Below are 57,671 nucleotides of genomic sequence, written 5' to 3'. Positions count from 1 at the left end.
GCCAGGCTCGGGACAACTGGAATGGTAAAACAACACACCATCACCGACCTTCATGCCATCGCGCATGAAATTGCGCGCCTGGTAATTGCGTACGCCAAACCAGGGAATGCTGGGCAAAGCCAGCACATCATCAATACTTATCTCATCCGGCTCAGACTTCATCAACCAATATGCCATGGTGAACACCTGCAAAGTCAAAAGGAAATTGTCGCACATTTATCTGGCGACGACACAAACACATGAGAACGATAAACCTCGTGAATTGATCGGGCATAAAAAAACGGCTGTCATAAAAAATGACAACCGTTCAGAATAAGTCCCCACCGATGCCGCTATGCCGGCATCCTGAACCTGAGCGGTTCAAGTTGGCCACGGTCAATTCAATTTCGGGTTCATCGGACTAGCGACGCTCACACCTATCGAACAATGTTCCACGGCCTATGCACTAAAATGGTTCAAGGAATATATGGCATTGGCGAACACGGCAGGGATCTAAAGTGTACCCTGAAATGCCCGCGCATCGCCAGCTATTTTGATTAAATTAAATAATAAGCTCATCAATCAAAATAGTTTTTCTTGTGGAGTCAAAGCCTGATCCATCATTTCATGCATTTCGTTGATCTTTTGTTTGACTTCTGCCAGAGACAAGCCAGACAAAGGGCCTTCGGGTGACTTGGTCGCCAGCAACTCTGTGGTCATGCTCAATGCTGCCATGACGGCGATCCTGTCAGTACCCTTGACTTTTGCAGCATCACGTATAGCGGACATCTTGCCATCAAGGTAGGCAGCAGCTTCGCGCAGGGCGCGGTCTTCACCCTCGCGACAACTGAGTTTGTAACTCTGCCCCATGATATTCACATCGACCTGTATGACTTTTACTTCGCTCATGCTGCCTCCTTGTCATTCAATACCTCGGCAGGCAGTTGCGACAGCAAGGCAGAGACACGGTCATGGGCCTGCTGCATGCGTTGTTGCAAGTCTGTGTTTTGGGTCGCCAATGACACCACGTCATTACGCAATCTGGCATTTTCGCTGCGCAGGGTGTGTGCCAGTACAGTAAGCTGCTTCACTTTTTCAGTAAGCAATTCGAATTCGGAAATCATCATGTCTCAGTTTTAGGGGTATACAACCTGGTCGTCAACGCAGAGTTCAATTATACGAGCAAATTTTCTGTCAGAGCAGGTCTATCAGGCTGCCATCACTCAAAATAAGTGCAGCATGGACGGTTTTATCAGAAAATACCTGCTTTAAGGCTAGTACATAATCCAGCAACTGCTGGCGATAGCCCACCTCCTGGCCGGGTAAAAGCTGACGCTTATAATCCAATACCCAGACCTCATGCGAAAAAACCACAACCCTGTCCAGGCGCAATAATTTTTTCTCGACCAGCACATCCATTTCATTACGAGCATATATATATGCGTCAGGCTCATAAAATTTTCGCAATGCAGAATTACTGAATATACACTCAGCCTGTTTGCGTATGGTCGCTGCCACGGTACTGGAACAAGGCAGCCAGGCTGCAATGGTTTCCGCATCTGGCACCGCAATGGGCCAGCTCTTTGCGTTATTGCTCAAACGTTCCATCAGGGTATGCAGAGCTATGCCTTCCAATTGTTCATCACTGCTCACTTCCAGCACGATCTCTTCAGCAGGCATGGCAGGGGGTTCAAATACCGCCATGCTGAATGACTGATCCTGCTGCATTTCACTCTCAATATTCGCCGCAGCCGGCGATTTTTCTTCTACATGATCGAGGTAGCCATACCAGCTAGGCGCAACTTGCTTTTTCCCGCTCTGCACACCACTAAGTATCAATATCTGCTTGGCACGCGTGATGGCGACATATAAGAGATTCCAGTTCTCTTGCGTGGCCTGGGCTTCTTCCTGCGCAAAAAAACGGTCACGTGCAGCGCCGCGCTGGTCTTTTTTACCGAAGACAGAAAAATGCCTTTCTTCACCTGCCTGTAAAGGCCATTGGCACAGCACGCCTATCCTGTCCTTCATCGACTCACTATGATTGGCATCGAGCATGACGACGATCTTTGCCTCCAGCCCCTTGGCGCTGTGGATGGTCAATATGCGAACAGCATCGGCCGCACTATCCACCGCAGATTCATCAGGTGCGTCACTGTCACCGCCACGGCGCAAGGCACTCAGGGCAGCGATGAACTTTGGCAGGCTGGGGTAACGCCCTGCATCCAGGTTCAAAGCCAGTTCAGTAAAGCTATGGATATTGCCCATGACCTGGCTGCGCTGCGCAACTGACGATGCTTGCGCATAGCGTTGCAAAACCTCGCCTTGATGCAGGATGCGATCCAGCAAATCATGCACGGGTAAATAATAAGACGCTTCCATCCATTGTTGCAGCAAGCTGGCGGCGCGTTGCAGAACTGGAAAAGAATCATCCTGCTTCGAGGCTAAGTCCAAGGCCAAGGTTTGCAGGCGCTTCCACCAGGTCGTTTCATGGCGCATGGCCAACGCAATAAGATCGTCATCACTGGCTGCCACGATGGGCGACTTTAACACATGCGCCAGCGCACGGTTGTCACCCGGGGTCATCAGGAAATTTAATAGTGCGATCAAATCCAGCACTTCCAGCGCATCCAGCAAGCCACCTCGACGACTGGACACGAAGGGGATGCCTGCTTCGCGCAAGGCTTTTTCATAGGCAGACAAGTGTGTGCGGCGCTTGACCAGCAGCATCACATCACTCCAGTGCCAGCTATCGGCACCCTGCCCGGCACGTATGCCCAGCAAGGCTTGCGCGACTTGCTTGCCTTCTTCATAGCGTTGCTGGTTTTCTGCCTCTTCCAGCGGCGTTGTCAGCGGATTGCGCAGAGGAAAACGTGAAGGCGCAGCTTCTTCTTCGCCTCCCTCTTCAATATCAATGGGCGCGGCCATGCCTATCAATGGCAAACGCCAGACCGCACCGTCTGCATCTGAAGCCGTAGTCTGCGCATGAAACAGCGGGTTGCCATGCATACTGACATTGAGTACATCAACAACCGCAGGCGCATTCCTGCGCGTCTGGTTGGTACGCAACACCCGCGCGCCCTGCGTTGCCAGCATATTTTGCGCGGCGGTAAACACTCTCGGTTCGGCACGGCGGAAACGATAGATGGATTGCTTGGGGTCGCCCACGACAAACACACTGGGCTTGGCGCCATCGTCGCCATAAGCTTCCAGCCAGGCTTGCACTATGCCCCACTGCAGGGGATTGGTATCCTGAAATTCATCTAGCAAAATATGCTTGTAGCGCGCATCAAGGCGGCTATGCAGGTAGGCTGCATATTCTTCATTACTGAGCAGTCTATATGCCTGCCATTCGAGGTCTGCAAAGTCAAATACCCGCTGGTCTGACTTCAGACTTTGGTAGCATTCAAGATACGCCGTACCAACAGCAAACAGGGCCTCATTGACTTGCATAACCAATTTCTCTGCACTGCGTTTTTGCAGTTGATGCAGCGCCTGTACTATCGCTTCGCATTCATCTTCAAAGGCATTGATTTGGTCTATACCCAGGTGTTTTTCTATGGAGGCAATCAGCGCCTTGACCTTGACATTATGTGAGCGGATATTGCCTTGCCCATTGATGAAGCCATCGCAAATCATGGCAAAGGCGTCCAGGCTAGGGCCATCCGTCAGGCCTTGCTCTATCTTGCTGGCATTGGTCTGGTTATTTTTTGAACCCTGGCCCAATACCAGGGCCATGTGAGCAATGCGCTGGTATAGCTGGGCGTCTTCCCAGATGCTAAGCCGCGCATCCTGGTACAGGTCTGCGCCGCATAAATCACGCAACCAGTCCAATGGGCCACCCAGTTCAATTTGCTGGTTGCTGGCCCACCACTCTGCCCGCTTGTCTAGGAAAGCTTCCAGCATTTCGCGTGCATTGAAGTCGCCTATTTCCTGATACAGGAATAGCAGCGCCTCCTTGATGTCAGCATGCTCTTCCTGCGCCAGCATCTGCATGAGCTGGCCGTAGGCTTCGCGCTGTATGTCACCACTGGCCTCGACAAGCGTAAAGCCATGCGGTACGCCAGATGCCAGCGGTGCCAGTTGTATCAGGCGGCCAAACCAGCTATGAAAGGTGTCCAGTGATAATGACTGCGGGCTGGACAAGACCTTTTCGTACAAGCCACGCGCCAGCGGTATTACATTCTGTAAATCTGCTTCAGCTATGCCGCGCTCAGTCAACAATTGCCGCACATGGGAGATATCTGCCAGTGCCAGTTCATGCAGCAAATCCATGAGGCGTTCGCGCATTTCCTGCGCAGCCTTACGGGTAAAGGTAATCGCCAGTAATTCTGCCGGTTCAGCACCGGCCAGCAAGAGACGCAACATGCGCGACACCAGCAACCAGGTCTTGCCACTACCTGCACAAGCTTCAACGACGACGCTATGGCGCGGGTCACAGGCGGTTGCCGTGAAATGGGCATGACTGACAGCCTGGCCATTAACTTCATAAGCCTGTGAATATTGAGGCGCCTGCATGGATTCAGTCATCACCATGCCCCCTTGCGACACAGGCCTCGCATTTCACAATACTGGCAATTTGCTTCTACACCATGGGCTGGCAAGCTTACACCTTTCTGTATGAATGACATGCTGGTTTTAATCGCCAGTGCCAGTTCTGAAACCCAGCGATCAAAATCGTCAGCAGCGACGTCACCGGCCTTGCCCTGACTGAGTTCCAGCGCGACATAACTGCCTGAGCTGACAGGCAAATCCGTCAGCAAGCCATAAAATGGCAATTGATGATCTTCACCTTCCTTCAGTCTTCTGCGCAAGTCATTCAGATTTTTTGTCTTGTAATCGAGTACTGCCACTTCACCATTCATATTTCTGTCTATGCGGTCTATGCGACCTTTGAGCATGACCTGGCCACCCTGCCATTCCAGCGTTTTTTCATTCTTGATTTCACCCATATCAAACTGCCAGCCAGCTTCTTCATGCGCCTGCATCCAGGCGACATAGGCGGGAATGACTTTATCCCAGCGCACGCTATAAGCTAGTGCCGCAGGACTCTTTTGCAAGACATCGGCAAAAAAATCAACGGAGATATTGCGCAGTAAAGCTTCTTTATCCACGCCAGGCTGATTGACTTGAACAGCTTTCAACTCTTCATGATAACGCTTGAGGATGGCATGCAACCAGTCACCATAGTCACGCTTCTCCGGCATATCCGACAACTCATCCAGCGCACTCAAACCCAGCATGCGCCCGGCAAAAAACTGATACGGGCAAACCACCAGGCTGGTATAGGCACTGGCAGATAAAGTTGTAGGCAGCAGCGCAGCCGCAGAGGGCGTGGGCATATGCTGGATGCTGGCTTGCATGGTCCTGACTGGCAAATCCAGGGGATGGCTGTCCAGCACGCCCTGCTGGGTACGCTCCAGTGTCAGACCCAGTTGTTCCAGCCACGGGCTGACGGGATTATGTTCGCCATTCAGGCTGCCCTGCCAGGATAAAACGATGTCTGTGTTACTCAGCAAGAGTTCGGCAAAGTCGCGCAATTGTTGCTGCTGGCGTGACTCGCGGGTTTCCAGTCCACATTCGCGTCTGACTGCATTTGCAAAAAACAAAATCTCGCTGGCTTGCGATGGCAGGTGTGACGCGTCCGCACCGACCAGCAGTACCGCATCAAAGGGACGCAGGCGCGCGCCATTCAGCGGCAACATGACCACGCGCTTGTCGGTATGTGCGAACACAAATGCCGTGCTCTCCAGTTGCAGGTTCATCAGGGCACGCCATTCAGCAAAGGTGAATGGGGTTTTCAAGTCCGCACAGGCAAGCTGCAATTTCTGTAGCAATTGTATGATTTGCGCGCCAGCCGGGTCTGCCTGGAAGGCATTGAACATGGAGAGGTCAAAGAAAACCTGCAAGCTCAGTGCACTCCATTCAGACAGGCTGCGCCTGCCAGTGAAATTACCAGCCTGTCTGGACATGGACCTGATCCAGCGGCTGGCGGGCCCGGTATCCTTGCCCGCATCCAGTGCAGCCAATACTGATTCCCAGCCACCCAGCACATTGGCGCGACGCAAGACCAGCTCTATGCGCATGACCATATCTGCCTTGGCGGGGATGGCATCTTGCTCAGGCTCAGTATTATCCGGGTCTTTCCACAGCAAGTAAGGGGATTTCAAGAAATCCAGCAAGGCCATGGTATCGGCCCGCGTCGTCACCACTTCCAGCCAGGCGGCGATGGCTGCCGCAGCCCGGGTGGTCGATAGCTTCCAGCCGGTTTCATCTGCCACCATGATCTGTGCGCGTTCCAGCAAGGCGCGTATGCGGCGGGACACGACGCGGTCTTGCGCCACCACTGCCACACTTTGCTTGCCTTCCTGCAGCCAGTTGATGATGGTTTGCGCCCCCTGCACCGCCTCATCTTCCAGCGACGTGGCGCGGCACAGGCGTATGTGAGATGTCTCTACATATTCAGTCAGCGCCTGCTGATGCTGGCTGCCGGTATCCTGCAAACCCGGCCAAGCATGGTAATACGGCTGCGGCAAGGTATGCGCGCGCCAGTCCAGGCTGATTTGCAATACGCTTTGCTTCTTTGCCCAGGCTTGCAAAAATGCCTGCTCCATGGGATTGGGCGGGGTGGGCGCTATCCACAGCAAAGGCTCGCTGGCCTGCATGGCAATTTGCAGTAATTGCGCATAGCGTTTTACCTGCGGGTCGTTACCGTCGAGCTGGCTCTGCCAGACTGACCATACCAATTGCGTTTCTTCTGATAATAAGGCTTGTGCAGGCGCGGGCAATTGCGCCAGTGCCGCCTGCCAGTCTTTTTCCAGCTTGCTTTTATCCTTGCCTACGGTGGGTAACAAGACAGCGGTCAATTCATCCGACAGCGTCAGCAGAGTCTGCGCCAGCGGCAATAAATCCGTATTGCGGCGCGCACCAAATAATTTCTTTAACCAGGGATGTTGCCGCAATTCCGCATACAGCCCCATAAGCCTTTCGCTGGAATCTCCGCCAATGTTATTTTGCAGTGCAGCATCCGGCGCCTGCATTTCCAGCAGGGCAAACAGGGTTTGTATGCGTGGCGGAATAAAGTTACCCTGCAATACTGTCCCCAATGCCCTTAACAGCAGGTGGGCGTGCTGATAAGTAGGCACAATCACCCTTACCCCGGAAAAATCCCGCTCTTGCTCGCGCGCCCAGCCCTGCTCCCTGGCGGCGCGCAAAAACGCCTGTGCAGTCTGTTGCCAGAAGAGGGGACCAGCAGGTATCAGTTGGGGATTATGTAGCATCAAGGATTAATGGTTTTGCCTGTAGAGCAAGTATACTATGCGACGGCTACAGCATTTTGGCTGCATGCATGACACTTTTCTAAAAAATAGGTTATTATCTACCGCATAGCTAACCATGCCTGACTCATTTTGCTTTAGTCACGGTGCGACACTATTCAACACCATTGAATTTGTGACTATCACCCCCAGATTCAAATCAGAATGCGGCGCGGTCCCAAAATACCGACATTCAGTGGCGCTGTTACCCCTTAATTTTTCCCTCTCGTTGAGGATTCCATGAGCGAAAACATCAAATATGTAAGCGATGCTTCATTCGAAGCAGACGTATTAAACTCTAACGTACCGGTATTGGTCGATTTCTGGGCTGAATGGTGCGGTCCTTGCAAAATGATCGCCCCTATACTGGAAGAAGTTGCCAAAGAATATAACGGCAAAATCATCGTAGCCAAGATGGACGTAGATGCCAACCAGGCAATTCCTGCCAAGTTCGGTATCCGTGGCATCCCTACCCTGATCCTGTTCAAGGATGGTAAATCAGCGGCACAAAAAGTAGGCGCATTGGCAAAAGGCCAATTAACATCTTTCATTGACAGTAATATTTAAGGTATTATTGCGGTCTGAAACTTTAAAGCTGCGAACAACAAGATTGTTTGCAGCTTTAAAATACAGAAACAAGAGACAGCTGCCCCGGTTGATGACCCTCAACTGCTGCATGCAAATTCAGACCTGAATTACATAATATTAAATAAAACGAAACCAAGACAGAATTCTTTCTATCCTGTTTAATCTGTAGTTCCTCTGCTCACTCCCCCACCCCATAATCCCATCCCGGGACACTCACCATGCATCTATCTGAACTAAAGGCCTTACACGTATCCGCTTTATTGGAAATGGCCATAGGACTCGATATCGATAACGCTGCGCGTATGCGCAAGCAGGAATTGATGTTCGCGATCCTCAAAAAACGTGCAAAATCAGGCGAACAAATTTTTGGCGATGGCGCCCTTGAAGTATTGCCTGACGGCTTTGGCTTCCTGCGCTCGCCAGATGCCAGTTACATGGCCTCGACTGATGACATCTATATCTCTCCTTCGCAAATCCGCCGTTTCAATCTGCATACTGGCGATTCCATCGAAGGTGAAGTACGTACACCAAAAGACGGTGAGCGTTATTTTGCATTGGTGAAGGTGGACAAGGTCAATGGCGAATCGCCAGAAGCCTCCAAGCACCGCATCCTGTTTGAAAATCTGACGCCGCTGCACCCGAACAAGGTATTGACACTCGAACGCGAAATGCGCGGCGAAGAAAATACTACCGGCCGCATCATCGACATGATCGCCCCTATCGGCCGTGGCCAGCGTGGTTTGCTGGTGGCGTCACCAAAATCCGGTAAGTCCGTCATGCTGCAACACGTGGCACACGCGATTACCACCAATCACCCTGACGTTACTTTGATCGTTTTGCTGATCGACGAACGCCCGGAAGAAGTAACCGAGATGCAGCGTTCAGTACGCGGTGAAGTGGTCGCATCGACTTTCGATGAACCAGCTACCCGTCACGTACAAGTTGCTGAAATGGTGCTGGAAAAAGCCAAGCGCCTGGTAGAAATGAAAAAAGACGTGGTCATCCTGCTGGACTCCATCACCCGTCTGGCACGTGCCTACAATACTGTCATCCCGGCTTCCGGCAAGGTATTGACTGGTGGTGTGGATGCAAACGCCCTGCAACGTCCAAAACGCTTCTTCGGCGCAGCACGTAATGTAGAAGAAGGCGGCTCACTGACCATCATCGCGACAGCCCTGATCGAAACCGGCAGCCGTATGGATGACGTGATCTATGAAGAATTCAAAGGCACAGGCAATATGGAAGTTCATCTGGAACGCCGTCTTGCTGAAAAACGCGTCTACCCAGCCATCAACCTCAACAAATCCGGCACCCGTCGTGAAGAATTGTTGATCAAGCCGGATCAATTGCAGAAGATCTGGATCTTGCGCAAGTTGCTGTATAGCATGGACGAAATCGAAGCGATGGAGTTCATCCTCGACAAGATGAAGGCCACAAAAAACAACGCAGAGTTTTTTGAAATGATGCGCAGAGGCGGTTAAGCCCCTTCTTGTTTTCAGGCTGAAGAGCCGCCACCTTTGTGGCGGCTTTTTTATTGCCTGGAGTCATGGCAAAAGTCGTGACAAAAGTCGTGGCAACAGCCCTGCTAGAACAACAAAAAAGCTGGCTTCCACACAGAGAAGCCAGCTTTTTTCACTACCTGTTTTACAAATTATCCACGCACCTGATCATCTGTTTTTTCTTTGTGGATTTTTTTGGATTGATGGTTCTCAGCGTGTTCGATGTTGCGCTGCTCGGCTGCGCCGACATGACCATTTTTTGCAGCAACCGCTTCTTTGTGATCAACTCTGGCCTGGCCTTTTTCCAGCTTTGCCACTTCATGATTGCTCAACTCACCAGACTTGACGCCATTTTCAACGCGCTGTTGCTGGTTGACGTTTCTTTGTACGTCGGCCTGCATGCGTTTGCTGGATACTGAATTGGGATTACCTACCTGGGCATCATGCTTTTCCGCATAAATATCGGCACTGGCCTTATCCTGCATTCTGGCCAATTTGCTTTTTTCTTGCTGACTCAGCTTGCCATCTTTCAAGGCCTTGTGTTCTTCATGGGCGACAGCCGCTTGCTCACGTTCCAGCTTGCCTGCTTCTTTAGTCGTCAGCTGTCCGGTTTTCAAGCCTTCTTCTATGCGTGTTTGCTGGTTCACATTGCGTTGTACATCGCTGCTGACGGTTTGTGCAAATACAGAACCTGTCAGCAAACCTGCCAATAACAAGGGAATGAATTTCGTTTTCATGATGATGTCCTTATGCAGTGTTAAATTTATTTGTGCTAGTCACATCTCTATAACGACTCATCAGAAAGTGCCGATGACAGCCAAGCTGTAAGAGAGAGTAACAAGCGTAAGTAGCAAAATGTAACGCCTTGAAGCATTGCAAACCCCAAAAGAAACGGGCCAGTCTTGTGACTGGCCCGCTTCTTTTTTACTTTATTTCTTTTACCTTACTTCTTTTACTTCATTTCTTCATGCCTTACTTGCTGGCCAAAACCTCAGGCTTGTTCCAGCCACCGCCTACGGCCTTGTAGATGCTGACCACGGCAGACAATTGCGCACGCTTGCTGTCGATCAGGCTGGACTGTGCCTGGAACAGATCACGTTGTGCATTCAAGACTTCCAGATAGCTGCTATAGCCATTCTTGTAGCGCAAGTCTGCGAGGCGCAATGAATCTTTCAAGGCAGTGACCCTGCGCTCGGAAGCCACATTCACCTGCTCATTGGCTGCCGTGTTGTTCAACGCATCATGCACATCACGGAAAGCGCCCTGCACTGCCTGCACATATTGCGCCAGTGCCTGGTTCTTGCGGGCTTCTGCCCCTTGCACTACCGCACCAATTGCACCGGCGCGGAAGATAGGTTGCGCCAGGCTGCTACCCAAACTCCACAGCAGCGATGCCGGATTGATCAAGTCCTGGAATACACGGGACTCGTAGCCAGCAGTCGTCGTCAATTTAACGCTAGGGAAATATTGCGCTTTGGCTTGGCCGATATCTGCATTGGCGGCTACCAGAGCCTGCTCTGCCGACAGAATATCCGGGCGACGATTCAGCAAATCAGACGGTAAGTCTGCTGGCATGACCAATTGCTGATGCAAGCTACCGATCTCGCTACCACGGGCAATCACAGGCTGCGCGATCGCGCTGGCAGAACGGCCCAGCAAGACCGCCAGTGTCGATTCTATGTTTGACAAGGCCTGTTTGGCTTGAGCATAACTGATGTCCGATGCGGCGGCTTCAGATTCAGCCACATGCAAATCAAGTTCGCTGGTTGCGCCAGCCGTAAAACGGCGCTGTTGCAAACGCAGGTTTTCCTGACGGGTTTTCAGAGTCGAATCCGCCAGGGCAAGTTGTGCATCGGCTGCGCGCAGGCTGAAATAAGTCTGCGCGACATTCGCATACAGGCTGCTTTGCACCAGGCCACGATTGGCTTCCTGCGCCAGCAAACGTGCACGGGCTGCTTCATCGGCACGCGCCAGCTTGCCCCAGAAATCAACTTCATACGAAGCTGTCAGGCTCAGTTGGAAGTCTTTGCTGTAAGGACTGACACCAGTACCCAGCTTGCCAGCATTTTCACTGGTACGGGTACGGGTTGCCCCAAGGTTGCCATCTACACTTGGATAGCGGTTCGAATTGGCACCGACCGCAACGGCACGTGCTTCTTCTATACGCGCTGCTGCCAACAACAGGTCCTGATTATTTTTTGTTGCTTCGTCCAGCAGGCTATCCAGTACCGGATCCTGAAAGCTTTTCCACCAGGCGGCATAATCGACTGCTGCCAGTTTGTTTTGCGTGACCACCACACCAGGGCTGGCCGGAGTTTCCAGCGCCGGACGCTGGTAATCAGGCCCTACCGAGGCACAGCCTGCCAGCACCATGCTGGCAACCAGTGTCGTTAATATGAATTTTGTTCCAGACATTATTATTCCTTCACATCTGCTTGAGGCGCATTGTGCAAAATATGGACAGGGTGCTCAAAATCCTGCTCAGTCGTTTTCAAGCGTCTGTCATTGATCAGCTTGAAGAACAGAGGCACAAAGAAGATCGCCAGGAAAGTCGCTGCCAACATACCGCCCAATACACCAGTACCCAGAGATTGACGCGCAGCAGCACCAGCGCCGTGCGAGAAAGCCAGTGGTACCACACCCAAAATAAACGCCAGCGAAGTCATCAGAATCGGGCGAAAGCGCAAGCGTGCTGCTTCCAGCGCCGCAGCCACCGGTGCATAACCTTCATGCACTTTCATGACCGCGAATTCCACAATCAAAATCGCATTCTTCGCCGACAAACCTAACAGCGTCACCAGACCAATCTGGAAATAGACGTCATTGTTGAAGTGACGCAGATAGACCGCCAGCAAGGCACCAAAAATACCGAAAGGCATCGCCAACAAGACCGAGAATGGCAAAGACCATTTTTCATACTGTGCAGCCAGGATCAGGAAAATCATCAGGACACCGGCACCCAGTGCCAGGCCTGCGGCATTGCTGCTGCGTTTTTCCTGGAAGGAAGCACCACCCCAGTCATACACGACATCGGCTGGCAAGACGTTTTTCGCAGCACGTTCCATCGCTGCAATTGCCTGACCAGAACTGTAGCCTGGCTTGGCATCGCCCAGCAATTTGATCGATGGCAAGGCATTGAAACGCTGTACAGAGTCAGGACCAGTGATGAACTTGATCGTCGTGAAAGCACGTACAGGTATCATCTGGCCAGTGGCAGAACGCACATACATGCTGCCTATGTCATCCGGCTTGGCACGATACTGGCCTTCTGCCTGCAACTGCACGGTGTAGATACGACCGTTCTTGTTGAAGTCATTGACGTAGTAACTACCCATAGTCGCAGCCAGGGTGTTATACACGTCAGACAGGGCCACACCCATGGAGCGTGCTTTTTCGTTGTCCACATCGACATACAACTGTGGTGAATTGGCTTGCCACAAAGTTTTAACACCCGCCAGTTCAGGCTGCTTGTTGGCTTCAGCGATCAGCAATGGCAACAGTTGCGCCAGACGCTTGACGCCGCCTTCACCCGCATTTTGCAGATAGAACTCAAAACCACCAGTCTGACCCAGACCCTGAATTGCAGGAGGGGCAAAGAACAAAGGCAAACCTTCCTTGATACGGCCAGTTTTCATATAGCTTTCGCCCACCATCTGCTGCGCAGACTGCGTGCGCTCTTCCCAAGGTTTCAATGGGAAGAACATAGTTGCAGCAGAAGATTTCAAACCGCCACCGCCCAGGAAATCCAGACCAACCAGGGCAAAGGTTGTATCGATGTTTTTGTTGGTTTTCATGATGGACTCAACCTGACGCACCATCGCATCAGTACGGTCCAGCGAAGCACCATCCGGCATGATAGCAGCACCAATGAAATAACCCTGATCTTCATCCGGCACCAAACCACCAGGCACGTTTTTCCACAGCAAACCAGTCAGGGCAACCATGCCCAGCACCAGTGCAATACCCAGTACCGCACGCTTCATAAAGAAGGTCACGCCATTGGTGTAACGCTTGGTCAAACGCAGGAAAGCTGCATTAAACCAGGTGAAGAAACGGTTATGATTTTCTGAACCAGGCTTGAGCAAGATCGCGCACAAAGCTGGTGTCAAAGTCAGAGCAACGATACCGGACAAGACCACAGCAATAGAAATCGTGACCGAGAACTGACGATACAATTCACCCGCCAGACCACCGAGGAAGGCGATAGGACCAAACGCAGCAACCAATACCAGCACAATCGCGATAACCGGGCCAGTCACTTCATGCATGGCTTCAATCGCTGCATCTTTTGGTGTCATGCCTTCTTCATTGATCAGACGCTCAACGTTTTCCAGCACCACGATCGCATCATCCACCACAATACCAATTGCCAGCACCATACCGAACAAGGTCAGCGTGTTGATGCTATAACCCAGCAAATGCAGACCAGCCATCGTACCAATCAACGATACCGGTACAGCCAGTGTAGGGATGATAGTCGCGCGCCAGCTTTGCAGGAACAGGTACACCACGATGAACACCAGCACCATCGCTTCGCCCAGGGTTTTCAACACTTCGGCAATCGACTCTGTCACGAAAGGTGTCGTGTCATACGGCGTGGCGTATTCCATACCTTCAGGGAACTTGGCTTTCAGATCTTTCAAAGTTTGCTCTACCGCCTTGCGGGTTTCCAGCGCATTTGCACCAGTCTGCAAGAACACACCGATATTCGCGGATGGGTGACCATTGACGCGGCCATACAGGTTGTAATCCTTGGAACCCAGTTCAACACGTGCGACATCACTGATACGGATGGCAGAGCCGCCCTTGGCAGATTTGATGATGATATTGGCAAATTCAGATGGTTCCAGCAAACGGCCCTTGGCTGTTACTGTCATCGTCAGTTCTTCGGTATTGTTTGGTGGTGCACCTACTTTACCTGCAGCGTACTGGGCATTTTGCTCAGTAATCGCGTTCGAGATATCGGCAACCGTCACACCCAGTTGTGCCATGCGGTCAGGACGCATCCAGATACGCATCGCATAATCCTTGGCACCGAAAATCTGGATATTGGTGGTACCCGGCACGCGCTTCAATGCATCCAGCACGTTCTGGGTTGCATAGTTGGACAAATACAGCGCGTCGTAGCGGTTATCTGGCGAGAACAAGGCAGCAACGACCAGGAAGTTGGACGAACTCTTGGAGACCGTCACACCTTGGCGGCGTACCTCTTGCGGCAACTTGGCATCAGCCTGACGCACGCGGTTATTAACGTTCACCGCCGCGATATCGAGATTAGTACCAACCTCAAAAGTGACGTTGATCGATACGCGACCGTCAGCAGAAGAAACAGAGTCCATATACAGCATGTGTTCCACGCCGTTGATCTGTTCTTCGATAGGGCCAGCGACAGTACGCTCAACCACCTCGGCAGATGCGCCAGGATAGACCGCAGTCACATTCACTACCGGCGGAGAAATCTCCGGGTAGCGCGAAATCGGCAGGACGCGCAAGGCGGCCAGACCGGCCAGCACGATGATCAGCGATAAAACTGTCGCGAAGATCGGCCGGTTAATGAAAAATTTTGAGAACATGAATTATTCCTTGTAGCCTTAGCTTTGTTATGCAGCGGATTTTCAGCTTGATACTTTGGCTTAATATAGGGCTTAGTGTTTTACCTCAGCGCTTGCTGCCGGTGCTGACGCTGCCGGCGCTGCTGCTGGTGCCGAAGCAGATGCACTGGAAGCAGCTGGCTTACCTTCTGCCGCAGGGGCACCTGGCGGCGCGCCAGCTGGCGCTGGTGAATTCGCTGCCTTGGCCGTAATCGCGATTGGCGTTACCGTCATGCCAGGATCATGCGCTTTGATGAAACCATCCACCAATACGCGGTCGCCACCTTGCAAACCCTTGGTGACTATCCATTCACCATGTGACCAGCCATCCAGCTCAACCGGCTTTGGTACCAGCTTGTTATCAGGCGACACCGTGAACACGATCTTGCCCATAGGGCTGTCAATCACAGCGCGTTGAGGTATCGCAATGGCAGCACTACGAGTAGCACCGCTGAGTATCACGCGTACGAACTGGCCTGGGCGCAATGTGCCGTCAGGATTAGGTACCTGGGCGCGGGCATCAAAACCACCGGTGTTAGGGTTCACTTTTTCACTGACAAAGTTCATCTTGCCTGTGACTGGAGCTGTGCTGCCGTCAGCCAGCTTTAATTGCACATCAAACGCCAGACTACCGTTATTGGTTTTCTTGCCAGGCAGGGCAATCTTGCCTGCGCCAACGTCTTTGCTCAGCTTCAGATAATCTGCTTCTGGCACGCTGAAGTTGACATACACAGGGTCAGTTTGCACGATGGTGGTCAGCAAACTGTCTGCTGCTGTCACCAGGCTACCGTTGGATTTGGCAGCAACGCCTGTTACGCCATCAATAGGCGCCACAACACGGGTATAACCCAGATTGAGTTTGGCTTCATTGACCTGTGCCTGTACTTGCTTGTAACTGGCTTCTGCTGTTTCCAGTGCAGACTTGGCATCATCAAATTCTTTCTGACTGATGGCTTTTTCTGCTGCCAGTGGTGTCAGACGGGCAAATTCGCGTTTGGACTGGTTCAGCTTGGCTTCAGCAACACCAGCGGCAGCCTCGGCAGATGCCAGTTGCGTACGATAAGCGCCCTGGTCTATCTGGAACAAGACAGTGCCAGCCTTGACGCGGGAACCCTCTTCATATAGGCGGTTTTCCAGGATACCGGCAACGCGGGCACGCACTTCTGTTTCACGTGAACCTGCGGTTTGCGCAGCATATTCAAAATCCAACCCCAGGTTGCGTGGCTGTACGGTAACGACATTTACTTCTGGTGCCGGCATTTTGCCTGGACCACCGGCGTTTGCAGCACCTTTATCGCCACAGGCAGCCAATACCAGCAAAGGCAGGCTGATGGCAGCAATGCGCAAAGCAGGCAGAGCCTGCGTCATATGGCTGGCAATCGAAGATAGCTTAAATACATTTGTTATTGGTTTTGCAGGGGAGCGCATGGGAGATTCTTTCTTCTAAAGGGAAAGGCGGTGTGCTATTATATACATTCACGAATGTTTGTAAATAAAGTTTTTATACAGCCCTACGGTATTACAGGGATTTTGGCAATACTGAATTTATTCTGTCCTATGAAAACAGCCGCAGGATGCAGCATTTTTTCTAAGGCCATGTTTCTTATTTAGCTTGACTCATCGTGAGTCGTTTTCAAATTAACAAAATTGCGTCATGCCATAAAAGCGCAAAATTCATCAATACGGCATCCGGTATTAATGACTTATAGCTCTGTCAGATTAAAGCCTCATGACAAGCTAACAGTGCGGAATGGTGCGGGCGGGCATTGACTAAATGTTTAAGCAAGAAAACAAGTATAAAGCAGGAAAAAAATTTCTGCTTTGCAGCAATTAATTTGATCTGAAGCATTGATCTAAAACAGCGTAGCGTTTGAAAATGTGCTTCAGTATCAATCAGTAACAATGCAGGTCTGGCAAATACACAAAAGGTATATATATACCTGATCATCAGAGTGAGAATGAAAGCAGATAGCTTTTGACACTTCACTCAAGTGATTACATACATGACGAAGAGACAGCAGAAAAATTGTACGTAGCGATAAAATTGGCAGCGTACGCAAAGGAAACAGAAATGGTCAGGAAAACGAAAGAAGAAGCGCAAGAAACTTATAATACTCTGCTAGACGCAGCAGAAAAAGTCTTCGCCGAAAAAGGTGTCACCAGTACCACACTCAATGATGTTGCCACTGCAGCAGGCATGACGCGTGGCGCTATTTACTGGCACTTCAAGGATAAAAACGCCCTCTTTCAAGCCATGTGTGACCGCGCCTTCCTGCCTATGGAAGCCCTGCTCAACGAGATTGTTTCCACCCCGCACAAAGACCCGCTGGCGGGTATCAAGCAATTAAATGTCCACTTTCTCAACCTCGTCACTGGCAATGCGCGTCAGCAAAACGTGTTTGACATCATTTTTCATCGCTGCGAAAAGAATAGCGAACTGATCTTCTTCAGCGCCGAAAGTGAAAAACGGGTTGAATGCCTGGCCAAAGTGCAGGCCATGATCCAGCAGGCGGTTGATCAGGGGCAACTGCATCCTGACACCGACACCTGGATCGCCATGCAAGCCATCCACGCCTATGTCATAGGCATAGTCCATGAATGGCTGGAAGATTCTTCCGCCTATTGCCTGATGCTGCATGCCGAAGACATGATAGACATGTTCCTGGCAGGCCTGGTCGCCCGCCCTCCCCTGAAAAAAGCCAGATCATCAGAAAAAGAATGCGGCCTGCAACTGGTCGTCAATAATCAGGACTAAGCAAGACCAGGGAAATTACCGCTAAACCGGCAACTTCCAGTCAAAACGTACAGCCATCATGCGCAGCACGAAGCATATGCCCACGCCAAAACCCAGGGCAACACCTTCATTGAGCTCCAGCCAGTTCAGTATCAGGTAAGCCCAGCAACCGGCAAACGCACAAGTCGCATATAAATGGCTGCGGCGGAACACCAGCGGTATCTCATTACAGATAATATCGCGCAAGACACCGCCAAAAATACCGGTGATAACCCCCATCATGACACAGACAAACATAGGCATTTGCGCCTCTTGCGCCAGTGATGCCCCGGTCACACTGAACAAACCCAGGCCCAGCGCATCAGCCAGCACGATAGCGTTTTCAGTCACAGCATTGCGCAAATGCTTGAGAAACGGAATGGCAATAATCGACATGACAAAGATCAGGATAGGGTATTCCTGATTCTCTACCCAGAACAAGGGGCGCCTGTCCAGCAACAGATCACGCAGGGTACCGCCACCAAAGGCCGTGATAAAGGCTACGGTAAACACCCCCACCACATCCATACGCTTGCGCCGCGCCTCAATAAATCCCGAACTGGCAAAAGCCAGTATCCCGGCGACTTCAATGGTATGCAACATCGAACTCATACCCAGATAGCTCGTCGTCATGTTTTTCCTTCAGGATTTGGTGCAAAAATGGGGATTTTATCAAGTTAGGGGTGATTATGGGTCTGATAGTCTATGGTTCTTTAAATTCAAGACCTCTCAACACAGAGGCACAGAGACACAAAGCTATCACAGAGAAAGACTCAGAAAAATCGAAGATATCCAGAAGCTCATGCAAAGAAACCACCCTCAAATTCGTCGCTCCTGCGCAGGCAGAAACCTACCGGGCTGGCGCACCAGTGGCGTTCGCAACAAACTAGAATAAGTCGCGGCAAAAAGGATAGAAACATATTAAATAAATAACGCAATCTCACTCAAGCCAACCTTATCCACCTCAAATTTATCTGCAATAAGCCCCCATCCCCGACAACTTCCCATCGCAAAAACCCCAATTTTCATTGTATAATCATCGGCTTGGCATTTTGGGCGTCCAAAATCCAGACAATTATTTAACCTTTGGCAAGTGATAATGCAATCGGGTCAAGAAGCAAGACGACCGACGAAGTGCTTATTGGCTACCTACACTATTTTCGAGGCAAGCATGAGAGATGGCATTCACCCAAATTATCGCGAAGTTCTGTTCCACGACGTTTCTTGCGATTTCAAATTCATCACACGTTCAACTATCAACACCAAAGACAAAGGTGAGTTTGAAGGTAAAGAATACCCACTGGTAAAGATCGAGGTTTCTGCAGAATCTCATCCTTTCTACACTGGCAAACACAAAATCGTGGATACAGCCGGTCGCGTTGAAAAATTCCGTCAAAAGTTCGGCAAAGTCGGTTCCAAGACTTCTGTCGCCAACTAATTGGCCAGGGAAACACGGCACGGTTTTATGCGTTGGCAGGGCCAGCCCTGCTAATACAAAATTGCGGAGTACGCAAGACCGTCTGTGGTTCCAAAGAATTTTTAGTAAAAAAGGCAGCTCAGGCTGCCTTTTTTACTACAGCTTTACCCTACAATAAGCATCCTTTCCCTCCAACACCCAGATATGAAGCCAGTACGACTTCCTGCTGCCGCAACAGTTGCGCTACCGCGCTGGGGAATCATCGCCCTCTGTCTCCTGTATATCCTGCCCGGCCTGATAGGCCGTGACCCGTGGAAAGGCGACGATGCTGCCGGTTTTGGCATCATGTGGACCATGGCACATGGCAACCTGGCTGACTGGCTGTGGCCACACATCGTCGGCCTGCCCATGCCAGAAGAAGGCCCGCTGGCTTTCTGGCTCGGTGCCATCTGCATTAAATTATTTGGCTGGCTGGTAGGTGAGCCTATGGCTGCGCGCATGAGCACTGGCTTCTCCTTCCTGCTCGGCTCACTCTCAGTCTGGTATGCCACTTACCTGCTAGGCCGCAGGCCAGAAGCCCAACCATTGAAACTGGCTTTTGGCGGCCAGCCAGAAGCGCGCGACTTTGGCCGCACCCTGGCAGACGGTGCCCTGCTGATTTATCTGGGCTGCCTGGGCCTGCTATTACGCAGCCACGAAACCAGTGCAGAGGCGCTGCAAATATCCCTGATCGCCTGCACCCTGTATTTGTGCATACGCCTGCTGGATGACCCAGCCAAACTCACCGCAGCAAAAATCGGTGGCATACTCGGTTTGCTGGTTCTGACCCGTGGCTGGGTATTGCCCACAGGCTTATGGATCAGCCTGCTGGCAGTCTGCGCTTATCGCCAGCAAGCCAAGCCGCTGAAGTATCTGCTCTATATTGCCCTGCCGGTTGCCGTCGTGGTAGCAGGCATCTGGATTTGTGCCATCACTCTGGTCAATCCTTATGACAGCTCGCCTTATCAGGCATGGATGCTGTGGAATTATCGCCAGTTCAATTTCCCTAATTTTGACAGTATCAGCTACCTGTTCCGCTACGGTATCTGGTTTAGCTGGCCTGCCTGGCCCTTTGCTGCATGGGCGATTTATGCCTGGCGCAAACAAGAAAAAGCCCTGCACATTTCATTGCCAGTCAGCTTTTTGATTTGCTTTGGTGTGCTAGGCATGCTCAATCACCAGTCTGAAGAAGCAATACTTTTACCCATCTTGCCACCACTGGCCATACTCGCCGCCTTTGGCTTGCCGACCATGAAGCGCAGCGCCATCAACGCGGTGGACTGGTTCTCAGTGATTGTCTTTACCACGGCTGCCGGCTCCATCTGGATGTACTGGCTGGCAGACCAGACCGGCTGGCCACAACACATGGCCAAAAAAGTCGTGCGCGTGGTGCCAGGCTATCATTCAAGCTTCAACATTTTTGTTTTTATCATTGCACTGGCGGCGACAATTGCCTGGTTCCGTCTTGTATATTGGCGTATCTCCCGACAACCGGCCGTGCTCTGGCGTGCGGTGGTCTTGTCGAGTGGTGGCGTGATACTGTGCTGGTTACTTTTCCAAAGCCTGTGGCTGCCATGGTTTGACCAAAAGATCAGCTATGCACCGCTGGCGCAAGAACTGGCGCAAAAAGTACCTGCCAATATGGGTTGCATACAAGCCCACGTCGGCCCATCACAACGCGCCTCATTTGCGTATTTTGGCAAACTGCATTTTGCTGGTTTTTCTGACAATGAATGCCGCCTCTTGCTACTGCAAAACAGCAAAAAATCGCAAAATGAAAACCCATTACCAGCAGAATATAATCTGGATCAATGGACAATCATCTGGTCTGGTCACCGCAGTTCTGACAACGACGAATTGTTTACCCTGTACCAGCGCAAGCAGCAATGAAGACCGAGCACCCCAGCACGTTGAGCGGCAACATCAAGCGCATCGCCTCACTATCATGGCCCATGATGGTGGGCCAGATGGCCGTGGTGGGCAATGGGGTGATAGACACCGCCATGACTTCGCGCTTCTCCGCGACTGACCTTGCCGCACTGTCCATCGGCATCTCTATTTACGTCAGTATCTTCGTTGGCCTCAACGGCATCTTGCAAGCCATCTCCCCTGTCGTTGGCCAATTGTTTGGCGCCCGCAAATTCAAAAAGATAGGCGAAGAAATCAAGCAAGGCGTTTGGCTGGGCGGCTTTCTCGCCTGCATAGGCTGCCTGATCCTGCTATTCCCGAATAGCTTGCTCTCCATCGCACAAGCTTCACCGACCTTGAATGACAAGGCTGCACAATACCTGCAAATCCTCGCCATCGCCCTGCCCGCCACGCTGGGCTTTAGAATCTATGGCGCGCTCAATAATGCTGTAGGCCGCCCCAAGATGGTCATGGCGATACAGCTCGCCGCACTGGCGATAAAAATCCCGCTCAATACCCTGTTCATATTTGGTGGCCTCGGCATACCCGCCATGGGCGGCCCCGGCTGCGCTGCTGCCACTGCCGTCAATGCCTGGCTCATGCTCATTACCGGCTGGCTCATGCTCAAGCACGTCAAATATTATGAATTGTTTGCACTATTTGGCAGCGGCTTCGTCAAACCCAACTGGAAAGCCCTGCGCAGCCTGCTGCATCTCGGCATACCCATGGGCCTGAGTTACCTCATCGAAGTCACTGCATTCGCCTTCATGGCCCTGTTCATCGCCCGCCTCGGTGAAGTCGCCGTATCCGGCCACCAGCTCACCGCCAACTTTGGCACCATCCTGTACATGCTGCCCCTGTCGATTGCCAGCGCCACCGGCACCCTGGTGGCGCAAGCCATAGGCGCCAAACAAATGCAGGCCGCCCGCGTCACCGGCAATGCCGGCATCATCCTCGCGGCCATGCTGGCTGTGCCCATAGGCATCACAATCTGGTTCAGCCGCGATCTGATTTTGCACGCCTACACATCGAATCCCATCATCATCGCCGCAGCCTTCCCGCTGTTCACCTTTATTTCGGTATATCAGATTTTTGATGCGATACAAGTGACCACCGCCTTCATCCTGCGCGCCTATAAAATAGCCATCGTGCCCACCATCCTGTACGCCTTCGCACTATGGGGCTGCGGCCTCGGCGGCGGCGTCATGCTGGGCCTGGACCCCTACAACATCAGCCCCGCCTTTTTGCACGGCGCAGCAGGCTTCTGGATGGCCAACAGCACCAGCCTTGCCATAGTCGCCTTCAGCCTGTGGTACTACCTGCGCATAGTCCAAAAACGCTTCCCCACCCCAGCCATGTGGCGCAGGAACGTGAATTTCGATCAGCCAGGCAGAAACCCATGATGAATAACAAAAATAAGAAACCCAGCAAACCCCGCAAAAGCAGCAGTCCGCTTGCAAAATTTTGACAGCTCTGTCATAATTTCGTTCTGCGTTGCCGAGATGGCGGAATAGGTAGACGCACGGGACTCAAAATCCCGCGCCGCAAGGCGTGCCGGTTCGATTCCGGCTCTCGGCACCAAACACTGATTAAGCTCTTGATTATTCAAGGGCTTTTTTGGTTTTTACGCCATGCATTTTCAATACACTCAAATGCGCACTCGCATTCTTGATATAAACAATAGCTTTCGCACTTCAAGCGCTATACTCATTACAAAAATTACTATAGCGAACAAAAGTCAAGTAGTCGCACGACTTTCTAAAGAGTCGTGGTATACGCCCATGGGCGATATTAAAGCCTCCACGAAACAGTGACAGGCAAAACATTAAAATAAAAATCGGCTGGTTTATTTTCGCCCAAATAAGTTGAAGGCCTAAGGGTGCTAACTTCAAGCAAAATAAACGGGCAACGCTTGCCAAATTATTGTTTCTCATGCTGCACCTCATTATGATTTTAGTCAGTAAAACGGCTCATCATTTGCTCACCGAAGCAATCTTGCCCCTTGAATAAAATTAAAAAACAACAACGTGTCTATCAAGACTAAATTGTTACAAAGGGATATAATTAATGACGATATATAAACGTTTAAAACTGAAGCTCCTTTTACATCTCTATGAGCCAAACTATGTTACTTAGTCACGGCAAGATCGAACTCCCTCCGCTTGAAGAATTTCAAGCTACGCAGCTAAGGGAACTTTATATTTCGTTCTTCAAAAGTCCAGAAAATGTTCCGCGCTCAAAGGTAGAGCTAATTGAAAAATTGAGTGAACAAATAGACTCGGTCGAGTTGCAGACTCTCATTGGTAAATTAGAAGCGACTCAAGCATTCAAGCATATTTATTTATTCGCATTCGAGCGAAAAAACTGTAAGCAAGACTTGCTGTCTGCCTTACTCAATGACACAAATTTTCCAGTAAAAGTTGAGAGTACGGATTTGGATTTATATGTGGTTGGCTCTCATATCCAGCCATATCCAACCCTAAGGTTGGCGCACTCAGTAATGAATAAAATTCCAGTATCAACGGGTCAAGACACTTTTAAGCTTCAAACGGTAACCTTTCGCCATGCAGTTGTAGTTGCCATCAAACTAGACTTAGGCATAGTTGAAGTCAGATTTAACGGATTTGAACAGTCTCGAGAAGTACCAAAGACTGAACGAATAAATTACATTTCCATTGCAGAGTCAATTCGAGATTTTATAACTCAAAAACTTGAAACTCCGGTTAAGGGTTTAGCATTAAAAGAAGCGGTCAACAGATTGCTTTCTAAGTATCCTGATGAAGTAGTACAAGGCAAGAATGTTTCCAGAGTCGGTGGCGGCCGCGTACTAATTGAAACGTTCGAGGGCGATGACGCTCCTTCGTTTGAGGAAATGTTCAAAACGGCGTTTAAGAGTAATCAGCCTTCTGAGGTGATGGAAAAATGGGCTGCTGAAAATATTACTTTACGATGGAAAAATCTTCACGTTCATACAAGAATTGACTTTACACCTACCACGCCCGAGATTTATTTTCTCTGGAAAGGATCACCAATGCGATCCGTGGAAGGCTCAGATCAGATAGTTCGCCGATTGGTTGAATTCAGCGAGATATCTTACGCCAAGGTCAGAGAGAGTATTTCTCTAGCTCTTGACGATATGGGAACAAACGTATTTACACCGTTTGAGCTGATGCAACGCGCCATAGCACCATATGAAGACACTCTCAGTTTCCTGTTAGAGCAAACCTCTGCAAATAAGGTGGCCATGCGATTTAGAATTCGAACAAATGCGAATCTACATAACATGACAAATCACTGGCGAGAGTCTCTATCAGACGTTCCTCATGAAGTTACCACAGAATTTGAAGAGACCATAGATACAACCGACGGCAAGAACGTCGAAGTCGCCTTCGTAAAACAAGCGGAGGGCAAATGACTACAATGCCCAACACCACTGCACTCAACACAGTAACGACAGTTGATAGTGTTGTCAGCTATCTTTCTACGAACGGTATCGACAATAAAGCAATTTGGGCGCACTTAGATCGCACTGATCGTATAAAAGTAAAAAAATTACTTTCAGAATTGGATGCTATTGATGCAGAAATTTTTGATAAAGATGCGCATAAACCATTGAGCAATAAGCAATTTCAAGCAGACAAGTCTGGGCGTAAAGGGAAAAAATTTGAAGAATTGACTACTGAATTACTTCAAGGCCTAACTTGTTTCAAGGCCAAACACAATGTTTTCACAGATGTTAATCAGATCGACGTTCTTGTAACATTGCAGCCAAATGCAAGTATTGTCCCAAGTATTCGAAAGTGGGGAGATCGAATCATTTGCGAATGCAAATTTCATGACAAAGGGGTAAGCGTGGATTGGGTTGAGAAACTAGCGACGATACTTGGAAATAACTCAGCTTCAGTTGGCATCTTGATTTCGAAAAAAGGAATTGCAAGAAAAGGGCCGGGAGCAAACACCACACATTTATTACATCTACTTGCGGTCCAAGGAAAATTCATCATTTCGCTGAGCCGTAATGATTTGGAGGACTGCGTAAATGGAAGTGGATTGTTGGAATTATTAGTGGACCGCTATGTAGAAGTTGGCATGGGCATTCCTCAATTCATGAGATAACTTCTCAAAAAAAATTGACTTAAAGCTCGAATTTTTACTTAAACTTAACGAAAAAATATTCCACAATTAAAATTTTAAACAAACAGATAGTATTCGTATTAAGAAGATATAGACGGGGTCGTCACTGGTTGAATTACCCCAGTCTGCCTAGCCTACTTCCCACTTCTTGGCTAAGGCCCTCTTCACATTCCGGCTCATAAAATCCGGATAGAGTTGTTTAAATAAAGTCTTAGCTTACAATTTTTACCCATTCTGTAACAAGCCAACACAAAAATTGTAACCACTCTTATTGTATGCAGCTTGTAGTTTGACGCCCTATATTGACTGAAATGGTTACTTAAAAATATAACCTTGCTTGGCTTTCAGTGATATGGCAATTCCCGTTTATCAATACCTATGCTCATCCACCAAATGCTTATTAAAACTGTACTTGCTGCCGCCTTGCAGCACATCAGTCAGGCGCTTGGGGTTGGCGGATGAGATGAAAATGTCGGCGATGCCGTCCTTAACGCGGAACTTGGTGGCGGGGCTTAGGATGTTGTTGGCTTTGATCATCAGGTGGCGGATGATTTTGGCTTTTTCGCTGCAGATGAGGAAGTGGTTTTCTTTTCTGAAGTTGGTCAGGGGGATGTTGAGCCACCAGCCTTCGTCGTTGCCGTAGCGGACGACTTGGGAGAATTGGGTGTTGCCTTCGTTGAGGACGTTGGCTTGCAGGGAATCGTTGGCGATTTGGATGGCTTCGGCTTTGTTCATTTTTTGTCTTCTTTGGCGTTTGGTTGGGGTTCAGTGGTTAAATTGCTACTGGGTCTGCGATGAAAACCCATCCCCATCCCTGCCTTCCACTGCGCTGCAAGTATGCAGCTTAGATATTTGTGGCGCAAAACATGTTTTGCGAATTCCCACAAATATCCCCTTGAAGGGGAAGGAGTTTCAAGCCGTTATTGTAAACGCTTAAGCCTGCAATTTAGCTTGTTGGTTTACTGTGGCTCTTACATTGCGTTAAACTGTATGCATATACAGTTATTTAAACGCTATCCCCTGCCTCATGCTTGCCAATCTGGATCATCCTTTTTACTACCTTGAAAACTTCCAGGCCGTGCTGGACTGGGTGGGTGGGCGCTATGCGGATTTATTGGCTGGCGATGAACAAGAATTTATTGCGCAGTTTGGCAGCCTGCCGCAGGCGTCGCGGGCTTTGTTTGTGCGGATGGTGATGCGCAAGGGTTGCGTGTTCAGGGCCAGCAAGCTGGTGTATACCGAGATTGGTGAGACTTGTGCGGCCATGCAGGCGCTGGTGGATGTGGGCTGGGTGCAGGCTGATCCAGAGCTCGATATTGCGGGCTTGTTTGATTTGCTGCAAAAGCCTGAACTGGCGCTGGTGTTGGCGATGACATCTGCCGAAAAGAAATTGCCCAAGGCTGAGCAACTGGGCTTGTTTAGCTTGCGGTATATAGCTAGCCAGGCTTTTTCTGCGTGGTGCTCGGGTGCTGTCAGTGCTGTGGGCGATGTGGCTTATCAGATTGTGAACAAGGATTTGTGTGACCGTTTGCGGCTGCTGTTTTTTGGTAACCTGTATCAGGACTGGTCTGAGTTTGTATTGTCTGACCTGGGTATTTTTCAATATGAGAAGGTGGAATTTTCTGCGGCCTCGCGTGGCTTTGGCTGTCGTGCGGACATTGATGCTTATCTGGCTTTGTATGCCTGTCGTGAGGCTTTTCATGCAGAGCAGCCGGTGCCTGAGGTGCTGGCGCAACTAGCTGGTTTGCATGACTTGGACAATGTCTGGCTGGCCAGCCGCCGTAACCGCTTGCTGTACCAGATTGGTGAACATCTGGAAAAGCAAAAGGACTGGGCGCTGGCGCAGCAGGTGTATGCTGGTTGCACTTACCCTGGAGCGCGCTTGCGGGCCATACGTGTGCTGGAAAAAAGCGAACAGACACAGGCTGCCTATGATTTGCTGAGGCTGGCACAGCAAGCGCCTGAGAGTGAGGCAGAACATCAGCAGATGTTGCGTATCGCGCCACGCCTCAGTCGTAAACTTGGGCTGGCTAAAGTTGCCAGAGCGGCCCGCACATCACCTACAGAACTGGCCTTGCGCCTGCCCTTCCCGCAAGAAGATTATGTGGTTGAGTATGTGGTGCGTGATCATTTGCATACAGATGATGCGCCGGTGTTTTATGTGGAGAATGCGCTTATCAATTCCCTGTTTGGTTTGTTGTGCTGGCCTGTGATTTTCAAGGCGATACCGGGGGCTTTTTTTCATCCTTTCCAACGTGAGCCTGTGGATTTATTGAGTGCCGATTTTCAAACGCGGCGGGCAGATGATTTTGCGGCCTGTTTTGCGCAACTGGAGTCGGGTGTTTATCACCAGACCATACGGCAAACTTATGCGGCCAAGTCTGGCCTGCAATCGCCTTTTGTGTTTTGGAGTACGTTGTCTGAAGACTTGCTGGAGATGGCGCTGGCGTGCATACCGCCACATCATCTGAAGCATAGTTTTGAGCGTATCTTGCTCGACATACGCGCCAATCGCAATGGCTTTCCTGACCTGATACAGTTTTGGCCGCAAGAGCAGCGCTACAGGATGATAGAGGTCAAAGGGCCAGGCGACAAGCTGCAGGATAACCAGAAACGCTGGTTGGACTTTTGTGCCAGGCATGATATGCCAGTGGCTGTTTGCTATCTTGAGTGGCAAGAGGTTGAGCAGTGAGTGCGACAAGCTCAGCCAACTATACCGTCGCCGTGCGTGCCCTGTGCGAGTTCACAGCCAAACAAGGTGATCTGGATTTGCGCTTTACCCCCTCGCCCACTGCCGAGCAAGGCATGGCCGGGCATGCAACGGTGGCCTTGCGCAGAAGCAGCAGCTACCAGCGCGAAGTAAAACTGGAAGGTCAACATGGCAGCTTGCATGTGCGTGGCCGCGCCGACGGTTATGACCCTGACTTGAAGCAGATAGAAGAAATCAAGACCTACCTGGGTGATTTGCATGCCATGCCAGAAAATCACAGGCATTTGCATTGGGCGCAAGCCAAGGTGTATGGGCATTTGTTATGTCAGAAGCTGGGCTTGCAAAAGATCAGCGTGGCGCTGGTGTATTTCAATATACAAAGCCAGAAAGAAACAGTGTTGCAGCAAGAGTTGTCTGCTGTTGAATTGTCTGATTTTTTTGCCTTGCTGTGTGGGCGCTTTATTGCCTGGGCAGAGCAGGAAGTGGCTCATCGCATTGCGCGTGATCTGGCTTTGGCTGACATGGTCTTTCCACATGCGACATTCAGGCCGGGGCAAAGGCAGTTGGCTGAAGCCATGTACAAGGCCAGCAAGCGCGGCTGTTGCCTGCTGGCGCAAGCGCCGACTGGCATAGGCAAGACCATAGGCAGTTTGTTCCCCTTGTTAAAAGCAACGGCAGAACACAAGCTGGACAAGATTTTTTATCTTGCAGCAAAAACATCGGGGCGACAACTGGCTTTGCATGCGCTAAGCAATATCCAGAACAGCAAGCCTAACCTGGGCTTGCGCACACTGGAACTGGCCGCCAAGACCAAGGCATGTGAATACCCTGAAGCGGCTTGTCACGGTGATGCCTGTCCGCTTGCCAAAGGTTTTTATGACCGCCTGCCTGCTGCGCGTGCGGCCGCTGTTGAACAGCAATTGCTGGACAAGGAGGGCTTGCGCAGCGTTGCTCTCGCTCACCAGGTTTGCCCTTATTACCTGGGCATAGAAATGGCACGCTGGGCCGATGTCATCATAGGCGACTATAACTATTATTTTGATCTGTATGCTTTGCTGCATGGCTTAACCATAGTAAATAACTGGCGAGTCGCCGTGCTGGTGGATGAGGCGCACAATATGATGACGCGGGCCCGCCAGATGTATAGTGCAGAGCTGCAGCGTGATAGCCTGAAACGCTTGCGCAAGTCACCACCGCCAGCGCTCAAAAAAACTTTGGATAGTTTGTATCGCGCATGGCTGCAACTGGAAAAAGAGCAGGAAACTGATTACCAGCCCCATACCGGGATACCAGAAAAACTTCTGGCAGCATTGACGCGGCTATGCACAGAAATTGGTCTTTACTTTGCTGACAACCCCAGCCAGTTAGCGCCAGATTTGCAGCAGTTTTATCTGGATGCCTTGCTGTTCAACCGCCTGGCAGAAAGCTTTGCGGATCATTCGATATTCGATGTCAGCAAAGCGCATGGCACATCCACGCTCTGCATACGCAATATCGTGCCAGCGGCTTTTTTGACGCCACGTTTTGCGGCCAGTCATACGACAGCGCTGTTCTCAGCCACGCTCAGCCCCTGGAATTATTATTGCGATACGCTAGGCATGCCAGATGGCACGGCCTGGGTGGATGTGGAATCACCCTTCTCTGCTGATCAGTTGCAAGTACACGTAGTGGATAGTGTATCTACCCGCTATGCCGACCGCGCGCGTTCTGTTGCGCCTATCGTTGCCTTGATGGCGCGGCAGTATCATGCACAGCCAGGTAATTATCTGGCCTTCTTTAGCAGCTTTGATTATCTTGAGCAGGTCAGCAGCAGCTTTACTAATGCATATCCTAATATTCCTGTGCGTTTGCAAACCCGGCGTATGAATGAAGCGGATCGTGAAGAGTTCCTGGCGCAATTTACTGAGGATAGTCAGGGGATAGCTTTTGCTGTTCTCGGTGGTTCATTTGGTGAAGGCATAGATTTGCCGGGTGCTCGCCTGATAGGTGCGTTTATCGCGACGTTGGGTCTGCCACAACTGAACCCCATCAATGAACAGATCAAGCTGCGCATGGATAAGATTTTTGGCGCGGGGTATGACTATGCTTATCTTTATCCTGGCTTACAAAAGGTGGTGCAGGCTGCAGGGCGGGTGATACGGCAGACGGACGATAAGGGTGTGGTGTATTTGATTGATGACCGGTTTGGGCGGGGCGATGTGCGGGCTTTGTTGCCGGGGTGGTGGGTGGTTGATTGAGGCAATTGTATTTTTGCCCTCCCGTAGGTTGGGCTACGGGGTATCAGCCTAGCGAAGCCCGGCCCAACACTCGGCGTTTAAATAACGTATACGTTTGCAAAGGCACAGTGTTGGGCTGATGAAGCGTAGCCCAACCTACGCCTACAAACTTGGTTGCGCCCTTTCAAATAATTCACCTGTTATCGATAAACGCCACTGGAGCGCCAGCCCGGTAGCCTCCTGCCTGCGCAGGCAGGAGGCCAGTCCCGTAGGTTGGGCTACGGTTTACCAGCCCAACACTCGGTGTTTAAATAACGTATACGTTTGCGGAGGCCCAGTGTTGGGCTGATACCCCGTAGCCCAACCTACACTCCGCTCACCTCCACCCATCCAATCAACACAAACACTCCATTAAACAAGTAAACCTTGTTATTTAAAGAAACAATGTATATATTAACGGAACTCAATCACCATTTTTATAGAAGTTCGTCTCGATTATGAAAACTTCCAAGTCTCAGCAAGAGCAAACCCGGCGCACTCTGATACGTACTGCCGTTGATCTGATTACGGAAAAAGGCTATGACGCCGCCACCATGAAGCAGATTGCCCGTGAGGCGGGTATAGGGGATGCGACGATTTACAAGTACTTCCCCAGCAAGGAAAAAATCCTGCTCGCTTACTACGAGCTGTGCATAGAAATCACGCTGGAAATAGCGCAGGAAACGCCGGGCTGGGAAGAGTTCACTTTGCAAGAAAAATTGCAAAGGCTGGTCGACTCCCTGCTTGAACTCTTGCTCGGTGACCGTGAATTTGTTGCCATCACGCGCGATATCTTTGGCAAGTCTCCTCTCTTGATGATGCGTGACAATATGCCAGGCCAGCAAACCCTGAAGCAGGCTATCGTGGGCTTTTTGGACGAGGCAGAACAACGCGGTGATATCTCGCCTTGCGATTTCAAGAACCTGATCGGTGGTTTGTTTGGTGATTATCTGTTCGCCGTGATTGCTTACTGGCTCAAGGATGAATCGGAAGAGTTCTCGAATACTACGCAGCTGGTGGATTTGACGCTGGCGATCATGGTTGTGGCTTTGAAGAGTGGCATCGTCAATAAAGTGTCAGAGCTTGCCAGCTTCATGCTGCGTAACCAGTTGTCGCGCCTCATGCAAAATGGTTCTGGTTTGCTGGACATGTTCAAGCTCATGCAGAATGGATTGGGACGTGGCCTGGGGGATGCACGATGAACAAGGCACCACCTGCCAGCAAACTGGGCAGAACTGCAATTACTGGCCTCGCTCTGGCGCAGGCTGGTGCCAGCAAGCTGGGACACAAGGCGCGGCAAATGCTACGCAGCGATGATGACAAACAGGCTGCGCAAGAAAAACATGAAGCTGAGCTGGGCCGCATACTGTTCAAGGCACTGAACCAGTTAAAAGGCAGTGCGCTGAAGGTATCGCAACTGTTGAGCATGGAAGCAGATTTTCTCCCGGAAGGCATACGCCGTGAACTGGCGAAAGGCTGCCACCAGGTCACACCGCTGAACCGTGCATTGATCCATAAAGTTTTCCAGCGTGAATTTGGCAAGGCACCAGAGCATCTGTATTCACAATTTGATGCGCACGCCTTTGCTGCAGCCAGCCTGGGGCAAGTGCATCATGCCCAAATGGCCGATGGAAAACAACTCGCGGTAAAAGTGCAATACCCTGGCATAGCCGTTGCCATAGGCAGTGATTTACGCATGTTGCGTGGGATTTTCCAGACCATGGCGATAGGCTCTACCATGCTGCCGCGCAAAGATGTCATCGATCGCTTCATGAACGAGCTGGAAGTGAAGATGGGCGAAGAGCTCGATTATGAGCACGAGGCCATGCAACTGAACTGGTTTCATGCCCGCGTGAACCTGCCCGGCATCATCATTCCGAAATGCCTGAATGATATGTCAAGCAAGCGGGTATTGACGATGGAAAAAATCGACGGCCTGCACCTTGATGCATGGCTGGCGACAACACCCGATCAGGCGCAGCGCAATCACTTTGGGCAACTGCTGTTTGACTGGTTTTGGTTCAGTGGATGTGAACTGGGGCGCTTGCATGCAGACCCGCATCCTGGCAATTTTTTATTCATGCCGGATGGGCAACTGGCAGTACTGGATTTTGGTTGTACGAATAAAGTTTCTTACCAATTTTGTGATGCGACGGCACGTAGCTGGCGTGCGCTGTTAATGACAGATGAAGCCGTGCGCAACCGTCTTTTGCGCCAGGCCTACATAGATCTGGGTTTGTTTGCAGATACAGTCACGCAAGATGAATTCGATGGCAGCATCATGCCAGCACTGGCTGATTTGCATGCGTGGAAGATGGAGCCATTTCAAACCAGCGAGTTTGACTTTAGTAATAAATCTGGCTATCCAAAAAACATGAATGCAGAACACAACAAATTGCTGTCTGGCGTACTGCAAGGCTGGCATGAGGATGTGCCCTACTTTGACCGTGCCTATCTTGGCCTGATGAATATGCTGAGGAAAATGGGGGCTGTCGTCAATACAGAAATAGCCTGGACCAGGCAAGGAGCCGTTCATGTCAACACCAACTAAAAACCGCACAATCTGGATAGGCCGTTATCTGATTATCGTTGCTGCGCTGCATACGATAGTGGCATTTTTGATTTACGGCCAAGTCTTTGTTGGCATGCTGGAGCGTGGCGTGTTCAATACAGTAAATCGTGATCCTTTACGATCAGCGGCGACATGGTTCCTGCTGTTTGGTGGCCCGCTCTTTCTATTGGGTATCTGCATCAATAGCCTTGAACAAAAAACTGACTTTACTGAAGCGGGCATGATGGGCCTGGGGATATTACTGTGCTCCATCCTGGGCGTAATACTGATGCCGGTGTCAGGTTTCTGGCTGGCCATGCCTGCAGCGATTGCATTGATGAATTTGCGCCCAGGCGCAGGGCAAAGGCAAATAGCATGAAAAACAAAATCACAGAAACTGCAGTGCCAGCCAATAGCAAGATCGCTGAAGATGTGCCGGGCGCTTACTTTTATGATTGCTATCAAACACCTTTTGATCACACAAAATTGAGTGCGATGCAAATCTATATGGATACCTTCGCAAAAACACCCGCCTGGGTCAATGCATTGATGGGTGTGCGTAACCGAGTGGTTGGTTTATTTGGCCTGAAAAATCTGGGTGGGATGAAGGCGCTGAACAAGAGCAAAACCGCAGAAGCCTACAAAGTAGGCGACAGGGCTGGAATATTTTCTCTGGTGTATAAATCTGATGACGAAGTCATACTCTGTGATTCTGACAAGCATCTTGATGTCAAGGTATCGGTCAGCAAGCAAACCCGGGATGGTCAGCCCTTCATTGCAGTCACCACCGTGGTGCATGTACACAATAACCTGGGGCGGGCATATATGTTGTTCGTGGGGCCGGCACACAAGGTGATTGCCCCGGCGGTATTGGCCAGAGCCTGAGGGTGGTATTAGCGAGGGCTCGAGATATCATCTTGCTTGATTTAACAGATAAACTGTATACGTGTTTTCCCTCATCATTTTTGTCATCCATTTGTCATAAATCTCTTCTAAGATGAAATCACTAAAACAAAAGAGAAAAGGAGATTAAAGACGATGCTAAGTAAATTAAAACAAAAATACCAGATGATGCGGGCAAAAAATATTGTTCAATATTCCGATTACAGGCGTCAACTGGTCGAGATACCGAATGCAGTGTTCCTGCACTGGCAGGCAAAAGCGAAGTATGAATTCCCCGGCATCCCTAGTGATGCCGTTTTTTTTGCCCGCGCGGCAGAGGGGCTGATGATGTTTTTCAGTTGCGTCAGCCGCAGCAAGCAGGCTTGTGCCCTGCCTTCAAAAGCCGCCGATTCAGTCTGGCATGCCTGGAACAGCTGGTCATCGATCAGCCTAGACAATTTCTGCTGCAAACATTTTGGCAGCACCATACCGCATGTAGAAGCAGAGAACATGGCTTCCGACATGGATGCGGCGCTGGCCAACTGCCTGGTGACAGCGCAAAGGGTAGATGGTATCTGGCCTGGCAAACCCGCCCTGCCTCGCCTGTTTGCACTCGACAGCAAGCTGCACATGCCGCATGGTTATGCTTACTTTGCCACCACCAGCCGCATCGGTTTCCAAAACATGAATGCGCGGGGTACGGGTGAAGGTAAATCGACTTACCCGGAGAGCTTTGGGGCAGCCCAGTTGCTGGCCGCTGGCCTGATCACTACCCTGGCCTATGAAGAAATGATCAAAAAACAGGCGCAAGCTGCGAATACAGGATCATCCTGCGGCGGCGGTAGCAGTTGCGGCAGCAGCAGCGGCGACTCGGGTGGCTGCGATGGCGGCGGATCAAGCTGTGGCAGCAGTTGCGGTGGTGGCTGTGGTGGTGGCTGTGGTAGTTGAAACCCATCCACCGAGGCACTGCTCAGCTAAAAAATCTCAACTAAGAAAATGCCTGCTGTATCGCATCAACATACTTCAACACGTCGCTGGCATAAAAACCAGAACTATTGATGTTGTTAAACTCAATCACCTTATAGCCATCTTCAGACAAGCAGACATCCATGACAAAAGCCTGAGCTGGCGTCCACTTGCTGATAATGGTTTGTGCGTAGGCCAGCACTTCATCGTCCAGGTCAGCAGACACTTGCGGCCTGCCAGCCATTTTGTAGAGCGAACCTGTGACAACCCTGCCATTCACCACAAACAAACGGTATTCGCGATAAATATCCTTGACTGGAGATACCATGACATCCAGTTCCAATAACTTGCTTTTTACCGGATCGCTGCGCCAGTCGGCCAGCATTTCGTTATCAATGACTGTGCCATCGAAAGCTTTATTGTCTTCCATGGGGCGGATAAAGAATTGCTCATACCGGGCTGTATCAATATCTGCCAACTTACCGGTGTCCACAGCATGGTTAAGCAGCTCTGTGCCCAAATGCTGTTGCCAGACATTGAAGTTGAAATTTTCATTTAATAAACTGCCAGGTAGCCAGCCACGCTCATTCGCTATTTTGGCGAGTTTGATAGCGCCGCAAACATAGACTTTTCCAGTCGGGTTGACATCCGGCTCCAAATCGTAAGTACCTGGTTTGATCGTCACGCTTGTGTAAGCAACGTTCAAGCTATCAAGCGCCTGTAATAACAAATCATAATTGCTCGGCTTAAAAATACTGCGTTGTATTACCCAATGCATGGTCATCCCTATAAAATTGCCTTGCAAGTTCAAAAAGCTGGAGCAGCAAACATGGCAATGCTACCATTATCAATAACATAGCTAATTTGTGATGTAAATCCAGACGAATAGAAAACATAAATAAAAGAAGTCAGGCAAAAATGAATTTATCAAAAATAAAGATTATTTCAACAGCCTTATTGGCAATGACTATCAGCGCCTGCGCAAGTGGCAACCGTTATTATCTGGGAGTTTTAGAAACTGATGCTCCGCAACAAATGGCAAGTATCAAATTTTCTCATGCACTTAAAGTCAATGAGATTGATAACAAGGCATTCTTGCCCAACTCAGGCGCATCCAATGCCACCTTGCATCAGGTATTTTTGCCTGCGGGCGTGCATAAATTTACCTTCAGGTATCGCAGTGGCATTTCGCACAGCCTGGAAGATGTGGTATTGGCACGTAATCTGGAAGCGGGAAAAAACTATGCCATCATGATGTCGGCTCCAATAGAAAGTAAAAATGGGAATGCTTCTGAGCGCACGATGGTATTCAAGATTGAAGAAGTGGGAAAACCCTGACCGCCTGCGAATTGTGAGCAGCGCAGCTAAAGCGGCGGGACTGTAGCAAATCGATACAAAGCCCGCCTCACCCGCATCCCGCCAACAGGGTACACTGGCATTTTTATCTAGCCTGCGCTGCTATTTATGCCGAATACCATTGATACCACAGTCTCCACTTCACCGACTTATGCCAAAAGGCTGAGCAAAGGCTCAGTAGCCAGCCTGCTGTTGCTGGCGTTTAGCCTGCCTTTGAGCCTGCCTGCACTGGCAGAGATCAAGCTGAATGATCCGCTTCCCATTAATCCCGACCTGAAAAAGGGCAAGCTGGAAAACGGCCTGACTTACTATATCCAGAAGAATGACAATCCACAAAAGAAAGTGGAACTGCGCCTGGTGGTAAAAGCCGGGTCGGTGCTGGAGGACGATGATCAACAGGGTCTGGCGCATTTTACGGAGCACATGGCCTTCAATGGCTCTAAGCACTTCAAAAAACATCAACTGATTTCTTATCTGCAGTCGATAGGCGTAAAATTTGGTGCTGACCTGAATGCGTACACCAGTTTTGATGAGACGGTATACATCCTGCCCATTCCTACCGACAAGCCTGCTTACCTGAAAACGGGCTTTCAGGTATTGGCTGACTGGGCGCAAGGTGTAGATATGAAGGACGTCGATATCGACAAGGAGCGCAGCATTATCCTTGAAGAGGCGCGCTTGGGCAAAGGTGCCAGCGACCGCATGATGCGCCAGTTTTTGCCAGAGGTATTCAATGGTTCCAAATATGCAGAACGTTTGCCCATAGGTAAAGAAGACATCATCAAGCAATTCAAGCATGATGCCCTGCGCCGCTTTTACAAGGATTGGTACAGGCCAGACCTGATGGCCGTGGTTGTTATCGGTGATGTGCAGCCGGCAGAAGCCGAGAAAATGATACGCAAGTATTTTTCAAGCTTACAAAATCCTGTGCCTGCGCGCGTCAGGCCACAAATCAGCATCCCGAAGAACACTGCCTCCAAGGCCATGGTGATTACCGATAAAGAGGCCACCAATAACATGGTGATGCTGCGTTACCCCCTGGTAAAGCAGCCTGCGCATGATGTCATTGCTGACTACCGGCAAGATATTATTGCCGGCTTTTACAAGTCCATGCTGAACCGCCGCCTGGGCGCATTGACTGAGCAAGCCAACCCGCCTTTCCTGGGTGCTTCTGCCGGCAGTGAACAAGTCGTGCCTGGCTATGATTCATTTATCTCGACAGCGATGTTGTCACAGGCAGGCATACAGCCAGCGCTTGATGCTTTGATGCAAGAGAAAAACAGCATACGTCAGTTTGGTTTTACGGCAGCGGAGTTTGACCGCGCCAAGAAAATCGAAGCGCGTGAATATGAAAGCATGTTCAATGAGCGCAGCAAATCCAATTCTGCGACCTTTGCCGCAGAATATATACGCAACTTCCTGACCAATGAACCTATCCCTGGCATCAAGAATGAGTACCTGTATTTCAAGGAATTTGCCGAAGGTATTTCACTGGAAGAGATGAACCAGTTCGCCAGGAACGCAACGCCGGATGACAGTATCAGGCTGGCGTTTTATGTGGGCTCGAACAAGGCAGGCGAGACCATACCAAGCGAAACAGATTTGCTGGCGATGACTGCCACGGCAGAGCAAAAACCATTGCAGGCGCGCACAGAAAAAGCCGCCAGCGCCAGCTTGATGACGACTCTTCCTACGCCCGGCAAGATCGTTTCTGAAAAAGAAAACAAACTGCTGGGTCTGGTGGAGATGACTTTATCGAATGGCGTTAAAGTCAGCTTGAAAAAAACCGACTTCAAGAATGACCAGGTCTTGATGAGCGCCCGTCGTGCAGGTGGCATGTCTTTGTTCTCTGACGCAGATTATTTTAATGTGTATTACAGTAACCCCGTGGTCTGGGGCATGGGCATGGGTAATTTCAGCCAGAAAGATTTACAGGAAACCCTGGCGGGAAAATCAGCCAATGTCCGCACCAGCATGGATAATTATTCTGAAAGCATAGGCGGTGCATCTGGTGCCAACGATATAGAAACTATGTTGCAGTTGCTGTACCTGCGTCTGACCAGCCCGCGCAAGGATGAAGCAATGTTCCAGTCACTGATCAGCTCACAGAAGGAATTGGCAAGAAACACCTGGGCACGCCCTGAAGCAGTCTTCTCGGAAGCAATTACCACGACCATCTACAAAGATAATCCACGTGTTCCACGCCTGGCAAGAGTCGAGGATTTTGACAAGATTTCGCTGGACCGCAGTATGGAAATTTATCAATCCCGTTTTGGCAGCGCCAAGGATTTGCACTTTGTTTTTGTTGGCAGCTTTGAACTGGACAAGATCAGGCCACTGATCGCCACCTATCTCGCCAGCTTGCCCAATACCGACATCAAGACTGAGTATCAGGATTTAAATATCAATCCTGTGCAGGGTGTCGTCAAGAAAGATGTCTATGCCGGCAATGAAGAAAAAAGTACTGTGGTACTCAGCTTCAATGGCACATCCACTTATACGCGGGAAGAGAATGCACGCTTTCATGCGATGGTGGATATCCTGAATCTGAAGGTCATTGATGTGCTGCGCGAAAAGCAGGGGCTGATTTACAGCGGTGGCCTGAGTGGCTCTTTTGAACGTATTCCATCAAACAGATACAGCATAGATGCAGAATTGCCTTGCAGCCCAGAAAATGTGGACAAGGTCATTGCTGCCCTGTTTGCCGAAATCAAGAAAATACAGCAGTCTGGCCCGCAACTGGAAGATTTGAACAAGGTCAAACAATCCTGGCTGAAAGCACATCAGGAAGAATTGCGCAGCAATGAAAGCTGGCTGAACCACCTGCAAGGCGCGGTCTATTATAAAACCGAGGCAGATGCCATCTTGTCGGTGGATAAACGCATACGCGCCATCACGCCGGCACAGATCAAGGAGGCAGCGCAGCGTTATTTCAACTTCCAGAACTATGCGCAGATTGTGCTCTATCCTGAACAAAAGAAATAATCCGGTGCAATATCTGCGGCAAGCATGAGCGCAGAACAGATAAAGGGAAGGCAATCCAGACAGATTGCCTTCCCTTTTTTTATGGGGTTTTAATAGGGCTTTAAAAGGGTTTTAATAGAGTGTTAATTAAAGGAGAAAGTGTAATTCACATCCACCGCAGACTCAGCCCCAGTGCGGCCTGTGATGCTGATGCGCCGGGTCAGTTGCCAGCTCAGCTTGATACCGCCACTGGCGTCTGACAAGCCACGCTCTACCGACAACACCAGGCCCGGCAAGATACGTTTGCCGACGCTGACGACCTGGTCGGTTGCGGCATTGGTAGTACCGGTTGAACCGGCAATCGTCTGCACTGGCAGGCGGCTGCCAGAACCATTCGATGAAGAGCCTATCGAAAACTCATCAAAACCAAGGCCTTGCACAATGTCACGCGGCACATTGCGGCTGCCATCGCCGCCAAATATCGCTGTCGCTGCCGACATCAGCAATGAAGCATCGCCACTCGCAAGCTGGTCTGAGCCGCGTCCCAATACCAGCCATGAGAGTTTTTCAGCATCCGGCACTTCTGGTTCTGACACCAGCCTGACTTGCGGTGCGCTGACTGTGCCTGCCACTTCTACCCCTGCTTCGACAGGCAAACCCTTGCGCAAGGCACGGATATTCAGGCCAGGGTTGGCCGGTGGCCCCTGGAAGTTCAGGATACCCCGCTCTATCGCCAGTTGCTGGCCATAGCCTTCATACGCGCCCTTGACGGTGCGTATTGACCCGTTCGCCTGCAAAGGACTGCCATCGCTGGAACGCAGGCGCAGGCTGCCTTCCAGGCCGGTATCGAGGCCACGGCCAACAAACACGAAGCGCGGCCCCATGTCGAAGCTGACATCAATGCGGGTCTTGAGACCTTTTCTATTACTATCTGCCTCTGCTGTTTTAGTTGCTGCCGTAGCTGCCGTAGCCGCCTTGTCGGTCTTGCGTACGACAACGACATCGCTGGAAAGGCTGGGCGGCGGCAACTTGGGCAGCCTGAAGTAAGCACCATCAGCCAACACTTTGCCTGTCAGACTCCAGATATTATTGGCTTCGACAATATTCGCCTGACCAGATACCAGCAACCATCTGTCCTTGCGCTGCAGCAGTGGAAACTGCGTCCACTGTGCCTGTATACTGCCAGTCTCCTTGCCCATGTCGATATCACCACTGGCCTTGAACTCACCTTTGCGGCCTATCCAGTTCTCATCCCTGAATTGCGCATGACGCGGCATGTTGGCGACGGTGTTGGAGAATTGCAGATTCGTCAGTTTCAGATGTTTGTCTTCTATCTGCGCATCCAGGCTGCCGTTTGGCAATAACAAACCTTCAGAAGCAAAAGCGATTTCCATCTCGCGCCCCGCCAGATTGGCACGATAACCAGGCTTGCCTATGGTGCCAGACAGGCGCGCATCGGCGTTTAGCTTGCCCTTGAGCACCAGGCCAGGATTGACAAAAGGCCCCAGCCATTGCAAGTCAGGTACGGCTGCCGTGACCTGACCACTCAGGGGTGCACTGGCCAGTATGGTCCAGGCATCGTTTTGTTTGCTTAAGCGGGAATTGAGTTTCGCTTGCCACTGGCCCAGGCGGCTGCCATCGGCAAGCAGATCAAGACTGAGATTTTCGCTATCGCTACCGGCAACCAGGCCACCCAGTTTCATCTGCAATTGCACATCACGTATGCCCAGGGCGACTGAAGTACCAGTTCCTTCAGGATCATTGAAGCGCAAATCACCGCTCTGGCGTTGCAATTTGATTTCACCCTGGGCTTGCTCGGTCAATTGCAATTTCCATTGTGCATTCAGGCGCAGATTACCTGTGACTGCACTTTGCGGGTAAAACAGCCTGGCAATTTCCAGTACTTGTACATCGCTGATTTGCCCTTTGGTTTTGAGTGCAGCAGGTGTCCATTCCAGTTCTTCCAGTTCCAGCTTGCCCAGTGCACTTTGCAGCGACAGGCTACCCAGGCGCACAGACTGTGCCGACACCTGTAATGGCGCTGAGCTTTGCAAGCGCAGATCAGGATTGCCATTCAAATTCAAGGCCTGCAATTGCCCATTCCATGACCAGGCAGTGTCATTTTTTGCGCTGGCCTGCATGCTGCCATTCGCGACCAGGCTCAGTGCCTGCTTGTTAGGGAAGATGGTTTCCAGGCTCAGCTTATGGGCATCACGCCTGCCCTGCAATTTGAGACTGACTTGCGCGAGTTTGTCAGGATTATCAGGCGCAGAGCTCAAGGCCGGAAGATCGCCGCCCAGATGCTGGGCCACGAGTTCGCCATCAAACTGGCCTTTCGCACCGTTGGCCAGGCTCAGGCTGGACTTTAACTCGGCAATGGTAAATTGCTGCTTGCCACGCTTGATCACGACTTGTTGTGCCAGCGCGTCGAGGCTGCCAGCAGGCTCATTGAAGCGGCCCCGCAATACCGCATCTGCTTTCAGGTTGCCGCCCAATGCCAGTTGCCAGTTGCTGAGCAAGGGATTCAGGTGACTCAAATCCTGGGCATCAATATTGAACTTCAAGCTGTCGTCGGCACCGCCCCAGTTGCCTTGTGCTGTCACTGTATTTTTACCAAAGTGCGCATCCAGTTGCCTGACTTGCAGTTGCTGGTCTTGCAGCCAGCGCGCATCCAGCGCGGCCTGCACAGGCTGGCCTGCATATTGCCCCTGCAATTGCTGCAGATTGACTTGTACATCAAGGCGCGGCGATAGTTGGCCACGCGCGCTAAAGTCTGCCTGCAAACGGCCTGCTGGTGTCGCCACCCAGCGCGCGGGGTCAAAATCTTTAAGGCTGGCCTTAATGTTGAATGCCTGCTTGCCCGCAAAGCTGATATCACCTGCGCCCTGCAAGTGAGCATTTTCTGCCTGCAGATCAAATTTATTCAAATCGAGGAGCAGCTTCTCAGGATGGTAACTGGCTTCTGCTTTCAGGCTGGCACGGGCATCTTGTAACTGTGCTTGCAGATTGATGCTTTTGTCTTTCGCTGTCTGTGCAGAAAACTGGCCCTTGATATTACTGGCATGCAGGCGCTGGTCGATCTGGTTCAAGTCGATATTAGCCAGATTCAGTTTCAGGTCAGCCTGCAATTGCGCCGCTTGCCAATTGACGTCGGCCTGACCTTGCAACTTGCCTTTGCCTGCCAATTGCACTGCCAGGTCTGTCAGACTCAGATGCTGACCCTGCCAGAATAATTTGGTACTCAGCGACTGCACTGGCAAACCTTGTTTATTGATGCTGGCCACCTGGCTATTCTGAATATTGATAGGGCCAGTCAAACCAAATACAGTATTTTTTTGCGCGTTTTTTTCTGTATTTTTTTCTACATTTTTCTCATCTGTTATCGGTTTCAACTTCGTCAATACACGCAAGTCTGCATGAGGTGCACTGACCTGCCAGGCAGACGGGTCGAAATGTTGGACGTCAATGTCAAGCTCGCGTACATACGGTGCTGCAAATGAATTGATACGCCCCCTGGCATGTCCTTGCAGGTTTTGGTTGCGGATATTTTTTTCTGCCGCGCTATCCAATGCAGCTTCCAGCGCGATTTGCATATCATGCAGGTTGCCAGAAACCACACCTTGCAAAATGACGGGGGGTATGTCTTCCTGAACCTGGCCTTGCAAGCTCAGGCGGCTATCCAGCTTGAAAGGACTGTGGCTGCCAAGTGCAGCTTCGCCTTTCAAATTACCCCAGGGGCTGCTGAATGCGGTTTGCGCTTTGTATAAATTGTCCTGATAAGAAAAACTGCCAGTCAGTGCGCTGAGCTTCAGGGTTTCCAGCTGTTTGCCATCCTCAGTCAGGGTAGCGATATGCAAGCGCCCCAGTGCCAGCTTTGGTGCACTCAGGTTAAAGGGTAGTCCTATATCAACAGGTACGCTGGCCGCTTTTTTGCTGGATCTGCTGGCGATAGTCAAAGCGCTCAATTGCAGACTGGTGATATCCAGCTGACGTCGCCATAAAGACCCTGGCCGCCAGCGCAAGGAGATGGCGCTGCCATCGATATGCAAATCCTGGGCTACCAAGCTGAATTCGTCGAGTTTGAGTTCGCCATCCAGAGTGCCTTGCACACCACGGAATTTGAGGCTGCCAAGACTGATATTTTCTATCAATGCCAGCGCAGTTCTGGTGCCACTCTCAGTTTTGTACATCCAGGTCAGGGCGAGGCCGGACACAACAATGATTAGAAAACACAACTTGAGAATGAACAGGCTCAAGCGGTGCAAATGACTTCGCTTTTTTTTAGCGAGCACTTTTTTCTCTGGCTGATTTTTTTCGTTTTCGCTCATATCAGAAAGCAATCGCGATAGAAAAATCCAGCCGCACCTTCTTGGTCTGGCGACCATAAGCCAGATCAAGTGCAATCGGCCCCGCAGGTGTCTTGTAACGTGCACCGACACCCATGCCCTGCTTTAAATTCAACTCACGGAAGTTATCAGCGGCATTACCCACATCAAGGAAAGTGGCAGCGCCCCAGGAAGAATTAAGCCAGTGCACATATTCAGCACTGGCCGTTGCCAGCACGCGGCCACCACGTGTGCTGCCTACATGTTGTATGCCCAGGGTTTGATAACCATAGCCACGCACGGTAGTACTGCCACCAGTGCGGAACAGATAATCTTCAGGGATACCCTGCTCATCTTTGGAAAAAACTGCACCTAGCTCTGCTCGCAAGATCACGGTGTCTGTTTTGCGTACTGGTATCCAGCGCTGATATTTGGCGTAGCTGCGTATAAAGCGCTGGTCAGAGAACAAGGCTTTTTCAGATGCGGCAAGATCAAATTGCAAAATCTGCCCGCTGCGTGGATCAAAAGGCTGATCAACATCACGCCAGGTCCAGCCTATGCTGGCAACCAGTGCCTTGTTGACCTCTTCTGCTTCGCCATCAGGAGAAATTTTTTCCCTGACGATGTTCAGGCCCAGGCGTTGTTCGAGATGGCCGCGGGTGCTGGTGCGCTTGATACCGAGAGCATAGCGGCTGGAACGCACGCCGGCGATATTTTCGCGCTCCACCAGTACACCAAAAGAATCGAGGAATTTGCTTTCACGCGGTGGCAGGTAAATATCGGCATACCCAAGTTGCCTGCGCTGCTCGAGCCTGACGGCACTACGCAAATCCCAGGCCTGCTCAAGTATATTGCGGTCACGATAGGCAACTTCGCTGCGGTAACCGGTATTGGTGCTGTAGCCCAGGCCAAAGCTCAGGTCACGGGCCTGGCGCTCTACCACGGTCACATCCACAGGTACGGCGTCGGCTTTTTCTGGATCAGGATCTATGCCTACTGCAACAGTAGCAAAGTAAGCAGAGTTTTGCAGGGAGCGCTGAAAATCCAGCAAGCGCGAACGTGAATAGACCTCGCCTTTTTTGGGTGCCTGATAGCGCTCTATGAGCCAGGAGGGGTAACGCTGCAAACCGGTGACACGCAAATCACCCAGGGTAAATACCGGGCCACTATCGACTTCTACTTGCAGGATGCCGCTATGCTGGTCAGCGTCGATTTTTGCTTCGCTGGATGTCATGCTGGCTGAGGCATAGGCATCTGAGCGCAGGCTTTCCAGCAGCTGGTTTTTTGAATCACTCCAGTCAGCATCACGGAATGGCTGGCCGACTGCGAGGCCCCAGTCTTCTTGCAAAGCCCGTCGCCTTTTGGTAACGGCTTTGTCGCCGGCATCAATCGCGTCTGCCATGGGGCCCTGCACCTTCACAGACACGTTTTCTATGATGGTGCGCTGGCCTGCCTCCACAGTCACATGGATGATTTTATTTGTGGAGGCTGGCGCAAGAGCCTGATCTGGATTATCAAACTGGATTTGTGGCGAGAAATAGCCTTCAGTAGCGAGGATATTGCTGATATCCAGGCGCAATCTCTTGATCAGTGCGGGAGTAATATTCTGCGCTTCAGCATTGCTGGCAAATTCAGGAATATGTTCCCTGAGCAGATCAGCCCAGTGTGATTTGGCAGCAACCAGTTGCAAACGGCCACTGCTGGTGGTGGAAACAGCTTCATTGTCTGTCTCAGGCATTTGCACAGATGGAGCAGACGCAGCAGATGCAGCAGTTGGAGTCGATTGGGCAGAAGAGATTTCGGTTTGCCCTGACTGCTGCGCTCTCACCAAGCCTGCACCGCATAAACCGGCAGCACAGAATAGTATCAGTAAGGGGCGCAGTCTTATCTGCATCTGCATCTGCAAAAACTCACTTGGTCGCCAGACCAACGCGATTGATACCCAGTTTTTTTGCTTCTGAAATCACCTGTATGACCTCGTCATAAATCATGCCCTTGTCGGCAGACACCAGCACAGACAACTCTGGCTTGGCGTCATGGTACTCACGCAGTTTTTGCATCAGTTGCTTGCGGTCTTTGGCTTCTTCCTTGCTTTCCTGGCGGTTGTTGCCATTGTTACCGGCTTTGCTATTGATGCTTATGGTGGAAGCTGCATCGGGCCGCAAGGTGATTTCTATGTAATCAGATGGCGGCTGGGTAGATTGCCCGGCAGTAGGCAGGTTGATGACGCTGGGATTGGTCATTGGTGCGCACACCATGAAAATCACCAGCAACACCAGCATCACGTCGATATACGGCACAACGTTGATCTCTGCCTTGAATTTGCGTTTACGTTCGCCACGCAGGGTACTCATGCTATCTCATTCTGCCTTAGCGTGACTGACGCTGGAGAATGTTGGAAAATTCTTCAATAAAAGTTTCAAAGCGTATCGCCAGTCTATCGATATCGTGGGAGTAACGGTTGTAGGCCAGTACAGCAGGAATCGCGGCAAACAGGCCTATCGCGGTAGCGATGAGCGCTTCTGCAATACCTGGGGCCACGGCAGCCAGTGTCGCCTGCTGCACATTCGCCAGACCACGGAAAGAATTCATGATGCCCCAGACCGTGCCAAACAAACCTATGTAAGGCGAGACCGAGCCGACGGAAGCAAGAAAGGACAGGTGTGACTCCAGCAAATCCATCTCACGCTGGTAAGACGCACGCATGGCACGGCGCGCACCATCGAGCATGGCGGTGGCATCCAGCGTGGTTTTATTGGCGGTCTTTACTTTGTGGTATTCGCTCATACCGGCTTCAAAAATACGTTCGAGCGCACCGCTGGTGTCGCGGCCAGTACGGCGGCTATTGGTCGCCGCTGCATACAAATCAACCAGATTGCCACCAGACCAGAAATTGCGTTCAAATTCTTCAGTTTGTCCGCGCGCTTTTTTGATGGCGAACATTTTACTGAAGATGTAAGTCCAGCTCGTCAGTGACACGCCTAGCAGCAGTGCCATGACCAGTTGCACCAGGATAGAGGCATTCGTGATCAGACTTAAAAATGAAAGGTCTTGGGTAACAGTCATATTGAATCAATTCAAAAACAAAACACCGGGCAATGTTGCCGCCCTAAAATAAAATAATCTCAGCCAGCATCTCTGTCTATCTGTGCCAGCACGTCAGCAGGAATTGCCGCTGGTCTGACTTCAGTCTTACTGACACAACCAACTTTGATCTTGCCAGAAGCCAGTAAGCGCTGGCCACACCAGGCCTCTTGCACAAACTGCACAGATGCCCTGCCCAGCTTTTCGACCACGACGGTGAGTCTTAGTTCATCGTCCAGCCTTGCGGGTGCATGATACTCGACTGCGGTGGCTTTGACGACAAACATCAGGCCGTGCTCATCTGCCATTTGCTGCTGGTTGACGCCTGCAGCCCTGAGCCACTCGGTACGGGCACGCTCAAAAAACTTGAGGTAATTCGCATAAAAAACGATGCCACCGGCATCAGTGTCTTCATAGTAAACCCTGACCGGCCATACAAATTCTGTTTTCATAGTATAAACTTTACCAGCTATTCAGTGCGTATATTTACTCTTTGTCACTCAAAGGAGCGGTTGCTGCCATCAATTTGGCAGCAGGCAGAGTAAATCAATGTCTCAGTAAAGCCTGAGACCTGATGAAAATCACACAGTATTGCGCTTGATGACCAGTGGCCCATAGCCCTGGCAAGTAGGCATCATTTCTATATGATTGATATTCACATGCGCAGGCAAAGTAGCGATCCAGTAGGCTGTTTCAGCGATATCAATGGCTGTCAGCGGTACGGTGCCCTCATAGACCTTGGCTGCCGCATCATCATTGCCTCGGAAGCGCACATTGGAAAATTCAGTGCCGCCGCAAAGGCCAGGAGCAATATTGGTAGCTCGCACGCCTGTGCCAACCAGATCAGCACGCAAATTGCGGGTAAACTGATCGACAAAAGCCTTGGTCGCGCCATACACATTGCCGCCCGGGTAAGGTGTTTCGCCAGCCACTGAACCTATATTGATGACCGTGCCACTGCCACGCGCCACCATGTCTGGCAGGATGGCTCTGGTGACCGTGACCAAGCCCTTGGTATTGGTGTCTATCATGGTATCCCATTCATCCTGGGAGGCCAGATGCGCCGGTTCTGTACCCAGGGCCAGGCCAGCATTGTTGACCAGAACGTCAATATTTTTCCATTCGGCACTTAAACCAGCCAAAGCCTGCTTGATGGAGTCTTTGCTGGTGACATCCAGCGTGACTGGCAACAAGGCAGCGCCAAGCTCTGCTTGCAAAGCGTCCAGCCTGTCTGTGCGGCGTGCTGCAGCAATGACTTTATGGCCTTCGCGGACAAATTTGCGCGCCATTTCTTCACCAAAACCTGAACTTGCACCTGTAATCAAGACGATCATGCTGAATTCCTTCAATTTTTGTGGGTAATTTGCCTAGCTGACGTTTGCAGCTCTGAAGCATACTATTTTAAGTGGTTTTGCCATCCAATATCGGGAAGCTAAAAATTTCAGGGCAATACTTGTGTGAAAATTAATTTTTGCTATACCACTGCTGGCACTTGCCCATTCAAACGCCATCACGTAAAATCCTTGCACCATTTCATCTCACGTGACTGGCGAAGTGGCCATATCTGCCCTGTTAGACGGGCAAGCATTCTGGCCCAAGATGGAGATCCATCGGGAAGCGTGAGATTTCGGAGTCTATCTGACTCCAGCCGTGCGCCTGGGTAGCCTGATGGTAAAAGCAATGAGGCTGCCCCTATCCGTTTCAGACACCTCATTAACAACAATCATTGTTTATTAACAGGAATAATCAGGAACCGCCATGTTTGCAAAAAATCATACTCTCGCCAACGTAGATCCAGAACTGTTTGCTACGATACAAAAAGAAAACGTCCGTCAACAAGAGCATATCGAGTTGATCGCCTCTGAAAACTATTGCTCCCCAGCCGTCATGGAAGCCCAGGGCTCCCAGTTGACCAACAAATATGCTGAAGGTTATCCAGGCAAGCGCTACTACGGTGGTTGCGAGCATGTGGATGTGGTCGAGCAACTGGCGATTGACCGTCTGAAGCAGTTGTTCAATGCCAATTTCGCCAATGTACAGCCTAATTCAGGCTCACAAGCCAACCAAGGTGTGTTTTTTGCCTTGCTGAACCCAGGCGACACCATCATGGGCATGAGCCTGGCTGAAGGTGGTCACCTGACCCACGGCATGCCTTTGAATATGTCTGGCAAATGGTTCAATGTGGTCTCTTATGGCCTCAATGAGCAAGAAGATATCGACTACGATGCCATGGAAAAACTGGCACGTGAAACCAAGCCTAAACTGATCATCGCCGGTGCTTCCGCATTCGCCTTGCGCATCGATTTTGAGCGTTTCTCTAAAATCGCCAAAGAAATCGGCGCTTACTTCATGGTCGATATGGCTCACTATGCTGGCCTAATCGCAGCTGGCGTGTATCCTAATCCTGTGCCTTTCGCTGACGTGGTCACTTCCACTACCCACAAGAGCTTGCGCGGTCCACGTGGCGGTATCATTTTGACGAATGATGAAGCTATCGCCAAGAAGATCAATTCTGCGATTTTCCCTGGTCTGCAAGGTGGCCCGTTGATGCATGTTATCGCTGGTAAGGCAGTTGCTTTCAAAGAGGCACTGACACCAGAATTCAAGGCTTACCAGGAACAAGTCGTCAAGAACGCTGCTGCGCTGGCAGATACCTTGACTGCGCGCGGCCTGCGTATCGTTTCTGGCCGTACAGAATCCCACGTCATGCTGGTGGATTTGCGTCCTAAAAACCTGACAGGTAAAGAAGCCGAAGCCATCCTGGGTTCTGCCCACATGACTTGCAACAAGAACGGCATCCCGAACGACCCACAAAAACCGATGATCACTTCTGGCATTCGCCTCGGCAGCCCGGCTTTCACTACCCGTGGCTTCAAGGAAGAACAAGCAGTTAAAGTGGGTAACCTGATTGCGGACGTGCTCGATAATCCACATGATGCAGCAACGATAGAACGCGTGAAAGCTGAAGTCAAACAATTGACAGATGCATTCCCGGTTTATCAAGCGTAATAGATTCATCAAGCTTAAGAGATTCAAGCAAAGCAAGGCTTAAGTATCAGGCAGCACAATAAAAAGCCACTCGCTTGAGTGGCTTTTTTGTATCATCGAATTATAAAATCAATTATAAAAACCATTGGAGCACTATACGTCATGAAATGCCCTTTTTGCCACAACGATGATACCCAGGTCATCGACACCCGCGTTTCAGAAGAAGGCAATGTCATACGCCGCCGCCGCCGCTGTGCCGACTGTGACAAACGTTTTACCACCTACGAGCGTATAGAACTGGTGATGCCTGTGATCGTCAAGAAAAACGGCAGCCGCACAGAATACGAGACCGCAAAGCTGCGCGCCAGCCTGATGCTGGCCCTGCGCAAGCGCCCGGTATCAGCCGAAGCGGTCGAGACAGCCATACAGAGAATAGAAGAAAAATTATTGTCCAGCGGAGAGCGCGAGGTCATGTCCGGCCACTTGGGTGAACTGGTCATGCGCGAATTGAAACGCCTCGATAAAATCGCCTACATCCGCTTCGCTTCTGTCTATAAAAGCTTTGAAGATGTATCCGAGTTTGCCGAGGCTATACAAGAAGTCAGGAAGAGTTAAAGCTCCTCCCGGTTCTATTACTTGGTCCAGCAGGTATCGACAGATAAAGTATTGCCCACGTTCGATCTTGCACCACTTTCATTGATCGCATAAGTGCCACAGCCATCTGTGGCCATCCTGCCACCAGCCCGCGGTACTGCACGAACGCTAAAAGTAGTCGCAGTTGGTGCTATCGTAAAACTGATGTCATAGTCAACATTACTGCCAGTAGCACCGACCGGGCTGACCAGCATGGGTAATGCAACCGCAGTACCATCACGCATCACATTATATTTATCATTCGCAGTCATGAAGCTCTGCATGAATTGCACGTTTTGCGTTAGAACAGAACGCGCATCCGCACGTCGGCTACGCCTGACATTATCGGTATATGCGGGGATAGAGATTGCAGCCAATATCCCCAAAATAACGACCACAATCAATATCTCTATCAGAGTAAAGCCTGCTTCAGATTTCTTAATTAGCACTTGAGCACCTCTATGATATTAATCAGTACGCAATATCTGTTTCCAGATACGTCTGGTAGGGTTGTAACTTGGGGCAATAGATGTGGGATTTATTCCATTACCGGATAAACCCGCACCAGACGATACCGGTTGATAAATAATTGCCGAAGGACCATTTTTCAGCAACGTAGATCCGAAGGTCAGACCACCCTGCTTACCTGCAATAATAGCATCTGCAGAAGTCACTTTATTATCGCCGTTCGTATCAAACGTAGGGTAAGGGAAAACATTACCGTTCATGGCATTCAAAATAAATGTTGTTGATTTACCGTCTGAAGAACAAGTATCTACAGCACTGGCCGGAATAATACTGGTAAAAACTATCTCATCAAAGAATATTTGCGGATCTATGGTCAGACGTTCACCTGTACTCAAGTTCATATCCATGTACCAGCCACGTTTACTTGCCCAGTCAATCGTTTCATTACTGACCGTGTAAGCACTGGAACCCGCCCAACTCAAGGTTCGTTTTTGCAGGGCAGACTGACTACCTGATATGGAGGTTGGAGAACTGACACTAGCTACACCAGTTTGATCCCACACGCCATACAAAGATTGAACGTCAGTATTCAAAGCATCTTCAGTTTCGTAAATTTTTCCTGTTCCAAACAGCAGCATCATCCCGCCTTTACTATGTGGAATCATATCAGGCTGGACTGTAATTGGCTGTGGAACGCCGCCAATTTTTGCCTGAAATAAAGGTGTTCCTGAAAATGCCACTGTAGTACCTGAGTTTTTTACATCAAACTTCCACAAATTACCTTGCAGATCGCCAGCAAAGATAGCTTTAATAGTTGCGTCAGAGCCAACGATTAATTTTGGTGTGGCAAGTCCATTAGGCGTAGTTCCACTACCTACACCAGTATCTATTTTGGTAACTGCACCATCGGTCAGTCGAATGATGAACAGCTGCGCGCGCTTTGAAAAACTCTCATAGCCATTCCCCAGGATAGCGACCCAGTCGCCATTTGGCATACGGCCAATTTGTGGAGTACCAATGGTATATCCCAACTCTGGTTGCGTTGTGGAATTAATTTCCCAAAGAATCTTGCCTGGCCCGAATGTAGGAAGTGTCGGCACAGTAACATCCATGGCGAAAACAGCCCTGCCACCTGCACCAGTAGTGCCAACCAAAGCCGTCTTCCAACCATTGTCGTAATAGTCCCCTACTGCAGGCGTACCATCGACAAAGAATCTGTGACCATAGGTAGTGCGTGAGAGAAGAGGTAAATTACTCATGACAGCTTTTGGGACATAAGCAAACTCCTCGACACCTGTAGTACTGTTAATGGCATGCAACATACCATCGTTCGAGCCTATGTATACCATAGGTGTGCGATTATATTTAGTCAGCAGATATCCGCCGTAACTAGTTTTGCCATCCGTGCCTGCTGGCAAATAGCTATACCCACTGTCGTCACCTTCTTTGACGTATTGAGGAGCCGAGTTCACAAAATCACCAAATGGCACAGTACGTGGGCGAAGACGGCTCAAATCCGGCCCCCCAATAATGTAATTGACTATATTAGCTCCAGTGACGGTAGTTGCAGGATAGGTACTAGCTTCCGCATCAAAATAGGCCTGATCTGCAAGTGCAAGATTAGTGTAATTAAAGACCTTGCCCTTAATCACAGGATCAACATAAGTAAATACTCTATTTTGTCTAGGTGAAAAATCAGGTACCGTTGCAGTCCAGCCATTCCCTGTAATGACGCCGTTGTCATCCAATAATCTTTGTACCAATTGACCTGACCAGTCAGACGTGCGGTAAGTAGAAGTAAAGATACTACTACCTGCACGTACCGTATTGCTGGATGTGCCAACAGCCGCAGCATCGCCGACACGCTCTGCTATCGTATTCAGAGAAGAATCAAGTGCTGCTGCAAACTCCGTAGGATTGGATGCACTAAAGTACTTACCACGGGAATTAACAGCGGCATGCCACAAATCGTCAATCTGATTGGTCGAACCATCTGGCCAGACTTTGGCACCACTCGTCAAGGCGGGCAAATCAGTGGTTGGATCCAGCGTTCCTTTGACACCCAAACCCACTGTGAACTGTGTCAGATGTTGCCAAAAAGCAGGATCAGCACCTGTGGTCGGTACATTTTTCTTAGCTGCGGTCCAATCCGGACGCAAATCATTTGCCCAATAATAAAAGGCTATATCTGCCAGCGTATTGCTAAAAGTATCGGTGTACGGCTTAGCGGGTGTGTATTGATAAGTTGATCCATCTGGCCGGGTCATTGTTGGGCCATTGGCACCATCATAGTTACCATTGCGTCCGGCACCTGCTGCCGTACCGTTCCAATAACCATCAGTCATTAAAATATTATAATTTTGGCGGCAAGTTAATTGCGTTGAGGTCAAACCGACACCTGAAGTCGTCTGCCATGGACCAGTAATTGATGTGTCTTTGAAATATTGACCAACCTCATCAACAGCCTTGCGCAATGGAGTGCCAGCAGCAGGCATTCTTTGTTTGTACAAAGTATTCAAGAAATTGGTTTTATTGGTGGCACTGAAATCATTTGAGACTTTGTTGATGACAGTACCATTCGTATTAATAGTGCCGAACCCCACCCTGATCGTAGAATTTTGCTTGGAAAAAGCTTGTCCACTACCACCGCGTGCAGTCAGAATACGAGAACGATGATATTGAAACCAGTTGGCAAAGTTTTGTAGCTCTTCCGTTACTGTACATGCACTGAGAGCACAGTCGGTACGGGCTGGCGCTTTAGCAGGGAAAGTTGTCCCGGCTTTGATTTCATAGCGATCGAAACAGGTTAGCGTAGAAAGATTACATCCACTCGTACCTTTATACACATAGTAAAGTGCGGGAAATATTGTTCTGGAATTGGTGTCGTAAGCGGTTGCAGCATCATTCAACCAGCCATAGACGCCAGCGGGAAAAGTCTGATTAATTGATAAATTAATCGTATTGGTATTTGTGCCGCCACTTGGAGCTACTGGATTATATAGCGCAGCCAAAGGATTGGCAGGTGCCATCAAGCCACCATTAGGATCAGCCCAAGGCTGATATAAAACCTTGGGATCGTAGTAAGCCTTGTTCACGTCGGAAGAACGCCAGCGTGCCACTGTAATATTGTTGTTAAACCCAACAACAATCGAGTTCTGAATACCATAATCACCTGCCCCGCCAACATTATATAAATTAGTCGGCTTAGGAAATACGTTAGTGACCCAGCATCCTCCGCAATAATCATCGTAACCTGTTCCTGTAACATCACCGTTACCGGTTCTGGGAATATCGTCAGGCATCATTTCCCACATCATGGAGCCTGAGTCATCCAGCGTATAAAAAATGTTAGGTGGTACATTAGGTTTCACCAATGGTGGCGCATTAGATATGGTGGCATATGCCAAGCCAGGGGCAATCAATTGCCCTATTAACGAGCCAATCATGCAAGCAATTAGCGATTTATTTATTTTCTTCATGGTCTTCCCCTGAATGTTCATTCTTATGCTGCCAGCAGCCATTTGCCATACCATTGGACTAATGCATCAATGTTTGGCAAAGCCGCCACACTGTAAATTGACAGGATGCGCATTACAAAACACAGTTCATGTTGCGGACCCAATGTATAAAGTCACTTGCAACCAGATCACTGAAAGGTTTGAACTACCCTCCCCTCTGGCAGTAATGACATAGTTCATCATATGACGAAGGTCATTGGTACCCTCATTTGATGCATTACCTGAAAATGAGGCATTACTTCCAGGTATTGGTACGAACCATTCTTCAATCATGCATTCCGGCTGATTAGTCACATTTGGAACAGTGTTTGCCGGTAAGCGATAACCTTTAGTCGCCCAGTTTGCTTTCGTTGCCCAAAGTACTGGGGGAGGGTTAAGAATGCTGGTCTGTACATATAAATTGACGGGAATGTTATTCACAGTCCTATCCAGGCCAGCTGGCAACACACCACCTTTATTGGTTAACTCAAAATCTTTCTGACAATATCGCAAAGCAGTTTCTGCAGCTTGAAATGCAAGATTTTGCTCCCTGATACTGCGCGCAAATCGCTCTTCCTGAGTAGCACGTCTCACCGCAGTGATCGCCAGCATCGTCAGGACCAGGAGAAAAATCATGGAAGTAAGCATCACAAATCCACGTTGCGATGAATAATTTCTTATCATAAAGTTCTCCCATTCGTACGGCCACGCAAAGAAATGACACTAGAAAAAGCTGCATATAATCTTTTGTCAGTTGCCGTGACAAGATTGCCGCTACAGTCACGATATTTTTGTGCTGTTGGCGTAATGTTATCGTTAGCAGATCGCATCACTATACAAACCCTCGCAGAAAGTACTTTAAAAAAGCGGTTCGCCATAAGTGCCCAGGTTTCATCGGGGATCATATCTCGATCCCTAATTTGATAGGCTGGCAAGGGAACAGTCGTTGCCGAATCTGTCAACTGCGCCGCAGTATAAAAGCCATCAACAGATTGATTGTCATCTTGATCGTAGCCATAAGTTACTTTCATATCAACAACATTATCTGCAATAGGTTGTCCAGGTGAAAAATTGGTTGCCCCCGGCGCCGTACCACCATTCCCTGCACAAAAGAGTTCTCTGCGTCCAGTTACAGGATTTAGCTCAACATAAAAGCGATTTTCAACAATAGCAGGCACTGTTGTAACTGCCTGCCCCAAACAATCTGCCGGAACACCACCGCTGGAATTTGAATTGAGGCCATCAATCACATACCGGATCAGAAATGAGTCGGGGTTGCTACCACCCGCGCACACGGCAGGAACGGCAGTAGCAGAATTGAAGCCACCTGTACACCCTTCGATCGCCTGGCCAGCCCCCGTGTAATTACTCAAACCACCACCCGCCCCCGTAGAAGGCGCACCATTTATTAATTGCCCATATCCAGCCATTCTTAAATTGAATGCCATAGTAGCCAAAGCCAGACGGCCATCTTCTTCCATGAGCGCTTTGTCATCAGTTACCCTGTACGTCTGTGTATTAGTTACATACAAAGTACTGACAGCCAGCATGATAATTAAACCAATTGCAAGGGAGATCATCAACTCCACCAGAGTCCGGCCTTGCTGATAGCGTAAATTCGTCATTTTCATATTTACCTCAGTTATGGCGAAAACCTGACAGTGAAACAACGCACACCTACACCAGGAGCCGGAGCGGTAGCCGTAGGGCATGCTGGGTCAACAATAGTCAGGTTAGCTTCTTTCCACATGACGATAACATCGTACCCTGTCGGCGCTACAGGCACGATATACCCAGCACCATCAGTCAGGCGATTTGACAGCCCCCTTAGCCAGTCGTTGATGTCGATACCCGCAACCTCGGCAGGAGTGCAACGGGGGCCGCCGCAAGTCGGAACGGGAGGCAAGCTTGCAACCGTCGTCGCATAGGCTGTCGTGTAAGTGTATGATGCTGCGCCGGAGATAGGATCTTTGACACCCTGACCATTTGCACGCATGCGCTCACTCAAATCATATGCGGCCTGAGTAGCTTCGGTACGTTGATTGGCAACTTTCAAGTACCGCATCGTGTTTGCCTGCAAACTGGCGACGCCCAGCAAACCAATTGCAATGATAATGATCGTCACAACAATCTCCACCATCGACGCACCGGCTTGCTTGTTCAATATATGTTGTTTCATGGCGCTCTCAATTCTCAATTACAGGCAGCAGTTTTGGAAACCAGTATCCGCCCCCCAATGCCGACGCATACATAACGGTCACGGGTTGTATCAGGGTCATTACCTTTCACGTAAAATTGCACTGCCCCCCCCATGTTTTGCCCTGTCGCATTGAAAGTCAACGCCACTGTATTATTCGGAGTTGGAACTACGGAGCCTTCGTTGAAAGTACGCATAGTCGCGGGCTGAACGAACAACAAGTCATCACCGGGATTAAATTGCCCATCGCTATTTGCATCCTTGAATGCAATCCAGCCACCTGCCCAGCCAGTATTGCTCGATGCGTTACTGACAACGTTAGAACATGCCGGTGTCGTAGCTTCCGGGTTATCACTTTTGCAAATCACTACACCACCGCCTCGCTCCCGTGCAATAGCCTTTACCAGGAGCAAATCATGCAACAGTGAATCTGTCGTAGTCCGCACACGGCCACCACTGAGCATATTCCTGAACTGGGGTACAGCAAATACTGAAATAATTCCGAGAATGGCAACAACAATCATCACTTCAATGATTGTGTAGCCGCTTTGCCGCTCAGATCGGATTTGATGTTGGTTGGTCATTATTGTCACCTTAGTTTCAGACATGATATGCGTAATTGCATCCCGGAATCAAAAGCTAGTCGATTAACGGTATGCTTAAACTGATGAATGGATATTGAAAATCGTATCCGTAGTACGGGAGGCATCAGTTTATACCATGCGAGTTCGCTTTTTGAGCTTTAACTTGTGTCGTCAGTGACCCCATCAACAGTCCCAACGCACCGATTGGCGGTGCTTCTCACGCTGAAACAAACCCATCAAGATATAAAAATGGCATGAATTCTTTTCAGAGCTGGCATTTGCGAATGCTATTCTCAAAAGCGAACACCCAGCCATTCAGGTGGCAGAGAACGTACTTGTTCAACGAATGCCGCTGGAACGCCAGCCCGGTCGCCTCCTACCTGTGCGGGAACGACAATTTAGAGGTTGACATCTCAAGATGGATATTGATGTTCAAAGAATTCAGTTAAAACAATCATGAGAACGACGATACACGCATCTAACGCAAAGACTTGAACAGCAAATTTGCCGACAATACTGTCGATGCCAGGCAGTAGTCGTCCAGATTGCAAGAGAGTCAGCTTCACAATCGTCGCTCCAGCGCAGGCTGGAGCCCAGTGTCGTTCGCTGGTGAGCCGTGCAGGTAATCAAGAGAGAGAGTAAAGTGATCAGACGGTGGTGCGCACGGCGCACCCTACTGCGGTGAGCAAGCGGTGCAGCCCGGAAACAGAGAAGAAACTCAGACAACAGAGTAAAAACAGAAAGGATGTGACGATTTATTGTTGTTATTTTCGTTTGTATTTCTGTTTAGTTTTTGTGTTTTCCGTTCGCACAAAAGCAAAACCCCCACTCAATTAAATGAGTGGGGGTATGCGGAATAAAAGCCTGACGATAACCTACTTTCACACTGGTTGCAGCACTATCATTGGCGCGTAATCGTTTCACGGTCCTGTTCGGGATGGGAAGGGGTGGTACCGATTAGCTATGGTCA

The 57,671-nt window shown here is 50.1% G+C and carries 43 protein-coding genes, 1 tRNA gene, 1 rRNA gene, 1 other RNA gene and 1 riboswitch (1 of these 47 running past the window's edge); of the genes, 20 read left to right on the top strand and 26 right to left on the bottom strand.

The genetic code is table 11. From position 1 onward, the window contains the following. The 6 genes from ACO0LL_RS20900 to ACO0LL_RS20875 form a co-directional block, all read right to left on the bottom strand. Positions 1 to 177 carry the 5' portion of an EVE domain-containing protein gene (locus ACO0LL_RS20900; protein ID WP_422952743.1) on the bottom strand. 285 nt of this gene lie to the left of the window's left edge, so only the first 177 of its 462 coding nucleotides appear in the window; it begins with the start codon at positions 175 to 177; its stop codon lies off the left edge, out of view. Positions 178 to 313: 136 nt separating this feature from the next. Further along, a non-coding RNA gene (ssrS, locus tag ACO0LL_RS20895) (6S RNA) lies at positions 314 to 494 on the bottom strand. A 67-nt stretch (positions 495 to 561) separates the two neighbouring features. After that, the gene (locus ACO0LL_RS20890; RefSeq protein WP_422952742.1) at positions 562 to 888 is read right to left on the bottom strand and encodes a cell division protein ZapA; all 327 of its coding nucleotides are present in this window, start codon (positions 886 to 888) and stop codon (positions 562 to 564) included. After that, positions 885 to 1,103 (bottom strand): DUF904 domain-containing protein, encoded by a 219-nt coding sequence (locus tag ACO0LL_RS20885; protein WP_422952741.1) that lies wholly within the window; start codon positions 1,101 to 1,103, stop codon positions 885 to 887. The genes ACO0LL_RS20890 and ACO0LL_RS20885 overlap by 4 nt, the downstream gene beginning before the upstream one ends. A gap of 70 nt (positions 1,104 to 1,173) precedes the next feature. After that, the gene (locus tag ACO0LL_RS20880) at positions 1,174 to 4,506 is read right to left on the bottom strand and encodes a UvrD-helicase domain-containing protein (RefSeq protein WP_422952740.1); all 3,333 of its coding nucleotides are present in this window, start codon (positions 4,504 to 4,506) and stop codon (positions 1,174 to 1,176) included. Beyond that, entirely contained in the window at positions 4,506 to 7,256 is a 2,751-nt protein-coding gene (locus ACO0LL_RS20875; protein ID WP_422952739.1) for a PD-(D/E)XK nuclease family protein, read from the bottom strand. Before ACO0LL_RS20875 ends, ACO0LL_RS20880 begins: the two co-directional genes overlap by 1 nt. A gap of 276 nt (positions 7,257 to 7,532) precedes the next feature. Here ACO0LL_RS20875 and trxA point away from each other — a divergent pair, with 276 nt between their 5' ends. Together trxA and rho are read left to right on the top strand one after the other, a co-directional pair. Next, a complete protein-coding gene (gene trxA / locus ACO0LL_RS20870; RefSeq protein ID WP_422952738.1) occupies positions 7,533 to 7,859 on the top strand; it encodes a thioredoxin TrxA in 327 nt (108 codons plus the stop codon). A gap of 239 nt (positions 7,860 to 8,098) precedes the next feature. Continuing rightward, a complete protein-coding gene (gene rho / locus ACO0LL_RS20865) occupies positions 8,099 to 9,361 on the top strand; it encodes a transcription termination factor Rho (protein ID WP_110257254.1) in 1,263 nt (420 codons plus the stop codon). Positions 9,362 to 9,531: 170 nt separating this feature from the next. Here rho and ACO0LL_RS20860 read toward each other — a convergent pair whose 3' ends face one another. The 4 genes from ACO0LL_RS20860 to ACO0LL_RS20845 form a co-directional block, all read right to left on the bottom strand. Further along, a complete protein-coding gene (locus ACO0LL_RS20860; protein WP_422952737.1) occupies positions 9,532 to 10,116 on the bottom strand; it encodes a hypothetical protein in 585 nt (194 codons plus the stop codon). A 235-nt stretch (positions 10,117 to 10,351) separates the two neighbouring features. Further along, positions 10,352 to 11,794: an efflux transporter outer membrane subunit gene (locus tag ACO0LL_RS20855; RefSeq protein ID WP_422952736.1), complete on the bottom strand. Its 1,443-nt coding sequence runs from the start codon at positions 11,792 to 11,794 to the stop codon at positions 10,352 to 10,354. Between the two features lie 2 nt (positions 11,795 to 11,796). Beyond that, entirely contained in the window at positions 11,797 to 14,952 is a 3,156-nt protein-coding gene (locus ACO0LL_RS20850) for an efflux RND transporter permease subunit (protein WP_422952735.1), read from the bottom strand. A 72-nt stretch (positions 14,953 to 15,024) separates the two neighbouring features. After that, complete coding sequence (locus ACO0LL_RS20845; protein ID WP_422952734.1) at positions 15,025 to 16,398, bottom strand: efflux RND transporter periplasmic adaptor subunit; 1,374 nt, start codon at positions 16,396 to 16,398, stop codon at positions 15,025 to 15,027. Between the two features lie 643 nt (positions 16,399 to 17,041). Here ACO0LL_RS20845 and ACO0LL_RS20840 point away from each other — a divergent pair. Next, complete coding sequence (locus tag ACO0LL_RS20840) at positions 17,042 to 17,725, top strand: TetR family transcriptional regulator (protein WP_422952733.1); 684 nt, start codon at positions 17,042 to 17,044, stop codon at positions 17,723 to 17,725. Between the two features lie 21 nt (positions 17,726 to 17,746). Here the strand turns inward: ACO0LL_RS20840 and ACO0LL_RS20835 are convergent, their stop codons facing one another. Continuing rightward, the gene (locus ACO0LL_RS20835) at positions 17,747 to 18,376 is read right to left on the bottom strand and encodes a trimeric intracellular cation channel family protein (RefSeq protein WP_422952732.1); all 630 of its coding nucleotides are present in this window, start codon (positions 18,374 to 18,376) and stop codon (positions 17,747 to 17,749) included. Positions 18,377 to 18,914: 538 nt separating this feature from the next. On the opposite strand from ACO0LL_RS20835, the gene ACO0LL_RS20830 reads away from it, so the two are divergent. The 6 genes from ACO0LL_RS20830 to ACO0LL_RS20805 all read left to right on the top strand — a co-directional run bounded on the left by ACO0LL_RS20830 (position 18,915) and on the right by ACO0LL_RS20805 (position 25,223). Next, the gene (locus tag ACO0LL_RS20830) at positions 18,915 to 19,181 is read left to right on the top strand and encodes a type B 50S ribosomal protein L31 (protein WP_186955279.1); all 267 of its coding nucleotides are present in this window, start codon (positions 18,915 to 18,917) and stop codon (positions 19,179 to 19,181) included. Between the two features lie 183 nt (positions 19,182 to 19,364). Further along, positions 19,365 to 21,089 (top strand): ArnT family glycosyltransferase, encoded by a 1,725-nt coding sequence (locus tag ACO0LL_RS20825; protein ID WP_422952731.1) that lies wholly within the window; start codon positions 19,365 to 19,367, stop codon positions 21,087 to 21,089. Then, a complete protein-coding gene (locus ACO0LL_RS20820) occupies positions 21,086 to 22,510 on the top strand; it encodes an MATE family efflux transporter (protein WP_422952730.1) in 1,425 nt (474 codons plus the stop codon). Before ACO0LL_RS20825 ends, ACO0LL_RS20820 begins: the two co-directional genes overlap by 4 nt. 93 nt (positions 22,511 to 22,603) lie before the next feature. Continuing rightward, positions 22,604 to 22,688, top strand: a tRNA-Leu gene (locus ACO0LL_RS20815). A gap of 544 nt (positions 22,689 to 23,232) precedes the next feature. Beyond that, positions 23,233 to 24,522 carry a hypothetical protein gene (locus tag ACO0LL_RS20810; protein ID WP_422952729.1) on the top strand — a complete coding sequence of 430 codons (1,290 nt, stop codon included), beginning with the start codon at positions 23,233 to 23,235 and terminating at the stop codon, positions 24,520 to 24,522. Further along, positions 24,519 to 25,223: a hypothetical protein gene (locus ACO0LL_RS20805; RefSeq protein ID WP_422952728.1), complete on the top strand. Its 705-nt coding sequence runs from the start codon at positions 24,519 to 24,521 to the stop codon at positions 25,221 to 25,223. The genes ACO0LL_RS20810 and ACO0LL_RS20805 overlap by 4 nt, the downstream gene beginning before the upstream one ends. A gap of 387 nt (positions 25,224 to 25,610) precedes the next feature. Here the strand turns inward: ACO0LL_RS20805 and ACO0LL_RS20800 are convergent, their stop codons facing one another. Next, entirely contained in the window at positions 25,611 to 25,976 is a 366-nt protein-coding gene (locus tag ACO0LL_RS20800) for a hypothetical protein (protein WP_110257271.1), read from the bottom strand. Between the two features lie 292 nt (positions 25,977 to 26,268). On the opposite strand from ACO0LL_RS20800, the gene ACO0LL_RS20795 reads away from it, so the two are divergent. The 7 genes from ACO0LL_RS20795 to ACO0LL_RS20765 all read left to right on the top strand — a co-directional run bounded on the left by ACO0LL_RS20795 (position 26,269) and on the right by ACO0LL_RS20765 (position 34,587). Beyond that, positions 26,269 to 27,933, top strand: coding sequence for a VRR-NUC domain-containing protein (locus ACO0LL_RS20795; protein WP_422952727.1), 1,665 nt, complete (start codon positions 26,269 to 26,271; stop codon positions 27,931 to 27,933). Next, complete coding sequence (locus ACO0LL_RS20790) at positions 27,930 to 30,188, top strand: helicase C-terminal domain-containing protein (protein WP_422952726.1); 2,259 nt, start codon at positions 27,930 to 27,932, stop codon at positions 30,186 to 30,188. Before ACO0LL_RS20795 ends, ACO0LL_RS20790 begins: the two co-directional genes overlap by 4 nt. Positions 30,189 to 30,664: 476 nt before the next feature. Next, positions 30,665 to 31,408, top strand: coding sequence for a TetR family transcriptional regulator (locus ACO0LL_RS20785; protein WP_422952725.1), 744 nt, complete (start codon positions 30,665 to 30,667; stop codon positions 31,406 to 31,408). Then, the gene (locus tag ACO0LL_RS20780) at positions 31,405 to 32,757 is read left to right on the top strand and encodes an ABC1 kinase family protein (protein WP_422952724.1); all 1,353 of its coding nucleotides are present in this window, start codon (positions 31,405 to 31,407) and stop codon (positions 32,755 to 32,757) included. The genes ACO0LL_RS20785 and ACO0LL_RS20780 overlap by 4 nt, the downstream gene beginning before the upstream one ends. Further along, entirely contained in the window at positions 32,741 to 33,136 is a 396-nt protein-coding gene (locus tag ACO0LL_RS20775) for a DUF6463 family protein (RefSeq protein WP_422952723.1), read from the top strand. Before ACO0LL_RS20780 ends, ACO0LL_RS20775 begins: the two co-directional genes overlap by 17 nt. Then, entirely contained in the window at positions 33,133 to 33,642 is a 510-nt protein-coding gene (locus tag ACO0LL_RS20770) for a DUF2867 domain-containing protein (RefSeq protein ID WP_422952722.1), read from the top strand. The genes ACO0LL_RS20775 and ACO0LL_RS20770 overlap by 4 nt, the downstream gene beginning before the upstream one ends. Before the next feature lie 153 nt (positions 33,643 to 33,795). Further along, on the top strand, positions 33,796 to 34,587 hold the full coding sequence (locus ACO0LL_RS20765) for a hypothetical protein (RefSeq protein ID WP_422952721.1): 792 nt from the start codon (positions 33,796 to 33,798) through the stop codon (positions 34,585 to 34,587). A 40-nt stretch (positions 34,588 to 34,627) separates the two neighbouring features. Here the strand turns inward: ACO0LL_RS20765 and ACO0LL_RS20760 are convergent, their stop codons facing one another. Next, positions 34,628 to 35,383 (bottom strand): ATP-grasp domain-containing protein, encoded by a 756-nt coding sequence (locus tag ACO0LL_RS20760; RefSeq protein WP_422952720.1) that lies wholly within the window; start codon positions 35,381 to 35,383, stop codon positions 34,628 to 34,630. A 185-nt stretch (positions 35,384 to 35,568) separates the two neighbouring features. Here ACO0LL_RS20760 and ACO0LL_RS20755 point away from each other — a divergent pair, with 185 nt between their 5' ends. Continuing rightward, positions 35,569 to 35,943: a hypothetical protein gene (locus ACO0LL_RS20755; protein WP_422952719.1), complete on the top strand. Its 375-nt coding sequence runs from the start codon at positions 35,569 to 35,571 to the stop codon at positions 35,941 to 35,943. Between the two features lie 126 nt (positions 35,944 to 36,069). Then, positions 36,070 to 38,946, top strand: coding sequence for a M16 family metallopeptidase (locus ACO0LL_RS20750; RefSeq protein ID WP_422952718.1), 2,877 nt, complete (start codon positions 36,070 to 36,072; stop codon positions 38,944 to 38,946). A gap of 122 nt (positions 38,947 to 39,068) precedes the next feature. Here the strand turns inward: ACO0LL_RS20750 and ACO0LL_RS20745 are convergent, their stop codons facing one another. The 6 genes from ACO0LL_RS20745 to ACO0LL_RS20720 form a co-directional block, all read right to left on the bottom strand. Beyond that, positions 39,069 to 43,139, bottom strand: coding sequence for a translocation/assembly module TamB domain-containing protein (locus ACO0LL_RS20745; protein WP_422952717.1), 4,071 nt, complete (start codon positions 43,137 to 43,139; stop codon positions 39,069 to 39,071). Positions 43,140 to 43,254: 115 nt separating this feature from the next. After that, positions 43,255 to 45,144 (bottom strand): autotransporter assembly complex protein TamA, encoded by a 1,890-nt coding sequence (locus ACO0LL_RS20740; RefSeq protein ID WP_422952716.1) that lies wholly within the window; start codon positions 45,142 to 45,144, stop codon positions 43,255 to 43,257. A 16-nt stretch (positions 45,145 to 45,160) separates the two neighbouring features. Then, on the bottom strand, positions 45,161 to 45,604 hold the full coding sequence (locus ACO0LL_RS20735) for an ExbD/TolR family protein (RefSeq protein WP_110257282.1): 444 nt from the start codon (positions 45,602 to 45,604) through the stop codon (positions 45,161 to 45,163). A 16-nt stretch (positions 45,605 to 45,620) separates the two neighbouring features. Further along, positions 45,621 to 46,316, bottom strand: a complete 696-nt coding sequence (tolQ, locus tag ACO0LL_RS20730; RefSeq protein WP_162040380.1) for a protein TolQ — start codon at positions 46,314 to 46,316, stop codon at positions 45,621 to 45,623. A 59-nt stretch (positions 46,317 to 46,375) separates the two neighbouring features. Next, positions 46,376 to 46,786: a tol-pal system-associated acyl-CoA thioesterase gene (gene ybgC, locus ACO0LL_RS20725; RefSeq protein WP_422952715.1), complete on the bottom strand. Its 411-nt coding sequence runs from the start codon at positions 46,784 to 46,786 to the stop codon at positions 46,376 to 46,378. A 129-nt stretch (positions 46,787 to 46,915) separates the two neighbouring features. Further along, positions 46,916 to 47,668 (bottom strand): SDR family NAD(P)-dependent oxidoreductase, encoded by a 753-nt coding sequence (locus ACO0LL_RS20720; protein WP_422952714.1) that lies wholly within the window; start codon positions 47,666 to 47,668, stop codon positions 46,916 to 46,918. Positions 47,669 to 47,866: 198 nt separating this feature from the next. Next, positions 47,867 to 48,003, top strand: a riboswitch (ZMP/ZTP riboswitch). 89 nt (positions 48,004 to 48,092) lie between these two features. Here ACO0LL_RS20720 and glyA point away from each other — a divergent pair. Beyond that, entirely contained in the window at positions 48,093 to 49,343 is a 1,251-nt protein-coding gene (glyA, locus tag ACO0LL_RS20715; RefSeq protein WP_422952713.1) for a serine hydroxymethyltransferase, read from the top strand. Positions 49,344 to 49,484: 141 nt separating this feature from the next. Then, positions 49,485 to 49,937 (top strand): transcriptional regulator NrdR, encoded by a 453-nt coding sequence (gene nrdR, locus ACO0LL_RS20710; protein ID WP_110257305.1) that lies wholly within the window; start codon positions 49,485 to 49,487, stop codon positions 49,935 to 49,937. 17 nt (positions 49,938 to 49,954) lie between these two features. On the opposite strand, the gene ACO0LL_RS20705 is transcribed toward nrdR, so the two are convergent. From ACO0LL_RS20705 to rrf, 7 genes are all read right to left on the bottom strand, one after another. After that, the gene (locus ACO0LL_RS20705; protein ID WP_422952712.1) at positions 49,955 to 50,404 is read right to left on the bottom strand and encodes a type IV pilin protein; all 450 of its coding nucleotides are present in this window, start codon (positions 50,402 to 50,404) and stop codon (positions 49,955 to 49,957) included. Positions 50,405 to 50,422: 18 nt separating this feature from the next. Continuing rightward, positions 50,423 to 53,902 carry a pilus assembly protein gene (locus ACO0LL_RS20700; protein ID WP_422952711.1) on the bottom strand — a complete coding sequence of 1,160 codons (3,480 nt, stop codon included), beginning with the start codon at positions 53,900 to 53,902 and terminating at the stop codon, positions 50,423 to 50,425. 126 nt (positions 53,903 to 54,028) lie between these two features. Then, positions 54,029 to 54,604, bottom strand: a complete 576-nt coding sequence (locus ACO0LL_RS20695; RefSeq protein ID WP_422952710.1) for a pilus assembly PilX family protein — start codon at positions 54,602 to 54,604, stop codon at positions 54,029 to 54,031. Further along, positions 54,601 to 55,551, bottom strand: coding sequence for a PilW family protein (locus ACO0LL_RS20690; protein ID WP_422952709.1), 951 nt, complete (start codon positions 55,549 to 55,551; stop codon positions 54,601 to 54,603). The genes ACO0LL_RS20695 and ACO0LL_RS20690 overlap by 4 nt, the downstream gene beginning before the upstream one ends. An 11-nt stretch (positions 55,552 to 55,562) precedes the next feature. Next, positions 55,563 to 56,099 (bottom strand): type IV pilus modification protein PilV, encoded by a 537-nt coding sequence (gene pilV, locus ACO0LL_RS20685; RefSeq protein WP_422952708.1) that lies wholly within the window; start codon positions 56,097 to 56,099, stop codon positions 55,563 to 55,565. Positions 56,100 to 56,113: 14 nt separating this feature from the next. Continuing rightward, complete coding sequence (locus ACO0LL_RS20680) at positions 56,114 to 56,725, bottom strand: GspH/FimT family pseudopilin (RefSeq protein WP_422952707.1); 612 nt, start codon at positions 56,723 to 56,725, stop codon at positions 56,114 to 56,116. An 838-nt stretch (positions 56,726 to 57,563) separates the two neighbouring features. Further along, positions 57,564 to 57,671: ribosomal RNA gene (gene rrf, locus ACO0LL_RS20675) — 5S ribosomal RNA — on the bottom strand; the annotation flags it as partial.

This window comes from Undibacterium sp. TC4M20W (assembly GCF_049340245.1).
Lineage (GTDB): Bacteria > Pseudomonadota > Gammaproteobacteria > Burkholderiales > Burkholderiaceae_D > Undibacterium.
The sequence above is the reverse complement of the archived record's forward strand: the minus strand, read 5'-3'. Positions and strand labels throughout refer to the sequence as shown.

Coding starts and splice junctions, on each gene's coding strand:
- ACO0LL_RS20890 (WP_422952742.1), bottom strand. CDS start 888: ATGAGCGAAGTAAAAGTCATACAGGTCGATGTGAATATCATGGGGCAG.
- nrdR (WP_110257305.1), top strand. CDS start 49,485: ATGAAATGCCCTTTTTGCCACAACGATGATACCCAGGTCATCGACACC.
- ACO0LL_RS20835 (WP_422952732.1), bottom strand. CDS start 18,376: ATGACGACGAGCTATCTGGGTATGAGTTCGATGTTGCATACCATTGAA.
- ybgC (WP_422952715.1), bottom strand. CDS start 46,786: ATGAAAACAGAATTTGTATGGCCGGTCAGGGTTTACTATGAAGACACT.
- ACO0LL_RS20805 (WP_422952728.1), top strand. CDS start 24,519: ATGACTACAATGCCCAACACCACTGCACTCAACACAGTAACGACAGTT.
- ACO0LL_RS20840 (WP_422952733.1), top strand. CDS start 17,042: ATGGTCAGGAAAACGAAAGAAGAAGCGCAAGAAACTTATAATACTCTG.
- ACO0LL_RS20695 (WP_422952710.1), bottom strand. CDS start 54,604: ATGATAAGAAATTATTCATCGCAACGTGGATTTGTGATGCTTACTTCC.
- ACO0LL_RS20700 (WP_422952711.1), bottom strand. CDS start 53,902: ATGAAGAAAATAAATAAATCGCTAATTGCTTGCATGATTGGCTCGTTA.
- ACO0LL_RS20775 (WP_422952723.1), top strand. CDS start 32,741: ATGTCAACACCAACTAAAAACCGCACAATCTGGATAGGCCGTTATCTG.
- ACO0LL_RS20770 (WP_422952722.1), top strand. CDS start 33,133: ATGAAAAACAAAATCACAGAAACTGCAGTGCCAGCCAATAGCAAGATC.
- ACO0LL_RS20760 (WP_422952720.1), bottom strand. CDS start 35,383: ATGCATTGGGTAATACAACGCAGTATTTTTAAGCCGAGCAATTATGAT.
- ACO0LL_RS20855 (WP_422952736.1), bottom strand. CDS start 11,794: ATGTCTGGAACAAAATTCATATTAACGACACTGGTTGCCAGCATGGTG.
- ACO0LL_RS20750 (WP_422952718.1), top strand. CDS start 36,070: ATGCCGAATACCATTGATACCACAGTCTCCACTTCACCGACTTATGCC.
- ACO0LL_RS20830 (WP_186955279.1), top strand. CDS start 18,915: ATGAGAGATGGCATTCACCCAAATTATCGCGAAGTTCTGTTCCACGAC.
- ACO0LL_RS20780 (WP_422952724.1), top strand. CDS start 31,405: ATGAACAAGGCACCACCTGCCAGCAAACTGGGCAGAACTGCAATTACT.
- ACO0LL_RS20850 (WP_422952735.1), bottom strand. CDS start 14,952: ATGTTCTCAAAATTTTTCATTAACCGGCCGATCTTCGCGACAGTTTTA.
- ACO0LL_RS20820 (WP_422952730.1), top strand. CDS start 21,086: ATGAAGACCGAGCACCCCAGCACGTTGAGCGGCAACATCAAGCGCATC.
- pilV (WP_422952708.1), bottom strand. CDS start 56,099: ATGAAACAACATATATTGAACAAGCAAGCCGGTGCGTCGATGGTGGAG.
- ACO0LL_RS20845 (WP_422952734.1), bottom strand. CDS start 16,398: ATGCGCTCCCCTGCAAAACCAATAACAAATGTATTTAAGCTATCTTCG.
- ACO0LL_RS20755 (WP_422952719.1), top strand. CDS start 35,569: ATGACTATCAGCGCCTGCGCAAGTGGCAACCGTTATTATCTGGGAGTT.
- rho (WP_110257254.1), top strand. CDS start 8,099: ATGCATCTATCTGAACTAAAGGCCTTACACGTATCCGCTTTATTGGAA.
- glyA (WP_422952713.1), top strand. CDS start 48,093: ATGTTTGCAAAAAATCATACTCTCGCCAACGTAGATCCAGAACTGTTT.
- ACO0LL_RS20740 (WP_422952716.1), bottom strand. CDS start 45,144: ATGCAGATAAGACTGCGCCCCTTACTGATACTATTCTGTGCTGCCGGT.
- ACO0LL_RS20680 (WP_422952707.1), bottom strand. CDS start 56,725: ATGTCTGAAACTAAGGTGACAATAATGACCAACCAACATCAAATCCGA.
- ACO0LL_RS20860 (WP_422952737.1), bottom strand. CDS start 10,116: ATGAAAACGAAATTCATTCCCTTGTTATTGGCAGGTTTGCTGACAGGT.
- ACO0LL_RS20690 (WP_422952709.1), bottom strand. CDS start 55,551: ATGAAAATGACGAATTTACGCTATCAGCAAGGCCGGACTCTGGTGGAG.
- trxA (WP_422952738.1), top strand. CDS start 7,533: ATGAGCGAAAACATCAAATATGTAAGCGATGCTTCATTCGAAGCAGAC.
- ACO0LL_RS20800 (WP_110257271.1), bottom strand. CDS start 25,976: ATGAACAAAGCCGAAGCCATCCAAATCGCCAACGATTCCCTGCAAGCC.
- ACO0LL_RS20735 (WP_110257282.1), bottom strand. CDS start 45,604: ATGAGTACCCTGCGTGGCGAACGTAAACGCAAATTCAAGGCAGAGATC.
- ACO0LL_RS20795 (WP_422952727.1), top strand. CDS start 26,269: ATGCTTGCCAATCTGGATCATCCTTTTTACTACCTTGAAAACTTCCAG.
- tolQ (WP_162040380.1), bottom strand. CDS start 46,316: ATGACTGTTACCCAAGACCTTTCATTTTTAAGTCTGATCACGAATGCC.
- ACO0LL_RS20875 (WP_422952739.1), bottom strand. CDS start 7,256: ATGCTACATAATCCCCAACTGATACCTGCTGGTCCCCTCTTCTGGCAA.
- ACO0LL_RS20825 (WP_422952731.1), top strand. CDS start 19,365: ATGAAGCCAGTACGACTTCCTGCTGCCGCAACAGTTGCGCTACCGCGC.
- ACO0LL_RS20720 (WP_422952714.1), bottom strand. CDS start 47,668: ATGATCGTCTTGATTACAGGTGCAAGTTCAGGTTTTGGTGAAGAAATG.
- ACO0LL_RS20885 (WP_422952741.1), bottom strand. CDS start 1,103: ATGATTTCCGAATTCGAATTGCTTACTGAAAAAGTGAAGCAGCTTACT.
- ACO0LL_RS20810 (WP_422952729.1), top strand. CDS start 23,233: ATGTTACTTAGTCACGGCAAGATCGAACTCCCTCCGCTTGAAGAATTT.
- ACO0LL_RS20880 (WP_422952740.1), bottom strand. CDS start 4,506: ATGACTGAATCCATGCAGGCGCCTCAATATTCACAGGCTTATGAAGTT.
- ACO0LL_RS20765 (WP_422952721.1), top strand. CDS start 33,796: ATGCTAAGTAAATTAAAACAAAAATACCAGATGATGCGGGCAAAAAAT.
- ACO0LL_RS20785 (WP_422952725.1), top strand. CDS start 30,665: ATGAAAACTTCCAAGTCTCAGCAAGAGCAAACCCGGCGCACTCTGATA.